Genomic DNA, 54,939 nt, shown 5'->3' on the forward strand with positions numbered 1-54,939 from the left:
AAACGGAGGCATTAATCCAAGAAGGATCGATGCCTTTTAAGTTGAAGTTACTTATTGAATGTATTGTTTAGAGGAAATCAAAGATCGGTCACTCAAAGAAAAATCCCTTTTTAATAGACTTAGAAAAGGTTCTTATTATTCAAGAAAAGCCTTCGTTACTTCCTTAAGATAGAGTTTACATCAGTTATCCTTTCAACCTTAATTGCAACTAGTTCTTTGTGGTAATAATTTAAAAGCTACTTATGGTCTTTTTACCTTAAAAATCATAAAGAAAAACCTTAAAGGCTTAGAGCCATTCAAGGTAACTTGTAGTGTTTCTACTCTATTTCAATCCCATCATAAGCATCCCGAACCCATAGTATAAATTAAGCTATCCGTTACATATTTAATGCGCAGTATAAGTCTACTACGCAATCTGGCCCTATTCACATAGAAAGGGCGCAATTCTTATTACAGAATCGCGCCTTTATCTACAGTATGATTTTAAACAGTATTTAACGTATGTGAACATATCAAAATGGTACAAAAATGATAGATTTTTATCTTTGCGGAAACATTATATATAGTCAAACTTTATAGTATTTAACGTATTCAAAGATACATCAAGGATAGTAAGCGAAGCGCGGTAGGGTATAGTAGTTCGACTGGTTATCTAATGAATAAAACGTATCAGCTTATCAACAAAATTTTTAACCTTTTAGAGCCTAAATTACGTTTCCAAAACGCCTATCTATGACTACATGTATGCAAAGATAAAGTCTGTACTCTATCAACTTTATAAGAATATTTTCAAGCTGGTACTGTAGATAAGGACCAGATTGTTGAATTCTTTACTCAAACAACTCATCCACAACATGTTTTAAAATCTCGTAAGACTGAATTTCCTTGCTCAATTCGTAAATATTAGACAACACAATTAATTCATCTACTTGATACATCTGTTGGAATTCAATTAGATCACGGCGAATTGTTTCTGGATCCCCCATGATTGTATATCCTAGTCGATGATGAAGAATTTCTAATTCAAATTGTGATAACGATTCAAGGAAATTTACAGTTGGTGGAATAAGCTGACTTAAATTATTTGTATAAATATCAATATAAACCTGTAAATGACTTGCAGAAATAAAGGATGCCTCTTCCATTGAATCTGCTGCAATCACATTAATACAAGCGATCACATAAGGCTCTTGTAAATAAGAAGACGGTTGGAAATTTTCTCGATAAATAGCGAGCGCTTCTTCCATCGCATGAGGTGAAAATTGAGCGCCAAATGCATAGGGTAAACCAAGGTTTGCAGCGATTTTTGCTGAATCCATTGAGGCTCCCAACACAAAAAGAGGTACTTGCGTTCCAATACCCGGATAAGCACGAGCCTCTCCCTGCACACTCTCATCCCCGACATAACGCAAAATATCTTTAACTTCTCTTTCAAAGAAAAACACTCCATTATGATTCGAACGACGAATCACATCGGCAGTTTTTTGATCCGTTCCCGGCGCGCGACCTAATGCCAAATCTACACGATTTGGATATAATGTTTCAAGCGTTCCAAATTGCTCTGCTACGACCAATGGAGAATGATTTGGCAACATAACACCGCCTGAGCCTACACGTATGTCCTTTGTATTTGCTAATATATGCTGTACGATTGATACGGTAGCTGCACTTGCATAAGCGTCGTGGTTATGATGCTCTGCAAACCAAATCCGTTTATAGCCCATTTTATCTACAGCTTTGGCCAATGACACTGCAGAATCAATTCCTTGCTTCATTGTTTCTCCTTGTCTTAATGGAGCTACTGATAAAACAGATATTTCAAATTTTTTCATCATTTCACCTCAAAAAATTAATTTTCTTTATACAACCGAAAACGTACAACAGTATGTCCCTTTATTTAGGATGTACATTTCTTTATTGATTTTGTATGATATTAAGCATATATTTTCTTAATCGCTAAATACATAAGAAAAATAAGTTTATTTCGCGGTTTAAGTTTATTTTTTAAGTTTTTAAGCCAAGAAAAATGTATATCGAACACTTTAGGTAATATCTATCCTAGTTTTAAGAAAGGAAACAAGAGTATGATTGATGAAATAGATAAAAAAATACTAGAGGAACTATCAAAAAATAGTCGAATGACAATAAAAGAATTAGGGGGAAAAGTGCATCTCTCTTCACCGGCAACCACTTCAAGAATAATGAAGTTATTAGACAACGGTATAATAACAGGATGTAGTATCGAAGTGAATCATGTGAAGTTAGGACTTGCTATACATGCATTTCTTAATATTTATATCAACAATATAGATCATCATCCCTATTTAGCTTTTATAAAAACAAAAGATGATTATGTAATAAACAATTACAAAATTAGTGGAGACAGTTGCTATTTGCTTGAATGTAAATTCCCCTCTAATGAAGTATTAGATCAATTCTTAAAAGACTTAAATAAATTTGCAAACTATAAAGTGTCGATTGTTATTAGTGTATAGTTTACTTAATAAAACAGAGATGTTTGGTCATACCTTCTATAATAAAGCCCTAGCTTGGACGTGAAACTTACCAGCTAGGGCTTTTGTATATAATTTTTTTATCTGTTTGGTCTATTTGAACGTTAATTCCTTTGAAAATAAAGTTAAAGCGCTAAAATACATTATTTTATCTATGTATTTAAACTCTGCCGATATTATACACTTAGCTCTGTCAAATAAGACAAATAAAAATAGAAAGCGAGTTGTAAATATGAAAATTACACAAATTCGAAATGCAACAATCGTTGTAGAATATGCAAATAAAAAGTTTTTAATAGATCCTATGTTAGCAGAGAAAGGTACGTACCCTGCTTTCCCTGCTATGATCAGACAAAATCTGTTTAATCCTGTGGTGAGTTTGCCAACATCAATTGATAACATTCTGGATGGCGTAGATGCAGTAATTGTTACTCATTTACATCTTGATCACTTTGATGATCTGGCAAAAAAACTATTGCCTAAAGATATCAAAATGTTTGTTCAAAATGAAGCAGATGCAAAAGAAGTAAAGGCAAGTGGTTTCAAAAATGTAGAAGTACTACAACAAGACACTGTTTTTGAAAGTATCCAATTATTAAAAACAAAAGGTGAACATGGTAGAGGCGAAGAGTTATTAAAATTAATGGGTGAAGTTTGTGGAGTAGTATTCAAGCACCCAAGTGAGAAAGTCTTATATGTAGCTGGTGATACAGTTTGGCAAGATGCTATCAAAGAGGAGATTCATACACATCAACCAGAAATCATTGTGGTTAATGGTGGAGATAATCAAATGTTAGAATTAGGTTCGCTCATCATGGGAAAAGAAGACATCTATGAAGTTCACAAGGCTTCTCCTAATGCTCAGATTATTTCTGTTCATATGGAAGCTGTTAACCATTGGACATTATCTAGAGAAGAATTAAAAAACTTTAGTAAAGAAAAAGAATTTTTAAGCAACATTTTAGTACCAGAAGATGGTGAATCATACTCATTTTAATATGAACACCGACAATATTGTCGTGTTGATATTTAAAATTTAGAAATAAGAAGGTCATAATTATCTACCAATCTACCATTTAATTGTGACCTTCTTCTAATTATAAATATAAGCGATGCGAATATATGAAATAACATGCACAAAGGATGACAAATAAATTCGAAAAGCTATAAAGCTATTTCGTTTAGGAGATAGAGTTGTGGCAAAAAAAGTTGAAAATACATCAACACATCAGCCTTTATGGTTGCAAGAATATATTGATTTTCCTAAAAAACAAAACCAACTTTATAAAAAAACATTAAAAATCTTGATTCTTTCTCAAATCTTTGGGGGAGCAGGACTTGGTGCTGGGATAACAGTTGGAGCGCTTCTTGCAAAAGAAATGTTAGGTTCAGAAAATGCAGCAGGAATTCCAATTGCCCTCTTTACTTTTGGAACTGCCGTAGCTGCACTACTTATAGGAGCATCCTCACAACGTTTTGGTCGTAGAGCTGGACTTGCAGGTGGTTTCCTTATAGGTGGATTAGGTGCTATAGGTGTTGTAATTGCTGCTTTAATCAACAGCATTGCCCTTTTATTTGTTGCTCTTCTTATTTATGGAGCAGGTATGGCTTCTAATCTTCAAGCTCGGTATGCAGGGACAGACCTTGCAAATGAGAAACAACGAGCGACTGCTGCAAGTATGGCCTTGGTTTCTACTACTTTAGGAGCTGTAGTAGCTCCTAACTTAGTTACTCCAATGGGAGAATTTGCAGAATCAATTGGTGTTCCAAATTTAGCTGGTCCGTTTATCATGTCAGGAGCAGCTTTTATTATTGCTGGATTAATTCTCTTAATTTTTCTTCGTCCAGATCCACTGTTTGTATCTACAGCAATTGCGAATGCTGAGAAAAAAGACCATAAAATTCAGACAAGAGGAAGTCTAAAAAATCCTACCATAAACAAAAAAGGAATTATGGTTGGAGCTGTAATAATGATTTTAGCTCAACTAATCATGACAGCTATTATGACAATGACACCAGTTCACATGGGACATCACGGTCATAGTTTGAGCGAAATGGGATTAGTTATAGGGTTCCATATAGCAGCGATGTATCTTCCTTCACCATTGACTGGTTTATTAGTAGATAAGTTTGGTCGCACTGTTATGGCTATTGCTTCAGGTGCTACACTCCTTGCCGCTGGATTGGTGGCAGCTTTTGCACCTGCAGACTCATTATTATTGCTAATCCTAGCACTAGTATTACTAGGTGTAGGTTGGAACATCGGTTTATTAACGGGAACTGCTCTCATTATAGATTCAACACATCCATCTGTACGTGCGAAAACACAAGGAACATTCGATGTCTTTGTAGCACTATCAGGAGCAGCAGGTGGAGCCTTGTCAGGAATGGTTGTCGCACATTCTAGTTATACGGTACTATCAATTTCTGGTGCCTTTATATCATTGTTACTTATACCTGTAGTTGTTTGGTATTCTAGATGGAATCAAGTAAAAAGCTAAAGCTATATAGTTTTCCTATACATTGAAAAATCTTACCAGACATTAAATTCACTTATTTTTTGGGGAAGTAAATTCGATTCGAAATGCTTTTAGTACGGGAAGGCTTATAATTCCCTTTATACTTACACCCCCTAAATCTACAAACTTTAAATAAAAACCCTCTCAAAATGATAATATCTATGAGAGGGTTTTGCTAACTTATGCTCCGAAGCGTTGAAAATGCTCCGTTAGTTGATTCTTGAACTAAACAACCCTTTTGTAGAACAATCAAAAATCCTATATTAACACCGGATTATTAATCAGATCAGATTTTTTATAAATTTCGTGACTATATTCCAAAGCCACATTTATTCCACAATATGGCCCTATTGCTGAACAAGAAAAATCCTACATATCAACTTTTTATCATAACATCGAACTTTATTTCAAAGCCGTAACAACCGGGCAATGAATAAAAGAAACTGACCCGAACTCGGGTCAGTTTCTTTTACGTCTAGTAATATAAAACTTCCACTTTGTTACACTGAACACATTCTTTATATAACGGTCCATTCTTATACTCATGGTTACAGTTTTCTTGAATATCTTTTAAGCTTGACTCTAAAAAGGCCAGTTGCGTTTTCGATTGTTTAATTTCTTCTTCAATCTTTTGGACTTTCGCCTGCATAACGAACCTCCTTCATCTTACTGATAAACTTTTCCACCGGATTTTTTAAATTCCTCTGCTTTGTCTTTCATGCCTTTTTCAATGTCTTCTTTTGTAAACAATTCATTCTCTTTCGCATAATTACGAATGTCTTGAGAAATTCTCATGCTGCAAAACTTTGGTCCGCACATCGAACAAAAATGAGCGGTTTTTGCCCCTTCAGCTGGTAGCGTTTCATCATGGTACTCAATCGCTCTTTCAGGGTCTAAAGCAAGATTAAATTGATCTTTCCAACGGAACTCAAAACGAGCTTTTGACAAAGCGTCATCTCTTTTTTGTGCTCCCGGATGTCCTTTGGCTAAATCAGCAGCATGTGCGGCAATTTTGTACGTAATGACCCCTTCGCGAACATCATCCTTATTCGGTAAACCTAAGTGCTCTTTTGGGGTGACATAACAAAGCATTGCTGTCCCATACCAGCCAATCATTGCCGCTCCGATCGCAGAGGTAATGTGATCATAACCTGGAGCAATATCTGTTGTTAACGGTCCAAGTGTATAAAAGGGCGCTTCTTCACAGACCTCCAATTGCTTCTCCATATTCTCTTTAATCAGATGCATTGGCACATGACCCGGTCCTTCTACCATCACCTGGACGTCGTGTTTCCAAGCCACCTTTGTCAATTCACCAAGCGTATCTAACTCGGCGAATTGCGCTTCATCGTTTGCGTCCGCAATCGATCCTGGTCGTAATCCATCCCCTAACGAAAAGGAAATATCATAAGCTTTCATAATTTCACAGATCTCTTCAAAATGAGTATATAAAAAACTTTCTTGATGATGGTGTAAACACCATTGGGCCATAATCGAGCCACCACGAGAGACAATTCCAGTCAAGCGTTTGACGGTCAGAGGAATGTAGCGTAATAGAACACCTGCATGAATCGTGAAATAATCGACTCCTTGCTCAGCTTGCTCAATCAATGTATCGCGATACACTTCCCAAGTAAGGTCCTCGGCGACCCCATCTACTTTTTCTAACGCCTGATAAATAGGTACTGTTCCAACAGGAACCGCTGAATTGCGAATAATCCATTCTCTCGTTGTATGAATGTCTTTTCCAGTTGATAAATCCATTATATTATCAGCGCCCCAACGAGTGGCCCACGTCATCTTTTCTACTTCTTTTTCTATAGAGGAGGAAACAGCTGAATTTCCAATATTGGCATTAATTTTGACATGAAAATTACGACCAATAATCATTGGTTCTATTTCTGGATGATTGATATTAGCAGGAATAATTGCACGTCCTAGAGCAACTTCCTCGCGGACAAACTCTACATTTACATTTTCTCTTAGCGCAATAAATTCCATTTCAGAAGTGATCATTCCTTGTCTCGCGTAGTGAAGCTGAGAGACATTTTCTCCTTGTTTTGCACGTAATACGTTTCTCTTTAAACCAGGGAATACTTTTTGCGTCGCCCTTGGATCATTTTCATCTTTATAACCATTATCTTCAGGTTTAATTTTACGAATTTCATACTCCTCCACATCTCCACGGTCTTTAATCCAAGAACTTCGAACGGCAGGTATGCCTTTCGTTATGTCTACAGTATGACTCGGATCCGTATAAGGACCACTTGTGTCATAAACACGTACTGGTGCATTTTCTTCTTCCCCAAAAGTCCCTGTCGTTGGACTTAATTCAATCTCACGCATCGGAACCTTCAAATCGGATTTAGAACCAGTCACATAAACCTTTTTACTGTTTGAAAAATTGGACATAATGGAAATATTTTCTTCGTTGAATGATGCAGTCGACATCTAAATCTCTCCCTTTTTTTAAAAAATAGAGGACCAGACACAGACCACACCATGCGGAAAAGTTTATAAATGTACATGAAAAAGCCGGGCCCCTTATAAAATGGTGGACCCGGCTAATATGCATGCAGAAGTTAATTCGCAATGATAGTAATTCTAACTTCCCTACGCTGGTATGATCCAGATCAGGTCCAAAGAGTCAGGAAACTTTATCGTGTTTCCTTCTCAGCCCAACTTATTGGGCTCCCCTAGTTATTTCTATTCGATTACCCTCAGTATATAGAATTGTTCAGAAAAGTCAAACATATTTTAGGTTTTTCCCCTGTTTCATCCAGTCATTAATTGAAAATACATGGCCTCTTTTATATGTACTTTATTGTTTTATTAGCATGGGAGGTTGTTTGGAGGACTTACCGCTCAGCTTTGTTCGAAGAAAACAACAATCTCTTGAAAACCGATAGTTTTATAAATTAACTTGATAAAAAGGGCACTGGAAAAGTAAACCTTCACTTTTCCAGCGCCCTTCATCATTCATGTATCTTTCAATCTAGTTAACCGATTATTTACTTTTTACGGATCGGGCAGCTTTCTCTGCCTTTTTAAAATCTCTACTATAATGAACTTCCTGGGCGGAACTTAGTCCATTATTTCTATCCGTTAACGTTTGATGCAGTTCCATGATTACATAACCCCTTTCAAATAGCGAGATAGTAATTCCTTTCCCGCTCCTAAAAATAGATAAACATCAGACTTCACTAGAAATAGAACTATTCGCGTCGGCCACACTTATGAACCACCGAACAATTATTTCTCATATTTAAATGCTGAGATTTGTGCGGTTAATTGTTCTGCCATTTTAGAAAGATCAGTAGCCATATTATTCATTTCCTGCATCGCTGCACTTTGTTGTTCCATCGTAGCAGACAATTCTTCTGTACCAGCTGAAGATTGTTCCGTTACACTGGCAATGTTCTCTACATATTCCAAAGCACGGTTACTTCTTTCATTGATACTATTTGTAGAGGATGAAATCGCAACTATTCTTTCTGTTAATTTTTTAATATTGTCCGCAATATCAGTAAATGATTGACCGCTTCCCTCAATGACAGTCTCCCCTTGCTTTACTTCCGTAACAACTTCTTTCATATCTATCGTTGCTTGCTTTGATTCATTTTGAACGGCTTGAATAATTTCTTTAATTTCTTGCGTTGAATTGGTAGTGTCTTCCGCCAGTTTTCTAACCTCATCTGCTACCACCGCAAAACCTTTTCCGTGTTCACCTGCTCGTGCTGCTTCTATTGCTGCATTAAGCGCCAATAAATTTGTTTGTGAAGAAAGATTCTCGATCGCTTGAACAATTTCGGTAATACTATCTGATTTTGCACCTAAGCCTTCGATTGTTCCTGCTGTAGCAATTACTTTTTCTCTGATACGCTTCATCTGAGAAATAGAGTCTTTCACTCTTTCTTCTCCTTGCTTAGAGGAAAGCTCCGTATCTTTTGATGCTTTTTCCATGACCTTTAATTCTTCATTCATGCTAGCCATATCCGCGGATACTTGTTGAACAATATTTAATGTTTCTGCAGTATTCGTTGCTTGAGCACTTGCTCCCGACGCTATTTCTTGAGATGTCGCAGAAACTTGCTCACTTCCTTGTAACATTTCCTTTGAAGATGCAGACAATTCTTCACTAGAAGCAGAAACACTCTCAGAAATGTTTGAAGTCTGAATAATGAGGTTTCGAATACTTTCTCTCATAACATTCATATCGTTCGTCAATTGTCCAATCTCATCTTTCGATTTAACTTCTAGAGGCTCGGTTGTTAAATCCCCGTTAGCGATTTGTGTACTAAAGGCTTGAATTTCTTTTATTGGTCGGGTAATATTTCTACCAATATAAACAGCAATCAGTATACCAACGATCACAGAAACAAGTGATACAATAACTGAAACCCATAGAGAGACAGAAAATTGATTGGCTTGTTTTTGTTGAGCCGCTTGAACATCTGCTGCTGCAATTTCAATGATACGTGCAGTACTTGTTACAATCACTTCTTCAGCCGCTCCTAAAGTATCTAGATTTACTTCTTCACCTGCTTGCACGGTTGGGATGACATCATTAGAAAAAGCCTCGTCTACTACAGTAAATTGAGTGAGGATATTATCAAAAAGCTGTTGTTTCTCTTCCGTATTCATAAATTTTTCCAACTCATCGAAGTACCCTTCTTGATCGCTCATTAATTGTTCATAAATACCAATGAATTCTTCGGCACCGAGAAAAGTATACAATAACAAGTATCGAGATTTATCTCTTGAGATACTTCTTATTTCAGAGGAAAGGTACTGTTCAGTATACGCCTCACTTACTTCCTCCGTCGTTCCTTGAATACTCGTTTGAAAATAACTAATAACCACCATATCAATGTAAAATAGCAATATTACCGCAAAAAAACCTAAAAACAATTTTGTCCCAATCTTCTTCATCGTGCATCCCCCATCAATTTTTCATCTATATTCTATATATCGACAGAATATGACACGCAATTAAGCTTTTGTAATAAAAGTTTTTATTTTTTTACAGCCTTGTTTAATTTTAACTTCACTCTATGATAAAAAACTAGATAACAGCTTTTACAAAGCCACCACCTAGTTTTTTAATTAAAGTTATTATCATAAGCTTATCTTTTTTATAGAGAATTAGGACTGTAGGAAAAAAATCATTTATATCAAATTATATAATCCAGACAAAATTAATAATAACTACTGTCACAATTAAATAGATGATATTAAGGGGAATACCTACTTTCAGATAATCAGAAAAACGATAGCCTCCAGGTCCATACACAATCAAGTTCGTTTGATAGCCGATAGGCGTCGAAAAGCTTGCTGATGCTGCTATGGCTATAGCCACGAAAAATGCCATAGGATCCACTGCCAGCTGGTCTGCAATGGCAAGCGATATTGGAAACATTAATACTGCGGCAGCATTATTCGTTATAATCTCAGTAAACACAGTCGTTAGAAAGTAAACAGCGATAATCGCCCCTAAAACTCCTGCCCCTTCCGTAATCTGGACAAAATGATTAGCAAGTAAAGTAGCTGCTCCTGTTTCCTCTAGCGCAATTCCTATTCCTATCGCACACGCGATTAACAGCAAGACATCAAACTGAATATATTTTCGAGCGCCTTCAAAAGTGACAGTCTTCGTTAAAAAGAGGATCGTCACAGCCAAGACCGCAGCATTTAACATTGGTAAAATACTAAATGCTGCAAGAGATATCATTAAAAGCAATGTTATAACGGTAATAATAGATTTCTTAGGATTCACTATTTCGGGGTCTTCTATTGGTGAAACTAAATAAAAGTCTCCTGAGTTAGACCACCTATTGCTAAAATCCTTGTTAGCTAATAAAAGCAGTGTATCTCCCGCCTTTAATTTAATTTCGCCCACTTTGTTATTTATTCTTTCGTCGTTCCTGTGGACAGCCACTATACCGGCATCATAGTTACTGCGGAATTTACTTTCAATCGCGGTCTGTTGGATTAAAGATGACTGATGGGAAACGACTGCTTCTACTAACTTAGCACTTCCATTTTGCAGGTTTTCTAACTTCAAACTTGTTCCGGTCTCTACTCTTAAGCCTTTTATATTTTGCAATTCAACAATTGTTGATAACAACCCTGTAAAAATTAATCGGTCATTCGCTTTTAGTTTCATAAATGACGGAACGGGAACAATGCGGTCTCCGTTTCTAATTACTTCAATCAGATATAGTCCTTCTAAATTCTTTAATCCCGCTTCTTCGATTGTCTTTCCACTTAGCGGGGAGTCTGTTTCGACTGATGCTTCGGATAAATATTCACGGGAACTTTCATCGAAAGACTCTTCCGAAGTTTTTCTATCCGGTAAAAGCTTATATCCTATCGTAGACATATATAAAATCCCGATCAAACCCGCTGGCAGACTAACAATTGCGAGTTGAAACATGGAGAAACCTTCCATCCCGTGCTCTAACATAAATCCGTGAATTACCAGATTCGTAGAGGTACCAATTAACGTCAATGTCCCACCGAAAATTGTTGCATAAGAAAGTGGGATTAAAAACTTTGACGGAGAAATGTTTCGCTCTTTACACCATTTTCGAACGACCGGTGTAAACATTACCACGATTGGTGTGTTATTTAAAAAGGCTGACAGAGCTGACATAGGAACCATCATTTGTATAAGCGAGGTTCGCTGGTTTTTACCGGAACCTAACGATTTAGTTACAAGACTATTTAATACACCACTTTGTTTTACTGCTCCAGCAACAATAAACAAGAGTGCCACAGTCAGCATGCCTTCATTGGAAAATCCTCTTAATGCATCAGTTGGAGACAATACTCCACTCAACAATAAAACTGCCAATGCACAAAAGACAACAAAATCCGGCCTGGCTATTTCTTTCACAAGGCAAACTAACATCCCAATGATGACTATTAATACGAATCCTATTTCAAAAGACATTATTCACCCACTCCACATTTCAATTCCGAGTAAACTCATTTGTTTTATTATATTAGGGTTGGGATTAAAATGTCCATATATATTTTGGTTATTTATTGTGAATAGTTAAATGGAAGTTCATTTTAAAAGGCTATACATCAAAAATAGTCCACCTTCCATAACGAATTCTTTTCTATATATGCTAGTGGGGGTCTTTCTGATACATTCATTCATGACGATCGGTATTTAATTAAATACACCAGAAATTAAATAAGTGTGCCACAGTTCAACATGCCTTCATTGAATAACCGTCTAAACCCCCGGGTAACAAAGCAATTTAACATCCTAATGATTACAAATAATTCGAATCGAACTACAACAGACACTGCTCATCACTCAACATTTTAATTTCGAATAAACTAATGTCGGCGAAGGGTATAAAATGTCCATATATATTTGAATAATTTTTTATGCTACACTGAAAAATAAACTTAGGAGAATACAATGTTTCAAACTCTCTCTCTTCAGACAAAAATTATACTACTTAATATTACAATTATATTAGGTATCACCATTACCATTAGCTTTATACTTGGTTATAAGGAAATGCAGGATACAAAAGAAAACATTGGAGTCCGTGCACTTGAGGTGGCAACAACAGTCTCAATTATGCCTAGTGTAATTGAAGCAATGGATAATGAAAACCCTGCGTTAGTCATTCAACCGATTGCGGAAAACCTTCGCACACTAGTAGATGCGGAATTTGTAGTAGTTGGAAACCTAGAGAGCATTCGGTATTCCCATCCAAATGAATATAAAATAGGAAAAAGAATGGTGGGAGGAGACAACAAACGAGCATTAATAAATAATGAATATTATATCTCCGAAGCAGCAGGATCACTTGGGCCAAGTTTGCGTGGCAAGGCACCGATATTTAATGAGGCAGGAGAGGTTATAGGGATTGTTTCTGTAGGCTATATGATTGATGATATTCAATTAATGATTATTCGTAACATATTTGAAGTAATAGGGTTTTCACTAATTATATTAGTTCTAGGAATCATAGGCAGTGTATTTCTAGCTCGAAATATCCGAAAAGATACTATGGGACTTGAGCCAAGAGAAATAGCAGCTTTATATAGAGACCGAGAAGCAATTTTATCTTCCATTGTTGAAGGAATAGTATCCATTGATAGTGATGGTAGAATCACTTCCATGAATTACTCAGCTCAAAAACTATTAAAATTGGACGAAAAAAGTGTAAATAAGCACATTGAGGAAGTAATTCCAAATTCACAAATGAAGGAAATGCTAACAGTGGGAAGTGAAGCTCCAAAAGATGAGCAGATACTAATTGGGGATAAAGTCTTACTGGTTAATAGGACATTGATTAAAGACGACGAAAAAATTGTTGGAGTGGTTTCAAGTTTCAGAGATAAAACTGAATTCGAAGAAATGTTAAATACGCTCTCAGAAATTCAGCAGTATTCAGAGGGTTTGAGAGCGCAGACACACGAATATAACAATAAACTGTACACTATATCCGGGTTACTACAGTTAGGTCAATATGATGAAGTAATTGATTTAATTCAAGCAGAGAATAGATATCATGAACATCAAATACGCCACATGTTTGATCAAATTCAAGATAAGAAAGTTCAAGCGATATTATTAGGTAAATTAGGTAAGGCCTCTGAATTAAAGGTTAAATTAAGTATTGATGACAACAGTTCTTTGTCTGAGTTACCTCAGCATATGGATATTTCCAAAGTGATTCATATCCTTGGGAACATACTTGATAATGCCATTGAAGAAGTTGCGCTATTGCCTCTTAAAGAAGTGAATTTTTTTATTACAGATATTGGGCAAGATATTGTAATAGAAGTTGCAGATAGTGGTAAAGGCATTGATAATGTTGTAATGGGGAGGCTATTTGAGCAAGGTTTCTCTACAAAGGATAAAAAAAGTAGGGGTTATGGATTATCTATTGTAAAAAATGCTATTGATTCATTGCAGGGTTCAATTGAAATTAACCAAGACAAAAATGGCGGTGCAATTTTTACGGTATACCTACCAAAAATTGTTAGATGGTAGAGGGGAGGATTTTGTGAATGCTTCGTATTTTAATTGCAGAAGATGATTTTCGTGTAGCTGGTATACATGAACAATTTTTAGCGAAAGTTTCCGACACAACTTTAGTAGGCAAAGTAACATGCTGTGAGGATACTGTTAAATTTATTCAAAACAATGATGTTGATTTGATCTTACTTGATAATTATATGCCGGACGGAATGGGTGTTGATTTAATTGAAAAGATCCGTCTTCACAAAAATAATATTGATATTATTCTTGTTACTGCTGCAACTGAAAAAGGATTTATGGAAAAAGCAATTCGCATGGGAATAAGGGGAATTATTATAAAGCCAGCAACTTTTGAAAGATTTCAGGCAACAATTTTGCAATATCAAGAAACAAAGGCATCTTTTGATGAAGTAGATGAAATAGATCAATCCTTTATTGATCGCTATTTCGGCATCGAAAGTGCTCAATTAGAAACTAAAACATATGCGAAAGGCATTGATCCTTTAACACTCGACAAAGTAAAAGACATACTTGTTATTTCTCCTAAAGGGACATCAGTTGAAAAAATGGGTGAACAAATGGGAGCATCCAGAACCACAGCTAGACGTTATTTAGAATACTTAGTTTCAGTAGATTACTGTTACGCAAAATTAGATTATGGTATTGTCGGCCGTCCAGAGCGTCATTATTACCGTAAATGAAATAGCCTATATTCATATAGGCTATTTTTTGTGGTTTTTATGAACAAAAAGAAAATAAAGAACTTTATGGAACTTAGATTGTAAACGGTTACATAACGGAAGATAGACTTTATACTTCATTTAAGAGATGGCATTGTCACTCAAATTTCACAAACAGGGGGTCTTTTTATGAAACAATTAGGAACATTACTATTTATTTGTTTCACTGCATTCATGTTAGTTGCCTGCAATTCCAATAATGCGGTTGACAGTAATGAAAGCGCAAACAACAGTGCCAGTGAAGATAACGTTAATAGTGAAGATGGAAGCAAATTTGAACCAACGCAATCAATCGAAGTTGTTGCTCCGGGTGGTGCAGGTGGTGGATGGGATACTACCGCACGTGAAGTTGTAAAAACATTTGGTGAAACCGGAATTATTGATTCCAATATGGCTGTGATCAACAAAGAAGGTGGCGGTGGTGCTATTGCATGGGCTTATATTCATAAAAAAGATGATAGCCCTTACAATTTATTTGTATCTTCACCACCAATTATGTTTGTTCCATTAAATGGACAATCTGATTATGGCCATGAAGACTTTACTCCACTATCAAATATGATTGCAGATTATGCAGCATTTGCCGTGAAAGCTGACAGTGAATACAACGACTTAAATGAGTTATTTGCTGCGATGAAAGAGGATCCAGAAAGTGTAACCGTGATTGGTGCATCAGCACCTGGTAGTATGGATCACATCCAGTTTATCCGTATAGCCAAAGCTGCTGGAGTAGATGTAAAAAAGGTGAAGTACGTGTCAGATCAAGATGGTGGTGCATTAACGTCATTATTGAACGGTAGTGTTGATGTTTACTCAACGGGTGTAGCTGAAACCGTAGAACAAGTGCGTGCTGGGAACATAAAAGTACTAGGTATTACTGCGGAAGAAAGATTAGAAGGAGACATTTTATCAGACTTCCCAACTGCTATTGAGCAAGGGATAGATGAGACATTTGTCAACTGGCGTGGATTTTTTGGTCCACCGAATATGGATCAGGCTGCAATCGAATACTACGAAGAAAAATTTCAAGAACTTAGCGATTCGGAAGAATTTGCAGAAATTCGAAAAAAGTATGGATGGAATGAAATGTATTTGAATCATGAAGAATATACACAGTTTTTGGATGAAGAAAAAGAAGAGATTCAAACATTGTTAGATGAAGTAGGACTTGGAAATTAATATATCTTGAGATAAAACTATTTGGTTACTCGAATAGTTTTATCTTCTCTATTGATGGGAGGGTTATTCATGATAAAAACGATGAATCAACGAATTGGTTTGATATTATTTTTATTGGCAGCTGTTTATTTGATATTAAGTTATCAATTACCTTCGTATCCTTATACAGCTGTTGATGCAGATGTCATTCCGAAAGGACTAGGTTGGTTCCTTCTCGTATTATCGTTTTTTTTGTATTTCTCGAAAGCAATTGAAACTGACGCCGAGAAAGCGAAAAGAGCAATTCCAAAAAAAGAAGTACTTGTTTTAGCTTCGGTTTTTGGAATGATATTTGTATACATTTTATTTTTTGAACTTATTGGTTTTGTTATCATGACTGCTATATTTATTTTCTTTAGTTCATGGTTTTTAGGATACGAGAAATGGAAAACCAACTTGGCTGTGTCCATATTATTCCCGGTCATATTATACTGTATTTTTGTTTTCGCTTTAGGAATTGTATTACCAAAAGGAATCTTACCTATATAGAGAGAGGAGAAATATCATGGATTCATTTCAAGGTCTACTATCCGGATTTCAGGTCGCTTTAAGTTTTGAAGGCATCATGTTTGTGTTAATTGGCGTTGTTGTCGGAACACTGATTGGAATGATGCCAGGTCTTGGACCGATCAGTGCTATCGCCATCATGATTCCTCTAACTTATGGGATGAATCCTGCTCCAGCACTTGTCATGATGGCAGGTGTCTACTATGGTGCTGTATTTGGTGGGTCCACTTCATCCATTTTATTAAATGCACCAGGTATTTCAGGTACTGTTGCATCATCTTTTGATGGCTACCCTATGGCTCAGAAGGGTCAAGCAGGTAAAGCACTTGCAATTGCTGCAATATCTTCCTTTATAGGTGGTACTGTCAGTGTCCTATTATTAATGCTTCTTGCACCAGCTTTATCAAGTGTTGCCATTTCATTTGGCCCTCCAGCTTACTTTGCACTAATGCTAATGGGATTAACTGCGATTTCAAGTTTGTCAGAAGGATCAACAACAAAAGCACTAATCTCTGCAGTTACAGGTTTTATGGTTGTGACAATTGGGATTGATCCACAAACAGGAACGCAACGATTTACGTTCGGCAATGTTAATTTATTAGACGGGTTCGATTTTCTCATCATTGCGTTAGGTTTATTTGCCATTGCAGAGGTTTGTATGTTGGTTTTAAACCGAAAAAATCGCTCGCTAAGTGATAGTCAGAAGCTTGGGAGTTTAAAATTATCGAAGGCAGATTTTAAAGAAATGAGCGGACCAGTCTCTAGACAGTCTTTTGTAGGATTTATTCTTGGCGTATTACCAGGGGCAGGTGCAACGATTGCTTCCTTTATTAGTTATATTTTTGAAAAAAAGCTTTCGAAAAATCCAGAGGAATTTGGCAAGGGCTCAATTAAAGGTTTAGCTGCTCCAGAAAGTTCGAACAATGCAGCGACGAGTGGTGCATTTGTCCCATTGCTGAGTTTAGGAATACCAGGTTCTGGTACAACTGCAGTTATGTTAGGAGCATTCTTAGTTCTTGGTGTACAACCCGGTCCACTGCTTATGGCCGACCGACCAGAAATTTTCTGGGGCATTATTGCAAGTATGTATATAGGTAATGTTTTTTTATTAGTTTTAAACTTACCACTTATTCCTTATCTGGCCAAAATCTTAAGCATTCCACGACCTTTGTTAATCTCACTCGTGATTACGTTTAGTTTAGTCGGTGTGTATTCTATTAGTTTTAACGTATTTGATTTATACATGTTGTTAGTATTTGGTATCATCGGATTCCTGATGAGGATATACTCGTTCCCTGCTCCTCCATTTATATTAGCATTTATTTTAGGAGGAATGATGGAGCAATCGTTTAGACAGTCAATGACAATTTCAAATGGTAACTTTAATATTTTTGTCAGCAGTCCTTTACCGCTGACGTTGCTTATCATTGCATTCCTATCATTCTCTGTTCCGGGAATCTTGAATTGGAGAAGAAATAGAAAGAATGCTAAAGTCTAGAAAGGATTTGAGGTAAATGGTTCGAAATAAAGTACTTTTACTTCTTTTCTTTCTCTTTGCTACAGCTATTATCGTTTCTTGGCAATCTGAATTGGTGAATGATTTTTCGAATGAACAAAAATGGACATTGGTACTTCTAGCATTAGCCATCTATTTATGGACTGCAGCTCCAATGCCTACTGGTGCATCTAGTATTCTATTGTTAGCATGCATTTTAGCATTTCAACTAGTAGAGCGCCCTGAGGAAGCTTTTGTTGGCTTTTTATCACCTGCTTTATACTTTATTTTAATGTTATCTATAGTAAGTCAAGCTTTAGTAAAGTCTGGCGTAGACAAAGTATTTGTACAAATACTTTTGAAATTTAGTAAGGGTGGAGCTAAAGGTGTTTTAATAGGTTTACCACTTTTAATTCTATATTATGCCTATTATTCTACCTTCAGCAGTTGCGCGTTTTAAAATTATGCTTCCACTTGTTGAAAAATTGAATCTTCATTACGGATTTGGAGCAGATAGTTTTTTTAGAAAGTTTAGTTTATATGTGATCGGTATGATGAATCAAAAAGCAACCATGGTAGTTTTTACTGGTGGAGGATTTCCAATTCTAGCTGCCCAGCTATTAAAAGACTATGCACGCGTCGACTTAAGTTGGTTAGCCTGGTTTTTACGCATTGCACCTCCCCTTTGGCTCTCCATGATTATTATTAGTGTTATAGTATGGTTTTACTTTAAAAATCAAACAGATGATATGGCAACTGCAACTAAGATTTTATCAAAAGAAATAGATCCCGACCATGTTTTACCTAATAAATTTTGGCTGACAATGATTCCATTTATTTTTATGATTTTATGTTGGATAACGCTTAGTCAAGATTATGTTCCTCTAATACTTCCTCCAATGATCTTAGTTGCATATTTCGCGTTACCAAAAATCGGCTGGGTAACCAATGACTTGATACGAGAATACGATTGGGAGAATTTTTTACTACTTGGGGCTTCGTTCTCACTAGGCATGATCATTGATTCCAATGGAACAGCACAAGTACTTTCTGAACAACTATTAAGGTTATTACCTCTTGGGGCTAGTGATTTTACCAAAATTGTTTTTATAGCAGTTTTTGTTTTTGTATTACGATTCATGTTTGTGGTTCCTTCGACATCAATGATTGTCATTTTTCCCGTTATTATTAACTATGCTGAAACTTTAGGATTATCTGTAACTGCTTTGGCATTTTTAGTCGTGATGATTATTGGGGGTGTCATGATTCTCCCCATCCATTCGCCTACAACATTTTATGCATTTGAAACTGGGGTCTTTACTAAAAAAGAACAATACACGATTGGAATTATTACAAGTATAGTCGTTATAAATGTAGCAATTATCTGGACATATTTCATTTGGTAATAGGAGGTTTATAATGGCGTTGAATAAAACAGATGATACCTTAAAAGAACTTGCTTATATGTTGTGAATTATGAAGATTACAGTCCTAATACTATAAAGACTACTAGATATATTTTGATAGATACGTTAGGGTGTGGATTTCTTGCACTTAGATATCCTGAATGCACGAAACACTTAGGTCCAATTGTTCCTGGAACAGTTGTTCCAAATGGGGCGCGAGTTCCCGGTACATCGTATGTCTTAGACCCGGTTCATGCTGCATTTAATATTGGTTGTACCATTCGTTGGCTAGATTATAATGACACATGGCTGGCATCGGAGTGGGGACATCCTTCTGATAATCTTGGAGGATATTAGCAACAGCAGATTATATTAGTCAGGAAAACGTGTTAGAAGGAAAAGCACCATTTACAGTGGAAGATATATTGAAAGCAATGATAAAAGCACATGAAATTCAGGGGGTATTAGCTTTGAATAATAGTTTAAATAGAGTAGGAATTGATCACGTTTTATATGTGAAAGTTGCCACAACTGCAGTCGTAACAGGAATGCTTGGGGGATCAAAACAAGAGATTATAAATGCCATATCAAATGCTTGGATAGATAATGGCCCCCTTCGGACATATCGTCATTTCCCTAATGCTGGATCCCGCAAATCATGGGCAGCTGGTGATGCGACAAGTCGAGGTGTACGCTTAGCATTGATGGCGCTAAAGGGTGAAATGGGTTATCCTTCTGCTTTGTCGACATCTAATTGGGGTTTTCAAGATGTCATGTTTCATAATAAAGAGATAACAATTGAACGTGAGCTAAGCTCTTATGTAATGGAGAATATCTTAATTAAAATATCTTTCCCCGCAGAGTTTCATGCACAGACCGCTGCTGAATGCGCTGTTATTCTCTATCCAGAAGTAAAGGATCGGATGGGCGATATTGAAAGAATAGTTATTACTACTCATGAGTCTGCCATCCGCATTATTGACAAAAAAGGACCTTTACTTAACCCTGCTGATCGTGATCATAGTTTGCAGTATATAACAGCTATTGGTTTAATCTTTGGGGATGTCCTTGCCGACCACTATGAAGAAGCTACGGCTAAAAACCCACTGATTGATAAACTGCGTGAAAAAATGGACATTGTAGAAAATAAAGAATACACGAAAGATTATTTAGATCCAAAAAAGCGTTCTATCGCCAATGCAATTCAAATTTTTTATTCGGATGGGACTGCATCAAAAAAAGTAGCTGTAGAGTACCCTATTGGTCATCGCTTTAGAAGAAAAGAAGGATTACCAAAGTTACTAGAAAAGTTTAAAAGTAATCTGGAAGCAGTGTATGCATCTAAACAAATACATTCATTATATGAACTATGTGAAGATAAAGAGAAATTTCTAAAAATGAAAGTAAATGAATTTATGACATCCATGATGGCATAAGTAAGGAGGAGTGCACGTTGACTTGGTTGGTTAATAAAGTTAGAAATCAATCTGAACTAGCTGAAGCATTTCTAAAAAAATGAATGACGATGCTATATTACAAATTCCTGGTGTCCATGATGCAATGGCAGGAATTGTTGCAAAGCAAATTGGGTTTGAGGCGTTGTATTTATCAGGCGCTGCATATACGGCAAGTCGAGGATTACCCGATCTTGGAATAATTTATTCAAATGAAGTTGCTGATCGAGCAAAAGAAATTATTCGAGCGACGGGTTTGCCTATATTAGTTGATATCGACACAGGTTATGGTGGAGTATTAAATGTAGTTCGTGCTGCTAGAGAAATGGTTGAAGCGGGAGTAGCCGCTGTTCAACTTGAGGATCAAATGATGCCAAAGAAGTGTGGACATTTGAATGGTAAAAGCTTAGTATCCACGGATGAAATGACCGAAAAAATTCGTGCAATAAAAGAGGTAGCACCAGATTTGATAGTTGTTGACGTACAGATGCTTACAGTGTGGAAGGAATGGATTCAGCTATCACCCGATCCCAATCTTATATAAATGCTGGAGCAGATGCCTTATTTCCCGAGGCCTTGATTACAAAAGAAGAGTTTCTCCGGTTCAAAAATGAATTAGATACACCTATACTGGCAAACATGACAGAGTTTGGAAAAACACCCTATTACTCGGCGAACGAGTTTACTTCTTTTGGTTTTGCTATGGTAATATATCCTGTTACATCACTTCGTGCCGCCGCAAAAGCTTATGAAAATGTTTTCCAAGAGATTTACGACAAAGGCTCTCAAAAGGAAAAGCTTGATAAAATGCAAACACGAAAAGAATTATATGAGGCCATACAATACCATGAATACGAAAATTTAGATAAAGGGATCGCAAAGACCTTCTCAGAAAAATATCATGAATGAAATGGATCTTTGGTTACTAAGAAGAGTATCCTAGTGACTATCTTTATACACTGTCATTTGTTAGGATAATTACATTAATTAAAGGGACTGGTGTCTCTAGTGAATCTACCAGCACCTTTGATAATTTAGACAATTAAAACTTCTATTTTGTTCTAAACGAGTCACTAATCAGTTTCAAGCTTCTAAATAACGAAACTGTGCCTCAACTCTAGCTTCAATAACAATTTTCCCAGGTTCAATCGGCGTTACTTGGCTTATTTCCAAGGCAGCGAATGTACTAAATGTCTGTGGTTCTTCCTTGAAATTTTCTGTTATTTTAATTGGGATAGGATCTAACGTTACCTGTAACGTTGCAGCCATTGTTTGTGCTTTTGCCACTGCCTCTTGTAACGCATTGCTAAGGGCTTTTTGATAATATTGTTGTGGATTGGCAACTGAAAATTGAATGTCAGAAACACTATTCACTCCATTTTTAACTGCAATATCAATAATTGTGCCGGCTTGACCAACGTTTAGAATCATAACAGTCACGCCATTTCTCACCTGATAAGCTCTAAACACTTGTTGGCCATCCACATAATCGTACATAGGGTGTATATGATAAGCTGTTGTTTGAATGTTTTCACGGGAGACGCCCACTTCCAAGAGGGATTGGATGACTCTGTTCATCACATAGGCATTTTCCTCTTGTGCCTGAGTAAGTAATTCGTTTTCAGTAATTACCTCTAATTTTATACTCGCTGTGTTTGGTGCTACGGAAAGACTGGACATTCCGGTGACAATCATCCTACGAGAAAAATCCTGTTCATCTTGTTCACTATAGGGGTTATAAACCAATTTTGTTCCACCTTCCATACCGATTTCCTTTCATATTATATGCTAGGCGAAGTATTCCTGACACTTTCGTGGTGAATTTACATATGATCAGCTGTAGCAAAGCGTCAACTAGAGTAAATTGGCGTACCTCTCTGTTCTTAATTAAACACTAATTTACTTAGAATACAGCTAAAAATAAAACAAATAAAAAGCACTAAAAAAGTACAAAATAACTTTTTTAGTGCTTCAAGAAAGGACTCCTTTTATTTTCCACCTGGAAACTGGACTACCTATAAGAATGAATCTCACTTCAAACATTCAATCACTCGATATCATTTCTTCGACGATAAAATCTAATTGATTATCTAAAGCAATTGGGTCTTGAAAATACATAGTTTGTACTTCATATTCATAAATATTACCTGCCTCTACTGCTGGGAGCTCCTCCCACAAACTAAGCGAGGTAACATCATCTTTTCTATCCTCTCCACCTTCTATTCCTACTTCTGAATCTCTAACTCCTAAAAATATATGATCTGCTTCACCAAGAAACTCTGGTAAAGATTCAAGTGAAATAGACGCCCATCCTTCTTCAGACACAGCTTCTTCTACTTTCGATGGCGCACTAAAATCAAGTTCGTTGTACAGAATTTCCCCACCACGTCCATAGGAAATACCCATTAAATAGATCTCTTTTTGCGCCAGCTCTACTATTACTACTTTATCACCTTGATCAACATGCTGAAATAATTCATCTTTCTTTTTTTCCAGTTTTTGATCGAGATTGGTTAACCATTCTTCCGCTTCCTTTTCTTTATTTAAGATCTTCCCAAACTCTTTTAAGCGCTCTCGATAATCTAGTTCACCATATGGAAGTAAAACAGTTGGAGCAATTTTTGAGAGCTCCTCATACTGTTCTTCAGAACTTCCACCTCGGGTTCATCTATAGTTTCTTCCATACCATCTGAGTTTTCTGCATCCACCGCTGCTCCGTACTTTCTGATCCGCATGCACCCAATATAGATACTAAAACGACAGTCAAACTAAGGAGCGGTATTTTTTTCATAGTCATTTAGTTTTCCCCATTCTTATGTTTGTTTCTTCTTAATTTGTCATTATTTGCTTAATGATCTCACGATTGCGCTTTTTAAAGATATCGTTATGTGACGATACCATTCCACCTTTTCTTGAATCAGGTTCAATATATTGTTTGGCCTGATTTACTGCATTTGCCGCATCTTGAAATGCCCCTGCTATTATAATGTAATTTCCCTTCATGCTTAAGGATATCTCCTGCCGCATAGATACCTTCTACGGATGAAGCACTTGCCGCATTCCCGGAAATGAAATACTCATCTATTAGTTCAATCGATACCTCACTATTCTCCAAGAGCGCTTTATCTCGCTCATACCCATGATTAATAATTACTTCATCAATAGATAAAGATTCTATTTCTCCGGTTACATGATTTGTCATTTCGACATACTCGATCGCTTCCTGATTTTCGCAGGCAACTAATTTAGTGATCGATGTGTTATAAAAACAAGTTGCACTGCTGTTAACCAGTTGATTAATTTGTGCCTCATGCCCTGATAACGATTCTTTTCGATATGTCAGATAAACTTTTTTTGCAATTGGCTCTAATTCATTTGCCCAGTCTATGGCAGAGTTGCCACCACCGGAAATAATAACCGTTTTATCTTTATAGCGCATTAAAGATTTCACCGCATAAGCCAGATTAGAAACCTCAAATTTCTCTGCGCCCTCTAAATCTATTTTTTGAGGCTTCAATATTCCTCCACCAACTGCAACAATTACTGTTTTAGTATAGTGTTTTCTGCGGAAGAAGCGTGTAACATAAAGTTACCGGATTCCCCGTCCCGCTCAATAGACTCTATTTTCTCGTTTAATTGAACAGTTGGATTAAATGTCAAACCTTGCTCAACTAATTGGTCAATTAAATTTTCTCCTAGAATCGGTGTTAGTCCACCAATGTCCCAAATCATTTTTTCGGGATAAACATGAATTTTTCCGCCCAAGTGTGGTTGATACTCAATAACTTTTGTCTTCATCTCTCGAAGACCGCTGTAAAATGCTGAAAATAACCCCGCAGGACCTCCGCCAATTATCGTTACATCAAAAAGTTCCTCTTTCTCCATTACTACCACTCCTCCAACCGACACTGCGATTGATTATCATTATCAATTAAGTATAAGTTATTACCTTAAATTTTACAAATTAATTCTTTTGCTACTATTGAATGAGAATTAAAAGGAGTAAGTTGTGTCCTCGAATTTATTCCACCTTTTTACTGTTATAAAAGTATACTCGAAGCTAAATCCTAAGTTAAATTAACAACTCAGGAGATGATTCTTATCAACACATTTAAAGTAGAGTGGTTAGGAAATATAAAAGGGGATATTTTAGCGGGTATTGTTGTCGCACTTGCGTTAATACCCGAAGCCATTGCCTTCTCTATTATTGCTGGCGTTGATCCGATGGTTGGTTTATATGCTTCGTTTATTATCTCGGTAATTATTGCGTTTGTCGGTGGCAGACCAGGAATGATATCTGCTGCCACAGGTGCAATGGCACTACTTATGGTTGACTTGGTCGCACAGTATGGACTCGAATACTTGTTAGCTACAACTATTTTAACTGGGGTTTTGCAAATTATATTCGGTCTTTTAAAATTAGCACGATTTATGAAATTTATTCCACGATCTGTCATGGTTGGATTTGTGAATGCATTAGCCATTCTTATTTTCATGTCTCAAATACCACATATATTCAGCGATAATTGGGTCGTCATGGTTGTGGCTCTGGCAACACTTGCAATTATTTACCTTTTTCCGTACATTACAAAGGCTGTGCCTTCCACCCTCGTTGCGATTGTATCCGTTACTGCTTTCGCGATGTTCTCAGACCTGAATGTCTTTACAGTCGGGGATATGGGAACACTGTCACAGACGTTGCCAGTTTTTCTTTTCCCACAGGTATCTTTGTCTTTTGAGACACTTGCTATCATTCTCCCCTATGCCCTCGCTTTAACGGTCGTTGGTATTTTGGAATCACTACTTACAGCAGCGATTGTTGATGACATGACGGATACTGATAGTAATAAAAACAGAGAAAGTAGTGGTCAAGGCATTGCAAATATTGCTGCTGGTTTTTTCGGTGGAATGGCTGGCTGTGCCATGATAGGTCAATCTGTTATTAATGTGAAGTCAGGAGGAAAAGGCCGATTGTCTTCTCTAGTCGCTGGTCTAGTTCTTATCCTCTTAATTATTGTATTAGGAAATATTGTCGTACAAATTCCAATGGCTGCATTAGCTGGGGTAATGGTAATGGTGATGGTATCTATAAGTACCTTTGACTGGAATTCGTTACGAACATTGTGGATTGTTCCCGCAACCGATGCGATTGTGATGGTTGTGACTGTTTCTGTCGTTGTTATTACGCATGACCTCTCTATCGGAGTTTTTGCAGGTATTTTGTTAAGTGCCATTTTCTTTGTTTCTAAAATTTCTAAGATAAATATCTTAAGCAAACTCGATAAAGAAAAGAAAAAGCGAACCTATGTCATTCACGGTCAATTGTTCTTCGCCTCTGTCACGGATCCAATTGCTGAGTTTGATTTCAAAGAAAACGTAGAAGAGGTTGAAATCAATTTAACGCACGCTCATATTTGGGATGATTCAGCGGTAGCTTTCATGGAAAAAGTTATTGCGAAGTTTGAAGACAATGGAACGACTGTCACTCTAACTGGACTAAACGAAGCAAGTACACTTTTGGTAGAGAAATTAAGACATAAATTAAATAGTCATTAAGGGGGACTTTAGATGTTTAAAAAAATTTTACTAGCCACTGATGGGTCAGAGCATGCTTTTCGTGCTGCAGAAAAAGCGATTGAGGTTGCGAAATGCAATCCGGAAGCAACGATTCATATTGTCTACGTAGTTGAAAGCTCGAAATCCGATGTATTAAAAAATTGGAATACCACAGGTTCTCAAGGAAAACGAGATGAAAAGGTAAGTCCTACAGAAAAATTAATAAAGGCCGAAGCCATTCACTATGAGGTGGAATACTTGCATGGCGAACCTGGACCAACAATCGTAAAGCATGCAAATGAAAACCAGTTCGATGTTGTTATTATCGGTAGCCGTGGTCTTAACGGCATACAAGGACTTGTTCTAGGAAGTGTCAGTCATAAAGTTGCCAAACGAGCTCATTGTGCTGTTTTGTTAATTAAATAGACAACTCACCACTAGCAACTCCTTTTCCGTAATCTGCACCCCACACTTTTTGGAAACTCTAACGAGAACTCGACCACCCTTCCCTATTTCATTCCCCTGCTAATTCTAGGGTATCTTGAAAACTACGCTTACTTAGTAGTCTTCCTTTAGGATATTACTTAACTAAGTTTCAGTTATCCCTTATAATTAAATAGGTCTGAGAAACCAACAACGATTATCTTTAGCTAGGTAGGAAAGGTGTTTATGATGTATGCTTCATAATCCAACAGGAAAAGAACGTTTGAAATTGGCTTTTCTTCTCGGAATGCTTGCCATATTAGGCCCGCTTAATATTGACATGTATTTACCGAGTTTTCCCGATATTGCGGATGACTTAGGGGCAAGTGCCTCCCTCGTACAGCTTAGTTTAACAACCTGTTTGATCGGACTTGCGATTGGCCAGATAATTATTGGACCAATCAGTGATGCACAGGGACGAAAAAAACCTTTGTTAATATCTATTTTCCTCTTTGCAGTAGCCTCTTTGCTCTGTGCCGTTGCACCAAACATTACGACCTTAGTAATCGGTCGATTGTTGCAAGGATTAACTGCCTCGGCAGGAATTGTTCTTGCCCGTGCTGTAGTGCGTGATGTTTTCAGTGGAAGAGAGCTCACCAAGTTTTTTGCACTTTTAATGGTTATAAATGCAGTAGCGCCAATGGCAGCACCGATTGCTGGAGGGGCCATTCTACTCTTACCATTTGCCAGCTGGCACACGATTTTCTATTTTTTGAGCTTGCTTGGGTTTATCATTGTCGCGATTGCTGCGATACGTTTAAAGGAATCTTTACCGCCAGAGAAGCGGATTCCGAGTACCATCGGCCATTCCATTCGCACGATGGGAAATTTATTAAAAGATCGTTCCTTTATCGGTTACGCCTTAACCGTTGGATTTATTCACGGGGGAAGTTTTGCTTATGTAGCAGGAACGCCTTTCGTTTATCAAGGCATTTACGGTGTCTCTCCTCAAGTCTTTAGTATTTTATTTGGCATTAACGGACTTGGTATTATTATCGGGAGTTTTATCATCGGTCGTTTTGGGGGCATTGTTCATGAACGAAGCTTGCTGCGAGCAGCTGTAATCGTAGCGGTTAGTGCAACCTCTATCCTTCTTATTATGACAATCATAGAAGGTCCTCTAGCAGCACTTGTCATCCCGATATTTATTTACATGACTTGTATGGGCATGATCCTAACAAGTTCCTTTACACTAGCGATGGAAAAACAAGGACATCGTGCAGGTAGTGCAAGCGCCGTTTTAGGAATGCTTCCATTATTACTTGGTAGCATGGTGGCTCCACTCGTAGGTATTAATGAGACAACCGCTATTCCGATGGGAGCAACATTATTTATAACATCTTTTATTGGATCGATTGCGTTCTTTAAACTTACAAAAAAGAAAATGGAAACAGAAAAAGCATGATTAAATATGCAGGAGCATCTACAAAATTGTTTGCAGATGCTCCTGTTTTTTTAGTCCCATACTATTTTTTAATCGCAATAATCCTAATCCGTTTATAATCAGCAACCCATTCCCCTTCTTTGTAAAGGGCTGATTGAGCAGAGTTTCTGATTTTTTCATAAATTTCCTTTTTCTCTTTTGCGGAAAACTCGGGGAAAAAGTCAGCAGCAAAACTATCTAACCAATGATTTAAACCTTTTTCACCGTCCGCTAAAGGTGTAGGACGATCAAAATGAAGGGCAAATGAAACCTGAAATCCGTGCGCTTCCAACAACGTACTATACTCTCCGATGCTCGGGAAATACCATGGATTTCTTTCCGCAACATCTATTCCATAATCTTGAAAGAGCACCTCTTCGATCCCTTTAATAATAGAATGAACATTTCCTTCCCCACCAAACTCTGCAATAAACCTACCGCCAGGCCGTAATGCGAGATTAATCGATTCAATAACTTTGTCTGCCTGCTTCATCCAATGAAGTGCAGCGTTGGAAAAAACAGCATCAAATTTTTCCTCAGTTCTATATTTTTCGGCATTTTCAACATCGAATGTTATTTCCGGATACTTTTCACGTGCTTTTTCAATCATCTCTGCTGAAAAATCGATTCCTTTAACCATCGCACCTGACTCGGAAATGTCATGAGTCAAATCACCGGTTCCACATCCTAAATCAAGGATCTTCTCTCCCTCTTTTGGTTCTAGGAGATCTACTACACCTTTGCCAAAATAAGAGACGAAACTCAACTTATCATCATACAAGTTAGCATCCCATACATTTATTGAACTCATGTCGTATCCTCCTCAAATATAGAATTATCGTTGTTATGCCCCTATGTTATCTTTTTCCGAGCTGACATCTTTCATTTTGGGTCTTCCCGATATTGAAAGATATATGATCATACGAATAAGACGTTCTACCGGGCCCATTTTGAAATAAGAAAGGTACCATTTACTGCAAACAACCTGTGCGAAATAAACAACAAGACTAAATAGAAAACCATACATGACGCCCAACTCTCCAAATAAGCCCAGTCCATAGCCATAAAATACAGTGGTACAAATGATTGTCTGCATTAAATAATTTGTAAGGGAAAGTTTTACAACGTACCCAAATAAATTAAATATTGATGAATTTTTCACCGTCACATAAAGGTAAGCAAAAAAGAAAATATATCCGATGGATAAAAGTATGGAACCTGAACCAAACAGGACACCTGTCCAGGCTTGGTTTTCTAATAAGTAGTACAGGGCTTTAAACATAAGGCCAATCGGTAATAAAAAGGCTCCTTTCAAGTAAAAACTACGTTGCTTAACCGGCTCAGAAAACCAACCCTTTTTTGCGCCATACATTCCAAACAGAAATACAGGTGCTATAATAAGCGGGGCAAGGACAATAATGAATATCAGAAGTTCGTCCGGTATTCCCATTGCTGCTAAAGGATCTACGTTGTTTCTGTGATCCATGATCTGTAAGTAGCTACCTTGGCTATTAATTGTATTCGTATTTTCAATATATTGATTCATAAGTTCCGGATTCTCTATGTAAGAAGTAGAAGAGTCACCATAGCTTACTAATGAAGTAAGGGTAAAAAGGATAATCGCCCATGTGAGGAGCGTCTTTGTTTTTCTGTTCAAGTATAAGAGTAAAAACAGACCAGTTAAACCATAAGATAAAAGAATATCACCTTCCCATAAATAAAAGCTATGCAGGAAGCCTATTCCAATTAGAAGAAAAAAACGCCAAGCAAGTGTTCTTTTAACTGCTAAGTTACGTCGACGTAAATTCTCCTGCATTTTAACCATTCCAAAACCAAACAAAAAAGCAAATATCGGCATGAAGCTTCCTTCAACTGCTATTTTAAGAAAAGTATGAAAAGAAGAGTCAGCCTCCGATATATAACTAATTTCATCTTTTCCAAACAAACCATATTGAAAAATAAGCACATTAGCCGCTAGTATTCCTAAAAGACTTAACCCCCTCATTGCATCGATCAAATGAATACGTTCCGTTTTCAATTGTCACTCCTTCTTTCCGATAGTTTTATATCTCACCTTACAATCTTCTCTTATTTTAGCATAATATGACATTTACAAAACGATTATTTACAAAGTATTATTAAAAGTTTTCTGCTCCTTTTACTTAACCGAAAACGCAAAAAAGCACCAGTATTTTGTGCTTCTATAGTAAAGTTTTAATTTTCTTCTTCCCCCATTATTGAAGAAGGTGATAAACTTATAATTAGCGTATTCTATACAATAAATGGATATTACTTCGAGAAAAATTTGAGGGGTATGAATATGAAAAAAACACTGTTGATTTCCTTCTTTTTTCTATCTTTAGTAGGTTGTAGTTCGGAATTATCATATTCAGAAATTAAGCTTGAGGACACTCCAAAAAGTGTTCATACCTTTTTTGAAAGTGTAGAAGAGACAAATGGAACACACCTTTACACCGATGGAGAAAAGACTTATTATGTGATGTTAAATGGGAAAAACGTAGTACAGGGTGAAAAAGCCTTTCATTTTCGGAACTTCAGTGTAGATTCAGAGGCTGAAATCTTGAAAATTCATTTTACGGAGGAAGAAACAGACGATTATTCAAACGAAACATTAAATTACCAAGCGCTATATAAAGTAAATCTAGATAAGAATTATGAGCAAATTCGAAGTTTTAGAAACGATAAGGAAGCAACTTTCAAGGTTGTGTCGGGAAATTTGTAATAACTAGGCCTTGTTAGAACTGTGTGGAAATTTTCGTGTTGCTTAGGAGGAAACGTTGTTATTTCAATGAAAATGGAGTGTCGATTACATTCAATTTCTCTCCTTACTGAACCCATTACTATAATAAAGGAAATTTTTATGTAGATAACGTGTTAGACCAAATGAATTCTTTAATTTTTTTAATACTAAAAGAGGATGTTTCAAAGAGGTAATAAACTACCTTTTTGAAACATCCTCTAAAAATTTTAATCTTGTTGTGTTTCTGCAAACGCCCTTACAGGAAAGGTTCCAAAGCCTTTAATTTTTGGTGCAACAGCATTAAATATAAATCGTTTGTTTACGAGTTCTTCTAGATGGCATAAGTGCTTGACAATGAGTATTTCTGCACCTAATAGTGTCGTATGCACAGGTCTGGATTTCCCCTCTGTATCATCGATATTAACAGAGTCAATTCCAACCAAAGCTACTTTTTTATCCACTAAGTATTTTGCTGCATTTTCAGTTAAATAGGGATGACTCTCAAAATACTGATCCGTGTTCCAGTGCCTGTCCCAACCTGTATGAATGAGTATTGCTTTCCCCTCAACATCATGGTCGTAAAAAAATTTCTCACCAATTTCCTTTATACTTTGATCAATATTAATCATAATGCCTTCTAAGCCTGCCATTTTATTAATTGTCATCTCAGACAAGTCTTTACCGCTGGCATATCTATGAAATGGAACATCCACATACGTACCTGTATTGGATACCATTTCTATTTTTCCAATCTGAAACTCTGTTCCTTCTTCGTAATGGTTTCGGGATTCTTCCCTGCTTAAATAATCGCATATGATTGGTGCTGGAAGACCCTTATACGTGATAAGCCCATCTTCTATAGTATGACTTAAATCAATGTATGTTTTTTTCAAGTTTTGCACTCTCCCATCCCCTTTTTGTATCTACCTATAAGAATATTTTACCATTTTTAATTGATATCCTGAACCGCATTACCGTCCTATTAACACAACAACGTTTACGAAAGCAGACTTAACGTAAGAGACCTACTTCGTTTTTTCTATCTTATCCCCTTCACTATTTTCGCCAATGTTTTGATCCCATGCTCCATTTTTTCCAGGCTTCGTAGGAATACGAGAGTCGAATATAGGAAGGACCATTCTCTCGATAGACCGTTCCGGGGTTAATAAGAATATGCTGCTTCAGAGCAAGATCAAATAATTGTGACAAGGCGATGCTTGTATTAAACTTTACCCACACATAAAAAGATCCAGTTGGCACCTCCCAGGAGGCAAATTCGGAAAAATATTTTTCAAGCAACTCCATCAATCTCTTCTCTGTTTAAGTTCAGAGCGAATATGATAAACGTGCTCCTCGCACATATCTTCATTGGTGAACCACTTCTCTAAAACAGCTTGAGAGAAAGAACAAGCGCCATAGTCCATTTGCATTTTTAAATCAGCAAGCTGGTTAACAACGACTTCAGGTCCCACAATCCAACCAATTCTTAAACCCGGACTTAGGATTTTTGAAGCGCTCCCTAAATACAATATATTCCCGGTCTGGTCCATTGATTTCATAGCTTGCGGGGGCGGTGAATCTATCCAAAGTTCTCGATACACATCATCTTCTATTATTGGTAACTGATTAGATCGGCAAATATCTACTATTCCTTTTCTTTCCTCAGTAGAGTAGGTCATTCCCGTAGGATTATGAAAGGTTGGAATCGTATACAACAAATTGGCCTGGTGTTGAGCTTTTAGTGTTTTCAAAATCGAGACTTGATTCTTTATTTTACTTATAGGAACATCAATAAGGTTCATTTTGGCCGATTGAAAGACATTCAGCAAAAATAAGTAAGATGGTGATTCTACGAGTATCGAAGACTTTTCTTTTAAAAGTCCGTTTGCAATCAGTTGAAAGGCTTGCAACGCCCCCGAAACGATAAGCACACTGTCTGGTGAAGCATTTACACCGGACTTCCTTATGTATTTGCAAATAGCAACCCGCAATGGATAAGAACCTTTTGCCTCTTCATATCCTAAGTGTTCAGAGCTTAGAGTCAACGATGAAAGAATTTGATTTGTTTTTTTGACTGGTAATAGCGATGGAGATAGTTCACCTGTTCCCATTCTGATCGTTTCTCCTAAAAACTCCGCCTCATTTATCCGCTGAATAAATACTTTATTGGGTTTATACGTACTCCCCTTCACATAGCTTTCCCAGTCTGGAGTAGCAGAAGCAACAATATTCCCGGTATTATTGATGACTTTCGTCTCCTTACCTTCAATTCCTTCTACTAGTCCTTCTGCTATTAACTCTTCATATGCCTCTACAATAGTGCTTCTATTGACTGTGAACTACCCACCACTTAAATTCTAACAAATGTTGAAGAGGGGGCTTCTCGAATAATAGGTGCTTTTATTAGCCACCCAAATTGACCGAGCTATCCCCGCTGAACCAGCGGATCCACTTATTATTTAGGCTATTTTTGTTTCAGAAAGGAGTCTTTTTCCTTCGTTTTTAATATTCTTTGCCGCATTTTCGTCACGGTCAGATTCGTTCCCACATGAACATGTATACGTCCTTTCTGAAAGAAGCAGCGTTTCTTTCACTTCCCCACATTCGGAACACATCTTCGAAGAAGGAAACCATTTGTCAATTTTGACAAATGGTTTCCCAAGGTCTTCAAACTTGTATTGTAAGAAAGTTGTAAACCTACCCCAACCGTTATCAGATACGCTTTTTCCGAATGTAAGGGACTTAGATATGCCTTTCATATCAAGGTCTTCGATAGCGACGGCATCGTACTTATTTGCCAACGCATAACTCTTTTTATGAAGGAAATCACGACGTTGATGAGCTGTTTTTTCTTGTAACTTTGCCACTTTCCGTTTCTGTTTGTACCAACGACTGGAACCCTTTTTACGGCGTGACAAAACTCGCTGTTCTTTCGCTAGTTTTTCAAGAGATTGACGATAAAATCGAGGGTAATTGGCTTTCTCACCATCGCTTGTCACGTACAATTCACTCATAGAAAAATCAAGTCCAACAACGTTATGAGGTTCAACGGGTTTCGTTGCTTCTTCAAATTCCGTTAGAATCGAAGCGTAGATTTTCCCAGAACCAGTCATCGAGATGGTAACAGATTTCAATCGATGTGTTTCTGGAATGTCTCTATGTTGCTTTACCTTCACCCATTTTAATTTAGGTAACTTGAGATGACCATCCAAAAGTTCAATATTACCGTTCACAACGTTCGTAGTATACGTTTGCTTATGTTTCTTGCTTTTGAATGTTGGAAACTTGGCATTCTTTTTGAAGAAAGATTTATACGCTTTATCTAAGTTCATTTGAGCATTCGCTAAAGAAAGACTATCCACTTCTTTCAGAAACGGATAATCCGTTTTGTATTTAGCTGGAGTTGGGTGCTTTTGTTTCAACAACATATCTTTGTTATCCTTGAATTTCTCATACGTATCCATTCTATCTTTCAGCATTTTGTTATATGTAAAACGTACACAACCAAATGTTTTCTTCACTAAGTGAAGTTGTACAATTGTTGGGTATAAACGAAATTTGAATGCTTTGTTCTTTTTGGTCATATCAAGCCACCTACAAACATATGTTTGTAGGTTTATTTTACCAAACTACTGTCTATTTGTCTTTGTTTTTTCTATTTTGTTTTCTGAAAAAAAGATCAAAAAGAGCCATTCATCTCCCACCTAAAATTCTACCAAATTTTTGAGGAAGGAGACTTCTGGCTATAGTTCGTTAAAAAGCAATGCCAGCTTTCTTTGAGAAGGTAATCGCGTACCTATCGGCCATTCGCCAATGGCAATTTTCTCTTTTACATACTCTTTTATTTGTATGTAAATTGGAATATCACTTTTTCTGTTCGGCTGCCACTCCTGTTTCATCATGATGATCTCCTCCCTCAATTACGTCAACTGGTTGGGGTAGTAACCAACCAGTTGGATGGTGACAATGCAACGATATCCCTTATACTGTGTACTAATGTTGCAAAACTGCTAAGTGAATTTTATTAGGCTGTTTTCGTAATTTCATTCTATTTGGAAAAGCACCTCGAAAAAGCGGAACCGTCCGCTAAGAGTGGATTCAAGCAACGCCCTCTTCTAATTAGAAACAACAACTTAAAGGAGTAATGATATGGAAGCATTTATTCATGGTTTTACACTTGCCTTAGGTCTCATATTACCTATGGGAGTTCAGAACTTATTTATCTTCAATCAAGGAATCAATCAACCTAGTTTTTATAAAGCTCTGCCGGCGGTCATCACTGCATCATTGTGTGATACTCTGCTAATTTTAATAGCCGTTCTATCATTAAGTGCAGTAGCGGAACTTTTTGAGACAGTTAAAAGCATCTTTATCTTTGGTGGGTTCTTCTTTTTGCTTTTTATAGGTTGGTCGATTTGGAAAACACCGGTGAAGAATACTGAGAATTCCTCCCCTGCAACAGCAAGGAAACAAATTATTTTTGCAATATCTGTTTCTTTACTGAATCCCCACGCACTGCTTGATACTATCGGTGTGATTGGAACGAATTCGCTACTTTATGCTAATGATAGCATAGATAAGTGGTTGTTTATGGTGGCAACAGCCTCTGTTTCCTGGTTTTACTTTGCTATATTGGCTCTGATTGGCAAATTCATTGGAAATAAAGACAAAAGCTTTAAATTTCGCATTTTATTTAACAAAATTTCCGCTGTCACCATATGGATTCTTGCTTTCTATATGGTCCTCTATGGAATATAGCTTCTTTCGATTAGAACAGTGTTGACTAACAATACGTTCCTCTCAAATAATCCTTAATCACAACATAACAGAAAAAAACATCTCCACACTTGCTTAGACAAGTGTGGAGATGTTTTTTAGCTACGATGATACTTCTAAAGATGGCCGCCATTTTTTGGAAATTTCTGCAATATGATGCGGTGCAGTTCTGCAGCAACCACCAATAATACTGGCACCTGCATCAAACCATTCTTCAGACCTTACAGAGAAACTGTCGTGAGACTTTTGTCCGTGCCATGTGTTCGTGTCTGGATCATATGTTTCACCAGAGTTGGGATACACAATGATTGGTTTTCCCGTGAATGCTCGTAAGGCAGTGATAGCTTCCGTGACAAATGAAACTGGCGCACAATTGATACCGATAGCAGCAATTTGATAATTGTCCTCGAAAGCTTTCGCACAATCTTCCAGCAATGAACCATCACTAATTGCCGATTCATTTTTCAAAGAGAAGGTCAACCAGGCATAGGTTTCGGGAAACTCTTTTAATAAATTACTTAATACCTTCGCTTCTTGCAAGGAAGGAATCGTCTCAATGGCTAGCAAATCAGCTCCCGCCTCAATCAATGCTTTCATTCTTGCACGGTGAAATGTTCGTAGCGTTTCATCTGTCACGCCGTAGTTTCCAACGTATTCTGACCCATCTGCAAGGTAAGCTCCGTAAGGGCCCACCGATGCAGCAACCATCGGCTTAGGTCGATCAGTCTGTGTGCCTTCTTCTTTCCAAAAGTCATCTCTTGCTTCGCTTGCAAGAGATACTGTTTTCTTCATCAGCTCTAACGCTTCTTTTTCTTCAATCCCACGCATGGAAAAAGCCTCCACAGTAGCTTGATAGCTTGCGGTTATTACACAGTCCGCTCCAGCACGAAAATAATCCGCATGAACCTGATAAATCAACTCCGGTTTTTCAATTAATACCCGTGCTGACCAAAGGGGATCATCTAAATCACAGCCATGCCTCTCAAGCTCTGTAGCTAACGCCCCGTCCAAAATCATCGTTGGGTATTCCTGAAGAATAGCATTTATTGGGTTTGTTTTAATCGACATACGTGACCTCTTTTCTTCGTTAGATACTATTATTTTTCGTATCTTAATAGTATCTAATAAATACATAGGCGATGGAAGTAAAATTTTTTTTATACCAATAGGAACTATAGGTAATTTATTTACCCTATTTTTAGAAAAGCTTAAACTCTGAGCGTTTTTGGACGTGAAATTTACCATTCTTATTCAAATATTCGTTACTTGAACATAAAAACTGTAAAACTTTTCATCTTTCAATGCAAAGCTCTACTTCCTTGAAGAATAATTGCACTCTCTAAAACTCAGCAAATAGAAATCGAGCATTAAGTCTATTACTGCCTTAAAACTTTCTCTTTTTTGCATACCGCCTCGCACTGGTAGATGGCAGAAATTTAATTTTATACCTACCTTCCATTTCTTGCTTTACCTTTTTCGTCATAACGACTCCAATTTGATTAAATTCAGCCTCAAGTTCAACCCCATTAGGAAGTAGTTTATCTGTTTCCCAATCGATCCAATCTCCATACTTTAGTGCCCAGTAAGACAACTCCTTTGCTAATTCTTCGGAAACCGGAAAGTCTTCTAGGTCCAGATTACAACTGCACCTATTACACCAAATCGGATCTGCACCAACATCTCCTTCTATTCTAATATCATGTGTTTCTCCATTCTCACAACAACAGTTCATCCTTCTCACCTCTTATCCAATTAAACGCACTATTCGTTCCAAAAAATAAAAGATAAAATATGAACGAATGTGTTTTTCTTCCGACCCCTCCCTGTTATTTTAGATATTCAATAACACCTCTTTTAATTTAATATTTATAATATATTTAGGATCACTTTCGAACCAAAAAATTACATCGGTATCCAGTCCGAGTAGCCTAAAGCCTAAGAAATCTAATCTAGTTCCAGCATAAAGAAGAGAATGATAATTAGTATAAAATGTCTTTTCATTATTTCCCTCCACCTCTCCGGTTTTCGACTTCTCAGTTAGACTACTTTTCTAAAAGCCTCTTTATAATTAGACGTTTTAATTCATTTATAGTTCCATAATTTTTGATAACTTATTGATTCTTCAATCTCTTGCCACGGCGAATGTCTATAATTGCCACCACGTCACTAGCTATTAGAAACCTTTTGATGGTTTATTTACGTAACCTTTCAAAACTCACAACGACTATATCCATGGTTAAGACATATTGTTAATGAAAAGAAAATAATTAATGATGGAATTTTCTTGAATCAAAAATATACACTCGTAGTGGGAGTAGTGTTTGTAACTCTAGCAGGATGCGGAATGATCCAAATTAATTCTGACCAACCGAATAACACTATTAATCCCGATGTGGCTACTTCCGGAAATCAGGAGTCTCAGGCTGTTAGTGAAGACGAACTTTTTGAAAAAGTAATTGTTCACTCTGAAACGGAAATTGAACGGCTATTGATATATATAGGGGAAGGCGAAGCTAATATAGACTATGGTGCTCCAGTGAATGATATTAAAATCACAGTAGAGGAAAACTAGATACAGAGTCTAATAGTATTTCTTATAAGAGCATCTCAACTACCATTTATTCACAAGACAAATTTTATTTTTAAAATTTAAGGCATTTTGCTTTTTCTTTGAGTTATTATTTATTATAATTATAAAGTAAGAATGAATATTGTTTTTAGATTATTTTTTTTACGGGGAGAGGCAGAATTTGCTGCTTACTCTTCTCGAAACAAAAGGGGGAAAAACATATGGACATGAAAGACAATGAGAACGTTGGAAAGTGCCCGGTTACCCATCAAGGTATCCCTGGTAAATCTATTAAAGGTACATCAAACAAAGACTGGTGGCCAAACCTTCTAAACCTGAATATTCTTCATCAACATGACACAAAAACTAACCCACTTGGGGAAGAATTTAATTATGCTTCAGAATTTAAGAAACTCGACTACGATGCTATGAAGAAGGATCTTCTTAACCTTATGACAGACAGTCAGGACTGGTGGCCTGCGGATTACGGACATTATGGTCCATTCTTTATTCGTATGTCTTGGCATGCGGCAGGAACATATCGTATGGGAGACGGCCGCGGAGGCGGTGCAAGCGGATCGCAGCGTTTTGCTCCTCTTAACAGCTGGCCTGACAACGGCAACCTGGACAAAGCACGTCGTTTACTTTGGCCGATTAAACAGAAGTACGGCAACAAGCTTTCTTGGGCCGACTTACTCGTTCTTGCAGGAAATGTCGCGATTGAATCAATGGGTGGAAAGACTATTGGTTTCGGCGGTGGACGTGAAGATATTTGGCATCCGGAAGAAGATGTCAACTGGGGTCCTGAAACTGAATGGCTCGGAGATAAACGTTATTCCGGTGAACGCGAGCTGGAGAATCCTCTTGCTGCCGTTCAAATGGGCTTGATCTATGTGAATCCTGAAGGTCCAAATGGCGAGCCTGATCCACTTGGAAGTGGCCGTGACATCCGTGAAACCTTTAAGCGTATGGGAATGAACGATGAAGAAACCGTAGCACTCACTGCCGGTGGTCATACTTTCGGTAAGGCACACGGCGCAGGAGAACCTACTCATGTCAGTGAAGAACCAGAAGGCTCTCCTCTTGAATCACAAGGATTCGGCTGGAAGAGTACTCATGAAACTGGACATGGTCCGTACACAATCACTAGTGGAATTGAAGGTGCTTGGACTCCGACTCCGACAAAGTGGGATATGACTTACTTTGATGTACTGTTCGGATATGAATGGACGCTTACGAAGAGCCCTGCCGGTGCTCACCAATGGGAACCTGTTAATCCGGATGAGAAACATATGGCACCAGATGCAGGCAATCCAGACAAAAAAGTGAAGATCATGATGACTACGGCAGACATGGCAATGCGCATGGATCCGGCCTACGAAAAGATTTCCCGTCGATTTCATGCGAATCCAGATGAATTTGCTGATACCTTTGCACGCGCATGGTTTAAGCTACTTCACCGTGATATGGGTCCTCGTGATCGCTATCTTGGTCCAGAAGTTCCAAAAGAAGATTTCATCTGGCAGGATCCTATTCCATCCGTTGATTATAAATTAACAGATGCAGAAATTGAAGATTTGAAAGCAAAAATCCTTGACTCTGACCTTACAGTAAGCGAACTAGTCAAAGTGGCATGGGCTTCCGCAAGCACTTTCCGTGGCTCAGACAACCGTGGCGGTGCAAATGGTGCCCGAATTCGACTTGCTCCACAGAAGGACTGGGAAGGAAATGAACCGGAACAGCTTTCAAAAGTGCTATCTGTCCTTGAAAACATTCAGAATGGCCTGGATAAAAAGGTCAGTATTGCTGACTTGATCGTTTTGGGCGGAACTGTAGCGGTCGAAAAAGCGGCAAAAGATGCAGGCTTTGATGTAAAAGTTCCATTTACACCAGGACGCGGCGATGCCACACAGGATCAGACGGATGTAGAAAACTTTGAAGTTCTTGAGCCTGTAGCAGATGGTTTCCGTAACTTCCAGAAGAAAGAGTATGCTGTAACTTCAGAAGAGCTTCTTGTAGACAAGTCTCAGTTATTGGGTCTCTCTGCTCATGAAATGACAGTACTTGTTGGAGGTATGCGTGTTCTGGGAGCTAATCACGGTGGCACTCAGCACGGCGTTTTCACCGATCGTGTCGGCACCCTCACAAACGATTTCTTTGTGAACCTGCTTGATATGGGAATCGAGTGGAAACCATTAGACGGCGGTATTTATGAAGGACTCGACCGCAAAACTGGGAACGTTGTTCGCACCGCAACAAGAGTAGATCTCGTTTTCGGTTCACATTCCGTTCTCCGCGGACTTTCCGAAGTATATGCACAGGATGACAACAAAGAGAAATTTGTTAACGACTTTGTCTCTGTTTGGGTCAAAATCATGAACGCAGATCGTTTCGACATTAAGTAATAAAGCGAACAGCTATGAAGCAAATAAACGATTTATCAATTAATTGATAGTATAAAAAAGTCCTACAAGATTATCTAAATGATAATCTGTAGGGCTTTTTTTCATTTATGGTTAAACATTGAAGAAGGACATAGGTTAGAGCCACCTTTGCCATCTAATTTGATCCACCTAGGACAAGAAAAACTATAAGATATAGGAAAGATTCTTCCGCTCCCCTAGCAGTAGGTTTGAATCAAGGGACCTTCCCCTGCTTTACTATATTAACGGATACGATCTAACTTCCACACAAAGGCGCGATTCGATGGGGCGTATAAAAGCAGCGGATCCGTATCGAAATAGGCATCCTGTAAAAATGGTACAATCTTATTGATTTTTATTTCTGCTTCTGCTTTTTGTAGATCCCATGGTGCATGATGAATATCTCCTCTGTAAACTTGCTTACCTTTTGTTGTCCATAAACAATATCGAGCTGTTAACCAATCCTCAATACTTCCTTTGGTAGCAGTAAAGACCGGCGAAGTTGGGCGATACGCTACATGAAAGCTTGCATCCGGATAACCTCGATGTGTTCGTTCACATTTAAAATCAACCCTTCCATTTACTTCTGTCATTTCCATATCAGCATTAACATATGGTAGGGAGAATAATTTTCGTGCACCGGCTACCGCTAGCTTATGATTTGCATCTAATGTGAAAAAATAAACACCTGGTTTTCCATTATATTTCACATATGTTCGCACATTTAATTCAAGAAAGGACTGAGCATAAGGAACCTGTGGCAACCCATGCATTCTAATATTATTCATTGCAAACGGAACAATGCCAATCCAGCCCATTCCATCAAATGTGTCTAGCTCAAGTTCTGGTGGTATATGCTGTTTAAGTTCCTCAACAGGAATAGGCCAATGCATGAATAGCAACTGATCCCATACTTGCGTCATAAGCCATGGACTTTTTGGAAGCGGATATGGACGATGTTCCACTTCATTTAGTTCGTGATACATTATGCTGTCCCCCCTACGATTCTTTCTCACATGTTTACTGTAATAGTAACGCTTACTCGTTGGTTTAAGTACAACCTATCAAATTCAAATTTTAAATATTGTCGATCATTGCCTTTATTGCACTCACTATGATTTCTGGTTCATCATTTTGTATATAATGGGCACTATTTTCAGCAATTATGAATTTACCATTTGAAGATATCCCAAGAATCTCTTTCTGCATTTCATTCCATAACACTTGCGATTCCTCTGAATAATGAGCTTTTTTGCCAGCTGAAAGAACAATTAATGGAACATTTAATTTCCTTCTGGCTTCTTTTAGCTGATTTAAACTTTCTATGAATTCATCATAATTACCTTCGTAAACAAATTGGTTGTTATATGCTTGTTGAAGCTCTTCTGGCATCGTTGGAAGAAATCTTTCTCTATAATTTTCAGGTGTAGAATCAACCAAGATAAGACCACAAACTTCAGTATGATATTCAGTTGCATACAACCGTGTATTAACACCACCAAATGAATGTCCAACTAATATGTATGGAGGTTTTATTTCCGCTTCATTCAGGAGTCCATTTAGTTCTTTAACCATTTCACGGCTTGTTCTTCGATTAGAACTTGATTCACTCTTCCCAAGTCCTGCTCTATCATATATGAAAACGTCAGACAACATGGAGACTTCATTTATGACTGACTCCCAAGCCTTGGAATAATCTCCATAACCAGCATCCATTACAATAGTGGCTTTACCATTATTGTGACCAATCAGCTTAGCATATAGTTTACATCCGCTTATTTGTACCAACATCTCTTTTGTCATTCAATCCGTTCCTCTCTTTCTAATTCTGTTATTGAAGAAGTATCCCCACTTCAACAAGAAAAGGCACTACTCCCTCGAAGTAATGCTTTCGATAGCTTAATAAATTTAGTTGAAAATAAAAGTCAAGTAATCCCCATGTCCTCTTATAGGTTTTTCGGTTCATATCGGTATTTGAATCCCTGACTCAGTATTATGTTTCAAGCTTGGAGAGCATTTAATTTTGGCCTTTTTGGCTATTGAGATCCCAAAGAAGTCTCTAAAATTATTTATAAGACTACATTGTTGTCTCTATTGTTTTCATTAGTCGTTGAATCATCTCAATACATTTTTTCTATGGGAAGAACCTCAAATATTGATATGATGTTATTCTAAATACTTTTGGAGGATTTATAGGTGCTGTAATTGGCTATTTACTTATTAATTTAAAACGTTAACTAAAACTTCCTTCCACCGATACTAAATTCTTCAATCTTAATATGTTTCTGCTATTCTTTAAGAAAAAATTATAAAAGGAATTCCAATAAACACATTTTTATCAAAAGGGGCGGTTACAATCAATAAAAATTTAATTCTATTAGTAGCTTTGCTTATACTTTTTTTAGGTGGGTGTGATTCACAATTTGGAATAAAATCTTCTAAAGTCACATTAATAACCGTTTCGGAGTTTAAAAATTTTGGTCACCTTAATGAAGATGAACTAATGAAGTTAGACAGCTCCTCGCAAATTAATCCGATGATCGAATCAATTAATTCTGCCAATAAAATGGACGGAGCAGTAGATATGGCTGAAGGAGATTTTGATATTAGAATTGTTCAAGATAACAGCACAGAAAAACACTTCCACTTATGGTTGGATAAAAATTCAGAAAGAAGCACCATTATGGATGTTGGTGATACACACACTATATACTCCATATCGGAATCATCGACAAAAACATTAAAGGATTTGTTGCTGGATTAAGTTCTGTTAAACAGACCTATTCATAAGTAGCGCGTTTCCCCAAAAATGATAGCAAAATCATGCATATATGGCTGGCATCATCACCTTCTCTTATACCTCAAGATCGGTAAGCCTTCCCTTAATGTATAATCATCCATTTGTAATGGGACTGTTGGGTGTCAGAAAAGAAGCGTCTCCACTCCATAGTAGAAACGCCATCCTTACATAATCGAGACTGAGTTTACTTAAGTTATTTTCGGGAAGATCCCCCTCGCAATTTTTTGCAAGAAACAATTTAAAGTGAATATACGAACCCTAGTGTAATTAAGACTACTGAGAGGCGAATGATAACTATCAGAAATTCATTTTGAAAACTTTTCGTCAAGAATGAACTTCCGAAATAGATAGAAATTCCTGTAGTAAGTGTAGCCAGGATATAAGAGATGAAAACGCCAATTTTCTGCGTTTTGTTAAGTTTTGCGAGGGTTTCACTGTGTTTGGATACAAAATAGATCACTACTCCTACCCAGGAAAATAATGAGAATATATCGCTCATTCAAATCCCCTCCTACCGTTTCAGTTTATCAAGGAATGGAAATTTATTCAATTATTTTGTAAGTTATTTCCTCTAAAGGAAGGTAGGGGATATGTCGTTATATGTTAAAAACATATTAGAGAAACACATGCACTTTGTGAAAAACAGTACGTAAAGCTGTCGCTGTTATTGTTGAACTAATGTGTCAGGAAGAAAAACTATAGCCAGTATCGCATAAATATACCCATTATGTTATTATTATACATAAAAGGGAGTGTTCTTTTGGTTAAAGAAGAATGGAAATATAGAAATTTTCTTATAACAAAAGATAAAAACGATTTAGATATTAATGCAATTTATAATTTTTTGAGTAAAGAGTCGTATTGGTCAAAAGGGATTTCTATGGATGAAGTAGTTAAATCCATTAGAAATTCAGCACTTTGTTTCGGTATGTATCATGTAAATCATTATAATGAAAAGACCTTGATTGGCTTCGCAAGAGTCATATCGGATTTAGTTACTTTTACTTTTCTAACTGATGTATTTGTCATAAAGGAATACCGTAGCCAGGGGTTAGGAAAGTGGTTAATTCAAACCATTACTGATTACCATGAGTTAGATATTCGTAGAATAATGTTAAGTACAGATGATGGTCATTCTTTATACTCGGAATATGGTTTTGAAGCGTTAGATAAACCGAATGTTTTTATGCAAATAAAAGGAAAAGGAGCCATTTAATTCATGAAGATTATACCTAAATCGTTAAACCTTAAAGACTATTTAGTAGAAACAGATATAATAAATTTTTCACACCCACTAATTAAAAATATTGTGAATGAATTATTTAGCGATAGGCAGACAGAAATGGAACAGATTAAATCAGCTTTCTTATTTGTACGAGATGAAATTTCTCACTCTTGGGATATTCAAGGTACACGAGTGACATGTAATGCTTCAGATGTTATGAAAGTAAAGGAAGGAATTTGTTATGCTAAATCAAATTTATTAGCTGCTATGTTAAGGTCAAAAGGCATACCTGCGGGCTTTTGTTATCAACGACTAATGATTTTTGACACACCAGACAAGGGGTATTCTCTCCACACACTTAACGGAATCTTTCTTAGTCAGTTAAATCAATGGATTCGGTTAGATGCTCGTGGAAATAAACCTGGAGTTCAAGCAGAATTTTCTACAACGGAGGAAAAATTGGCATTCTCTGTTCAAGAAGAATTTGACGAAATAGATTACCCATCTATTTATGCAGAACCAAACTATAAAACAATAGAAACCTTACAGTCTAATTCTGATGCAATAAAAATGTATAAACATTGTTTACCAGATTACTTATAAACAGAAAAAAACTATCAATAACCTTATTGTACTATCGACGGGTTAGGTTAAGGTGGATTGGAATTATTATGGTAAATTGGACGTTCATGCATACTCCCACAAGCTAAGTTATACCCTGGTTGCCCCATTTCCATAGACGGACTTACTTTCGGAGAGTAAACTAAACTACCAAGAACTTTTTTGCAGAGATAGACTATATAAGAGTCAGAATGCAGAGGAAAGACCGAGCTCCTCTAGCTTTTTTCCCTACTCTCTTTTCGTATTAATGTTTTGAGTTGAGTAACGCCCGACAAAGATGTCGGTGGAAGAAATAGCAAAGAAATTCTGCGTGTTTTAATACCTTCAAGACCGAGGAAAAGAGTAAAGGAAAGCAAGAGAAATATGCTTGATCGACAGAAAAAAAGAAAGAGAAAAAGCCTGGAAGATCGTCTGAAAGGAGCAGAGAAAAAGAGTGGTTGAAGGATTGGGGTTAAAGGTTTTTCGATTAAAAAATCCAGAGGAAAAGATGCGAATAAAACGGGTGGAGCGAGTCTTTAAAGCGTGGGAAAAACCGTAAGGGGAAAGTGCTTTGGGTTCAGGATGGCATGAAAAAAAGCTTGAGGTCACATTTCTTTTCTCTGAGCCTCAAGCTTACCAACCATTATATACATATTACAATATTGAATTTACTTTAAAACTCCACCTTTTTTTGGTTTGTAACAATGAGCAATGTTTTTCCTTTATCTAGTTCTTCTTCTAAATCTTCTGCTTTCTCTGTATCAAATCCCATTTCTTTCATTTTAGTATTAAGCTTGTCTCCTTTGGAACGAAAGACATTTTTTAATGTTGTTCCTACTCCTAATTCACTAACCCCGATCTTGTTTGCATCAGTGTTTTTTCTACTTCTTTGTTCATGGTCGTTGTCATGGGAAAGAACATAAATATCTTCATCACGAACACCATCTTTTCTAAGTTTTCCAATCGATTCGCTTAATTTTTCATCGTCGTGAAATATTTTGAATAAAGGTTTCATTTGCATTTCCTCCTCATATATTATGAATATCGTTTTCGTAATAGATAGACAAACTACATGTAAATTTAATATTATGGAATCTATTTATCCATCTCATAGAATACCTTTTCCATTATAATGATACTATTCTTTTTTATTCCCGATAAGATTATTTTAAAACACACAACTATAAAATAGAAATAGCGATAAAAAGCACGTTACCCATATTAGGATAACGTGCTTTTACTTAGGATAGGACCTTTTTGTCAAACAACAAAAAATTTATGATTCTTTCATTACCCTACTCAACAGTCACACTTTTAGCCAAATTTCTTGGCTTATCTACGTCGCAGCCTCTGTGAAGAGCTGCATAGTAAGCGATAAGCTGGAGTGGAATTACACTCACTAGTGGAGTGAGGTATTTGTGAACCTTTGGCATAACGATTTTATCGTCTTCTTCTGCGAATCCTTCCATGCTGATCATGCATGGGTTCGCACCACGAGCCACTACTTCCTTCATGTTTCCACGAATGTTTAAGTGTACGTTTTCTTGCGTCGCAAGACCAATAACTGGTGTACCTTCCTCAATTAATGCAATTGTTCCGTGCTTTAGTTCCCCACCGGCAAATCCTTCTGCCTGAATGTAGGAGATCTCTTTTAACTTAAGTGATCCTTCCATACAAACGTGGAAATCCATTGAACGTCCAATAAAGAAGCAATTCCTTGATAGACTCAAGTAGTCTCGTGCAATTTGCTCGAGAGTGTCTTTTTGATTCGTGAAGATATCCATCGCATTTGCAACGATTGCTAATTCTTGCAATGGATCAAAATCCATTTTCACACCTCGGGCAATCGCGCTGTCCACAGCAAGTATTGCCAATACAGCCATTTGGGCAGTATAGGCTTTTGTTGACGCAACTGCTATTTCAGGACCGGCAAACGTATGAAGCGTAAAATCAGACTCACGAGATAACGTTGATCCAGGTACATTTGTAATCGTTAAAGATGGTAATCCTAATTTTTTAACATTCACGAGTACTCCGCGAGAATCCGCAGTCTCTCCGCTTTGTGATATAAAAATAAAGAGTGGCTTTTTACTTAGTAAGGGCATATTATAGAGAAATTCACTTGCAATGTGCGTTTCCGTTGGGATTCCCGAGATCTTCTCGATAAATTCTTTTCCAACGAGACCTGCGTGGTAGCTGGTACCTGCTGCAATAATGTAAATACGGTCAGCTGCTGCCATTGCTTGTCGAATGTTCTCGTCTAATTTAATGCTTTCATTGTCGTCCTTGTATTTCGTGATAATGTTTCGAATAACAAATGGTTGCTCATCAATTTCCTTAAGCATAAAGTGAGGATACGTACCTTTTTCTATGTCTGATGAATCTAGCTCAGCCACATAAGAAGCACGAGATACCTCTTGCCCGTCTAACGTTTTGATTGTTGCCTTTTCTTGTGTAACCACAACAATCTCTTCGTCGTATAATTCCACAAACTCGTTAGTCACTTGAAGCATCGCCATAGCATCACTTGCCACAACATTGACATTATCACTTAGTCCGACAAGGAGCGGACTTTTATTTTTTCCTACATAAATAGTATTTGGATCTTGGTTGTCTAACAAAGCCGTTGCGTAAGAGCCTTTTAAGACGCTTAATGATTTACGAAAAGCTTCTTCTGTTGTTTTACTTTCAGAAGCAAACTTCTCTACAAGCTGAACGATGATCTCTGTGTCCGTATCACTGACCATCTCTACGCCTACCAAGTGTTCTCTTCGTAACTGTTCGTAATTTTCGATGACTCCGTTATGAACAATTGTATATCGAGAGCTTGAGCTCTGATGAGGGTGAGCATTTAATTTGCTTGGAACGCCATGAGTTGCCCAACGCGTGTGCCCAATTCCAGTGAATCCTGCTTCTGTTTCATCAACGGCTTCACGAAGATTTGCAATACGCCCTTTTTCTTTATAGACGTGGACTCCTGTTTCGTTAGCGATCGCAATACCCGCAGAGTCATAACCTCGATATTCTAATTTTTCTAATCCCCGCAATAAAATTTCCTTTGCATCTTTTGTTCCTACATATCCGACAATTCCACACATAACAATCATTTCCTCCCATAGTGGGACAAGAAATGCTTTAGGGGCATCTTGCCCCACTCTTCATTTATATTTGTTTGTTCTACGTTTTATTTGTTTTTAAATCATCTATTACTTTGGCTTTTGTTCGATGAGTCGCCTCTTCGTTTTAGGCCTCAGTTTTCGGTTGTGATGTGGCAACCGGGAGGTATCCGCCGAAACTTTCGATAATCCTCCTCCTCGTCAACTACGATAATTTTCCGTTCATACCGTAGTCCAGGCGCTATAATATTTCGTCACCAATTGACCCTTCTGGCCTCCTTTTTTCCCTTGAATACGTCTAATCATACTACAAGTTGGGAAATTCGGTCAATTCTTTTATATACCCAGAAGCATCGAGAGAAAAACACGCGAACCCCTTGGTAATTTCTTAACTCAAAAATAACTCGATGCTTCTATATACTATGCTTCAACTTTCTCATTTGATCCATTCAAATATATGAACGATATAAATTAAGAAAAAGTACGATCAGTTTATTGAAAACTTATCTTCTTTGAATATCTATGTTGTTTTTGCATTCCGCCTAGAGTGGATCCGCTCTCTATGTTCGATAACAAACAACAACCTCTAAATAGAATCTTGTCTGACGTTATATGAAATGATGTCAACAATACCTGTGACGAAATTAGCTGTACATTAGATTGTTTATATGTTGGTAGCGCTTTACTATAGAAGTACAGAGATAAACAATCTCAGATAATTTAAAAGGAGGAACAAACAATGGCACAAGAAAAAAGTACGATTCGTACAAAAGTTCAACATTTCGGTAACTTTTTAAGTAGCATGATCATGCCGAATATTGGGGCTTTCATCGCTTGGGGACTTATTACTGCACTTTTTATTCCAGATGGCTATTTCCCAAATGAAACGCTTGTTCAACTCGTTGATCCTATGATCCTTTATCTTTTACCTCTATTAATTGGTTTTACTGGTGGTAAACTCGTTCACGGAGTACGTGGTGGAGTCGTCGGTGCCACAGCTACGATGGGTGTCATCGTAGGCGCAGATATACCGATGTTCATCGGTGCGATGATCATGGGACCTCTTGGTGGTCTTGTCATCAAGCAACTAGATAAACTAGTTGAAGGTAAAATTAAGCCCGGATTTGAAATGCTCATTAATAACTTCACTTCCGGTATATTCGGTGGCGCGTTAGCTATCTTTGGATTATTAGGTGTCGGTCCTATTGTATCGGCATTTAGTCAAGCAATGGGAGCAGGGGTAGAAGTTATAGTAGATGCTGGCCTATTACCACTTGCAAGTATTCTCATTGAACCAGCAAAAGTGTTATTTCTAAACAATGCGATTAACCACGGTGTACTAACACCACTGGGTTTAGAGCAAGCTTCAGATGTAGGGAGATCGATTCTTTTCCTATTAGAAACAAATCCAGGTCCCGGTCTGGGAATATTACTAGCTTTCTCTTTCTTTGGCAAAGGGATGGCAAAGCTTTCTGCACCAGGTGCTGTAATCATCCATTTCTTTGGTGGGATTCATGAAATCTACTTCCCATATATTCTAATGAAACCAGCGTTAATACTTGCAGCTATCGCTGGTGGTATGAGTGGTATTTTCACCTTCAACTTGCTTGGAGCTGGATTACCTGCAAGTCCGTCACCAGGTAGTATTATCGCCTACGCGCTCTTAACACAGCCTGGATATTACATCCCCGTATTCTCAGGAGTCCTTGTTGCAACCATCGTTTCCTTTGTAGTTGCGGCTGTTATCTTGAAAGCTAGTAAAGACAAAGGTGAAGACGATATCACAGAAGCAACCTTAAAGATGGAAGAAATGAAAGGAAAGAAAAGCAGTGTCTCTTCTTCCCTTGGAGCATCAACTGAGAAATCGGAAAAAGAGTTTAATTACAAAGAAGTAAACAAAATTATCTTTGCCTGCGATGCCGGAATGGGATCAAGTGCAATGGGAGCTTCTATTTTAAAGAACAAAGTAAAGAAAGCCGATCTTGGGGTTGATGTTTCCAACACGTCGATTAGTAACATACCGGAAGATGCTGATGTTGTCATTACACACAAGGATCTAACGCCACGTGCAAAAGAAAAACGCCCGGATGCAGAACACATTTCGGTTGAAAATTTCTTAAGTAGTCCCGAGTATGATAACCTTGTGGAAAAGCTAAAGTAACGCAGTCAAACGACTGTATCGGAGTGATAAAACATGTATGTTTCTGCGAGAGACCGACTAATTCTAGAGCTTCTCATCCAGCAACGAGAGGGAGTTACTGTCCGAGAGATAGCTAACTCTCTCCATGTTAGTGAAAGAACCATTCATCGAGATTTAAATACATTTACCTCCCTTCTTCAGCCTTACGAACTTGTATTAGAAAAAAAGGCTGGAAAGGGAGTTATATTAAAAGGGACTAAGGAACAAGTCGATCAATTTAACCAGGATTTACAAGATGCTAACTACTTTGATTTTTTACCCGAACAAAGACAAGTACTGATCGCCTGTAAATTATTAGAATCCTTGGAACCCCTCAAACTTCATTCTTTAGCAACTGACTTGAATGTGACCGTTGCAACCGTCAGCAGTGACTTGGAAAAAGTGGATGCCTGGTTGTTAACACACGGTGTTACCACCGAAAAACGACGAGGACTAGGCATTCAAATTACTGGAACAGAGTCTGCAAAAAGACGTGCAATCAGCAGAATACTAGCGGAAAACTTTAATGAATCAGATATTTTACAATATATTAGGCGACGAATTCCAAGCAATGATGCTGACGTTTCCCAATCAATAGCCGGGCAGCTACTTGGTTTTATTAATGTTGATAAACTTAAGGTTGTCGAGGAAGCTGTAAAAAAGATTAACCAATCCCTTCCTTATAAAATTGCTGATTCTGCCTATATCGCCTTGGTTGTTCACCTCGCATTAGCAATAGAGCGTATTACAAAAGGCGAAAGAATTACAATAAACAAGGAGCTTTCGAGTCATTTAAAAGAAAAAAAGGAGTACACCCTGGCAAACGATCTTGCGACAGAATTGGAAATGAAGTTTGGACTTCATATACCTGAAGCCGAAGTTGGCTATATTACGATGCATCTTAGGGGAGCTAAGTTCCGCCATGATCAACACATTTCCTTTAATGAAGACAATCTTGATACAGCCATGATTGCCAAGCAGTTAATGACTCATGTTTGCAAAGGTTATGACGTTGATCTAGCAAATGACAATTCACTTTATCAAGGGTTGTTGGCACATTTGGATCCCGCACTTTACCGGTTAAAACAAGGGATGCATATTCATAATCCTCTTCAAGATAAAATACAGCATAACTATCCGAAGCTATTTGATAAAGTAAAACAAGCATTTAATGACGTTTTACCTCACCTTTCTATCCCAGACGAAGAAATTGGATTTCTTGTCCTGCACTTCGGCTCAGCCATTGAAAGAGATGACAATAGACGCAGACATAAAGCACTCGTTATTTGCTCCAGTGGTATTGGGTCTTCAAAAATGATCGCGAGTAGATTGCAAAATGAGTTTCCAAACATTATTGATGTGAAAAATATATCGATGTTTGAATTAGATCAGAAAAATTCTGAAGAGCTCGATTTGGTGATATCAACCATTCCACTAGTCGATCATTCAATCGATTATGTGCAAGTGAATCCATTTTTGACGGATGAGGATGTTCGAAAAATTGAAGATTACATTGAAAGGAAAGAACACCTGTCATCAGTAAATGAACATATGAGCAGAAAGATAACCAATGAAAAAGGCACAGATATGATTAATACCGCAGAAGCAACCACAATGTTGACACAAATGCACCGTAGTCTTCCGGTTACGATCGACTTGCTTCATCACTTTAAAATTTATGTAAATAACCATAAAAAAGATGTGTGGAAATCGATATTTGATGTTGTGCAGCACCTAAAAGAGCAAGGGATAGTAACAAACTCAGAGGAAGTTGTTGATCATCTGAAAGTTCGAGAAGAAATGTCGGGTCTTGGTATCCCAAACACCGTGATGGCACTCTTTCATGCACGAAGTGATCACGTCGAAAAACCAGTATTTATTATCAATGATTTAACGAATTCTTCTAGAGTTAACTCAATGGATGGGGAGACGATAGAGATGACAAGAATCTTATTAATGCTTGGTCCAACTGACATGTCGGAAGAAGAAACAGAAGTACTAAGCTCAATCAGTAGTATGATCATCGACAGTGAGGAAAGTACGGCTTTGTTTGAATCCGGAACTGAAAAAGAAATCTCCAATCATATAAGTCGTAAAATGATCGTTTTTTATCAAAATCATTTAAAGAAGGAGAGTTAAAATATGACTAAACAAGTTTTAGCAAAAGAAAATGTAATCCTTAATGCAAAGGTATCGTCTAAAGAAGAGGCTATTAAAAAAGCCGGCCAACTTTTAGTGGATGGTGGATATGTAGACCCTTCCTATGTAGACAAAATGTTTGAACGAGAAGAGATTACTTCCACCTATATGGGGAATCTAATCGCTATTCCTCATGGGACTGAGGATGCCAAAGAGAGTGTTCTAGCCTCTGGAATATCTATCCTCCAAATTCCTGAAGCCATTGATTTTGGAAACGGGAATGAAGTGAAAGTTGTCTTTGGTATTGCCGGCAAAAATAACGAACACCTTGAGATTCTTTCTCAGATTGCGATCCTATGCTCTGAAATGGAGAATGTCGAAAAAATTGTCAACGCTGCTTCAGAAGATGAATTGCTAGCTTTATTTAGCGAGGTGGAATAAATGAAGGCCTTACACTTTGGCGCCGGAAACATCGGACGCGGTTTTATTGGTAAAATCCTAGCTGATGCAGGTTACAGTATTACTTTTGTGGATGTGAATCACGAAGTCATTGATGCCTTAAACGAGATGAATTCTTATCATGTACACTATGCGGAAGAAGACAAACGTTCCTTTGAAATTACGAACGTTCAAGGGCTGCATTCACAAAAAGACGAATCCCATGTTATCGAAGCTATTGCTTCTGCGGATTTAGTGACTACTGCGGTAGGTGCACATATTCTTCCCCATATCGCGGCCACTTTAGCAAAGGGGTTAGTTTCCAGGTCTACTTCACACCCCCCCTTAAATGTCGTCGCTTGTGAAAATGCTTTGGGTGGAACGGATCTATTAAAAGCAGAAGTCGAAAAACACCTCTCCTCGGAGGACTGGGACCACGTTTCGAAAATTGTTGGTTTTCCAAACGCGGCTGTTGATCGGATCGTTCCCATCCAAAACCAAACAAATCTCTTGGATGTGTTAGTAGAACCGTTTTTTGAATGGGTCGTCGAACGTAAAAATCTGAAGGGTGACCTTCCTCCTGTAACTGACATTCATTTCGTTGATGACTTGGAAGCTTATATTGAACGGAAGTTGTTCACGGTAAACACTGGTCATGCGGCAACCGCATATTTTGGCTACTTAGATAATAAAAAGACAATCCAGGAAGTGTTAGAGGACGAAGCAATCAAACGACAAGTCAGGTCTGTTCTTGAAGAGACGGGAAGGTTAATTTGCGAGAAGCATACCTTTGATAGTGAAGATCATGAACGTTATATTGAAAAGATTCTTCAAAGGTTCCTAAATCCATTTATTGTAGATGAAGTAACAAGGGTTGCTAGGCAGCCAATCAAAAAACTCGGCCATAATGAACGTCTTGTTAGTCCAGCTGTGCAGTTGTTAGACAAAGGTATCGAAATAGATGCCTTATACGATGTAATCGTTGCTGCATTAAAGTTTGATTATCCTCAAGACAATGAGGCAGAAGAGTTACAAAAGAAACTTAACGATAGTGGTATTCAAAAAGCATTTAGTTCCATATCCGGATTAGCTGAGGATCATACCATCGTAAAAGAAGTCGCACGAAGATATGCACAGTAGCTATTCTTCGTTTTGCAGTCTTAAAAAAACTTTGTGTCTTTTTCTCTATTTTGGTTCTTTTTTGTCAAGGAAGATTGTTTGGAAGAATTACCGCTCGCTTTCCGTGGATGATCCGCAAGCCTCCTCGAGCAAACGAACGCTCTGCGGGGTCTCGCGGATTCTTCCAAACAACAATTTTTTATAGAGGATGAGCGAAGCCGCTGCATTGTTTTAAGCCTGGTCCGAGTGGTTTTCTCAGTACAGGCGAGCAGTGTGTGTAGCCATTGCACTTAACAGGCTATTTTTTTGAAAAAACAACTCGAAGTAGCGAAGGTTGCGACTCCCTCAGGAAAAGTTATTATGCCGGGGTTCCGAACTGCTTTAATAAATTTTCAAAAATTTTTTGTGAGCCCTGGCCGAATAAAAGCCACTAGATTTTGAAGTAATTCAAAATTATGGTACTC

Annotated in this window: 46 protein-coding genes, 4 pseudogenes and 1 riboswitch; of the genes and pseudogenes, 26 read left to right on the top strand and 24 right to left on the bottom strand. The window is 37.5% G+C overall.

Features of this window, described 5'->3' with window-relative positions; translation table 11 throughout:
- Positions 1 to 830: 830 nt before the first annotated feature.
- Positions 831 to 1,832 carry an LLM class flavin-dependent oxidoreductase gene (locus tag ACHABW_RS16155; protein WP_435756751.1) on the bottom strand — a complete coding sequence of 334 codons (1,002 nt, stop codon included), beginning with the start codon at positions 1,830 to 1,832 and terminating at the stop codon, positions 831 to 833.
- Positions 1,833 to 2,084: 252 nt separating this feature from the next.
- Here ACHABW_RS16155 and ACHABW_RS16160 point away from each other — a divergent pair, with 252 nt between their 5' ends.
- The 3 genes from ACHABW_RS16160 (at position 2,085) to ACHABW_RS16170 (ending at position 5,014) form a co-directional block, all read left to right on the top strand.
- Positions 2,085 to 2,495 (top strand): Lrp/AsnC family transcriptional regulator, encoded by a 411-nt coding sequence (locus ACHABW_RS16160; protein WP_435756671.1) that lies wholly within the window; start codon positions 2,085 to 2,087, stop codon positions 2,493 to 2,495.
- A 250-nt stretch (positions 2,496 to 2,745) separates the two neighbouring features.
- Entirely contained in the window at positions 2,746 to 3,510 is a 765-nt protein-coding gene (locus ACHABW_RS16165) for an MBL fold metallo-hydrolase (protein ID WP_435756673.1), read from the top strand.
- A 169-nt stretch (positions 3,511 to 3,679) separates the two neighbouring features.
- Positions 3,680 to 5,014, top strand: a complete 1,335-nt coding sequence (locus ACHABW_RS16170; protein ID WP_435756753.1) for an MFS transporter — start codon at positions 3,680 to 3,682, stop codon at positions 5,012 to 5,014.
- Positions 5,015 to 5,507: 493 nt separating this feature from the next.
- Here ACHABW_RS16170 and ACHABW_RS16175 read toward each other — a convergent pair whose 3' ends face one another.
- The 5 genes from ACHABW_RS16175 to ACHABW_RS16195 all read right to left on the bottom strand — a co-directional run bounded on the left by ACHABW_RS16175 (position 5,508) and on the right by ACHABW_RS16195 (position 11,987).
- On the bottom strand, positions 5,508 to 5,681 hold the full coding sequence (locus ACHABW_RS16175; RefSeq protein WP_435756675.1) for a serine protease: 174 nt from the start codon (positions 5,679 to 5,681) through the stop codon (positions 5,508 to 5,510).
- A 17-nt stretch (positions 5,682 to 5,698) separates the two neighbouring features.
- Positions 5,699 to 7,483 (bottom strand): phosphomethylpyrimidine synthase ThiC, encoded by a 1,785-nt coding sequence (gene thiC / locus ACHABW_RS16180; RefSeq protein ID WP_435756677.1) that lies wholly within the window; start codon positions 7,481 to 7,483, stop codon positions 5,699 to 5,701.
- Positions 7,484 to 7,625: 142 nt separating this feature from the next.
- A riboswitch (TPP riboswitch) is annotated at positions 7,626 to 7,740 on the bottom strand.
- A 299-nt stretch (positions 7,741 to 8,039) separates the two neighbouring features.
- Positions 8,040 to 8,159 carry a YfhE family protein gene (locus tag ACHABW_RS16185; protein ID WP_435756679.1) on the bottom strand — a complete coding sequence of 40 codons (120 nt, stop codon included), beginning with the start codon at positions 8,157 to 8,159 and terminating at the stop codon, positions 8,040 to 8,042.
- Positions 8,160 to 8,284: 125 nt separating this feature from the next.
- Positions 8,285 to 9,964 carry a methyl-accepting chemotaxis protein gene (locus ACHABW_RS16190; protein WP_435756681.1) on the bottom strand — a complete coding sequence of 560 codons (1,680 nt, stop codon included), beginning with the start codon at positions 9,962 to 9,964 and terminating at the stop codon, positions 8,285 to 8,287.
- Between the two features lie 247 nt (positions 9,965 to 10,211).
- On the bottom strand, positions 10,212 to 11,987 hold the full coding sequence (locus tag ACHABW_RS16195; RefSeq protein WP_435756683.1) for an SLC13 family permease: 1,776 nt from the start codon (positions 11,985 to 11,987) through the stop codon (positions 10,212 to 10,214).
- Positions 11,988 to 12,470: 483 nt separating this feature from the next.
- Between ACHABW_RS16195 and ACHABW_RS16200 the strand changes: the two genes are divergently transcribed.
- The 9 genes and pseudogenes from ACHABW_RS16200 (at position 12,471) to prpB (ending at position 21,777) form a co-directional block, all read left to right on the top strand.
- Positions 12,471 to 14,060 carry an ATP-binding protein gene (locus tag ACHABW_RS16200; protein ID WP_435756685.1) on the top strand — a complete coding sequence of 530 codons (1,590 nt, stop codon included), beginning with the start codon at positions 12,471 to 12,473 and terminating at the stop codon, positions 14,058 to 14,060.
- 17 nt (positions 14,061 to 14,077) lie between these two features.
- Positions 14,078 to 14,749, top strand: a complete 672-nt coding sequence (locus ACHABW_RS16205; protein WP_435756687.1) for a response regulator — start codon at positions 14,078 to 14,080, stop codon at positions 14,747 to 14,749.
- A gap of 213 nt (positions 14,750 to 14,962) precedes the next feature.
- Positions 14,963 to 15,967: a Bug family tripartite tricarboxylate transporter substrate binding protein gene (locus ACHABW_RS16210; protein ID WP_435756755.1), complete on the top strand. Its 1,005-nt coding sequence runs from the start codon at positions 14,963 to 14,965 to the stop codon at positions 15,965 to 15,967.
- Positions 15,968 to 16,036: 69 nt separating this feature from the next.
- Positions 16,037 to 16,495 (top strand): tripartite tricarboxylate transporter TctB family protein, encoded by a 459-nt coding sequence (locus tag ACHABW_RS16215; RefSeq protein ID WP_110937762.1) that lies wholly within the window; start codon positions 16,037 to 16,039, stop codon positions 16,493 to 16,495.
- Between the two features lie 16 nt (positions 16,496 to 16,511).
- Positions 16,512 to 18,011: a tripartite tricarboxylate transporter permease gene (locus tag ACHABW_RS16220; RefSeq protein ID WP_435756690.1), complete on the top strand. Its 1,500-nt coding sequence runs from the start codon at positions 16,512 to 16,514 to the stop codon at positions 18,009 to 18,011.
- Positions 18,012 to 18,027: 16 nt separating this feature from the next.
- Positions 18,028 to 18,468 carry a hypothetical protein gene (locus ACHABW_RS16225; RefSeq protein ID WP_435756692.1) on the top strand — a complete coding sequence of 147 codons (441 nt, stop codon included), beginning with the start codon at positions 18,028 to 18,030 and terminating at the stop codon, positions 18,466 to 18,468.
- Positions 18,431 to 19,414, top strand: a complete 984-nt coding sequence (locus tag ACHABW_RS16230) for an SLC13 family permease (protein ID WP_435756694.1) — start codon at positions 18,431 to 18,433, stop codon at positions 19,412 to 19,414. Before ACHABW_RS16225 ends, ACHABW_RS16230 begins: the two co-directional genes overlap by 38 nt.
- Before the next feature lie 13 nt (positions 19,415 to 19,427).
- Positions 19,428 to 20,850: pseudogene (locus ACHABW_RS16235) on the top strand (bifunctional 2-methylcitrate dehydratase/aconitate hydratase).
- A 17-nt stretch (positions 20,851 to 20,867) separates the two neighbouring features.
- Positions 20,868 to 21,777 (top strand): annotated as a pseudogene (prpB, locus tag ACHABW_RS16240) (methylisocitrate lyase).
- Between the two features lie 174 nt (positions 21,778 to 21,951).
- Here prpB and ACHABW_RS16245 read toward each other — a convergent pair.
- From ACHABW_RS16245 to ACHABW_RS16260, 4 genes and pseudogenes are all read right to left on the bottom strand, one after another.
- Positions 21,952 to 22,614: an SIMPL domain-containing protein gene (locus tag ACHABW_RS16245; RefSeq protein ID WP_435756696.1), complete on the bottom strand. Its 663-nt coding sequence runs from the start codon at positions 22,612 to 22,614 to the stop codon at positions 21,952 to 21,954.
- Positions 22,615 to 22,911: 297 nt separating this feature from the next.
- Positions 22,912 to 23,505: pseudogene (locus tag ACHABW_RS16250) on the bottom strand (ABC transporter substrate-binding protein); the annotation flags it as partial.
- A gap of 31 nt (positions 23,506 to 23,536) precedes the next feature.
- A complete protein-coding gene (locus ACHABW_RS16255) occupies positions 23,537 to 23,665 on the bottom strand; it encodes a hypothetical protein (RefSeq protein ID WP_435756698.1) in 129 nt (42 codons plus the stop codon).
- A 32-nt stretch (positions 23,666 to 23,697) separates the two neighbouring features.
- Positions 23,698 to 24,753 (bottom strand): annotated as a pseudogene (locus tag ACHABW_RS16260) (NAD(P)/FAD-dependent oxidoreductase).
- A gap of 207 nt (positions 24,754 to 24,960) precedes the next feature.
- On the opposite strand from ACHABW_RS16260, the gene ACHABW_RS16265 reads away from it, so the two are divergent.
- From ACHABW_RS16265 to ACHABW_RS16275, 3 genes are all read left to right on the top strand, one after another.
- Positions 24,961 to 26,424: a SulP family inorganic anion transporter gene (locus tag ACHABW_RS16265; protein WP_435756700.1), complete on the top strand. Its 1,464-nt coding sequence runs from the start codon at positions 24,961 to 24,963 to the stop codon at positions 26,422 to 26,424.
- Positions 26,425 to 26,436: 12 nt separating this feature from the next.
- Positions 26,437 to 26,850, top strand: coding sequence for a universal stress protein (locus ACHABW_RS16270; RefSeq protein ID WP_435756702.1), 414 nt, complete (start codon positions 26,437 to 26,439; stop codon positions 26,848 to 26,850).
- 250 nt (positions 26,851 to 27,100) lie between these two features.
- On the top strand, positions 27,101 to 28,312 hold the full coding sequence (locus ACHABW_RS16275) for a Bcr/CflA family efflux MFS transporter (RefSeq protein WP_435756704.1): 1,212 nt from the start codon (positions 27,101 to 27,103) through the stop codon (positions 28,310 to 28,312).
- A gap of 61 nt (positions 28,313 to 28,373) precedes the next feature.
- On the opposite strand, the gene ACHABW_RS16280 is transcribed toward ACHABW_RS16275, so the two are convergent.
- Together ACHABW_RS16280 and ACHABW_RS16285 are read right to left on the bottom strand one after the other, a co-directional pair.
- A complete protein-coding gene (locus ACHABW_RS16280; RefSeq protein WP_435756706.1) occupies positions 28,374 to 29,141 on the bottom strand; it encodes a methyltransferase domain-containing protein in 768 nt (255 codons plus the stop codon).
- 33 nt (positions 29,142 to 29,174) lie between these two features.
- Positions 29,175 to 30,368, bottom strand: coding sequence for a DUF418 domain-containing protein (locus tag ACHABW_RS16285; RefSeq protein ID WP_435756708.1), 1,194 nt, complete (start codon positions 30,366 to 30,368; stop codon positions 29,175 to 29,177).
- Positions 30,369 to 30,650: 282 nt separating this feature from the next.
- On the opposite strand from ACHABW_RS16285, the gene ACHABW_RS16290 reads away from it, so the two are divergent.
- Entirely contained in the window at positions 30,651 to 31,073 is a 423-nt protein-coding gene (locus ACHABW_RS16290; RefSeq protein ID WP_435756710.1) for a hypothetical protein, read from the top strand.
- A gap of 245 nt (positions 31,074 to 31,318) precedes the next feature.
- Here the strand turns inward: ACHABW_RS16290 and ACHABW_RS16295 are convergent, their stop codons facing one another.
- From ACHABW_RS16295 to ACHABW_RS16315, 5 genes are all read right to left on the bottom strand, one after another.
- A complete protein-coding gene (locus tag ACHABW_RS16295; protein WP_435756711.1) occupies positions 31,319 to 31,984 on the bottom strand; it encodes a cyclase family protein in 666 nt (221 codons plus the stop codon).
- A 163-nt stretch (positions 31,985 to 32,147) separates the two neighbouring features.
- A complete protein-coding gene (locus ACHABW_RS16300) occupies positions 32,148 to 32,390 on the bottom strand; it encodes a hypothetical protein (protein ID WP_435756713.1) in 243 nt (80 codons plus the stop codon).
- A 5-nt stretch (positions 32,391 to 32,395) separates the two neighbouring features.
- Entirely contained in the window at positions 32,396 to 33,202 is an 807-nt protein-coding gene (locus ACHABW_RS16305; protein ID WP_435756715.1) for a PLP-dependent aminotransferase family protein, read from the bottom strand.
- Between the two features lie 348 nt (positions 33,203 to 33,550).
- Positions 33,551 to 34,675 carry an RNA-guided endonuclease InsQ/TnpB family protein gene (locus tag ACHABW_RS16310; RefSeq protein WP_435756717.1) on the bottom strand — a complete coding sequence of 375 codons (1,125 nt, stop codon included), beginning with the start codon at positions 34,673 to 34,675 and terminating at the stop codon, positions 33,551 to 33,553.
- A 159-nt stretch (positions 34,676 to 34,834) separates the two neighbouring features.
- Positions 34,835 to 34,993: a hypothetical protein gene (locus ACHABW_RS16315; RefSeq protein ID WP_435756719.1), complete on the bottom strand. Its 159-nt coding sequence runs from the start codon at positions 34,991 to 34,993 to the stop codon at positions 34,835 to 34,837.
- 247 nt (positions 34,994 to 35,240) lie between these two features.
- Between ACHABW_RS16315 and ACHABW_RS16320 the strand changes: the two genes are divergently transcribed.
- Positions 35,241 to 35,849, top strand: coding sequence for a LysE/ArgO family amino acid transporter (locus tag ACHABW_RS16320; RefSeq protein WP_110937787.1), 609 nt, complete (start codon positions 35,241 to 35,243; stop codon positions 35,847 to 35,849).
- 120 nt (positions 35,850 to 35,969) lie between these two features.
- On the opposite strand, the gene mmuM is transcribed toward ACHABW_RS16320, so the two are convergent.
- Positions 35,970 to 36,935, bottom strand: coding sequence for a homocysteine S-methyltransferase (mmuM, locus tag ACHABW_RS16325; protein WP_435756721.1), 966 nt, complete (start codon positions 36,933 to 36,935; stop codon positions 35,970 to 35,972).
- Between the two features lie 316 nt (positions 36,936 to 37,251).
- Positions 37,252 to 37,599, bottom strand: coding sequence for a hypothetical protein (locus tag ACHABW_RS16330; RefSeq protein WP_435756723.1), 348 nt, complete (start codon positions 37,597 to 37,599; stop codon positions 37,252 to 37,254).
- Positions 37,600 to 38,211: 612 nt separating this feature from the next.
- Between ACHABW_RS16330 and ACHABW_RS16335 the strand changes: the two genes are divergently transcribed.
- Both ACHABW_RS16335 and katG read left to right on the top strand, forming a co-directional pair.
- Positions 38,212 to 38,439, top strand: coding sequence for a hypothetical protein (locus tag ACHABW_RS16335; RefSeq protein WP_435756725.1), 228 nt, complete (start codon positions 38,212 to 38,214; stop codon positions 38,437 to 38,439).
- Between the two features lie 218 nt (positions 38,440 to 38,657).
- A complete protein-coding gene (gene katG, locus ACHABW_RS16340) occupies positions 38,658 to 40,841 on the top strand; it encodes a catalase/peroxidase HPI (protein WP_435756727.1) in 2,184 nt (727 codons plus the stop codon).
- 260 nt (positions 40,842 to 41,101) lie between these two features.
- Here the strand turns inward: katG and ACHABW_RS16345 are convergent, their stop codons facing one another.
- Positions 41,102 to 41,845: a YqjF family protein gene (locus ACHABW_RS16345; protein WP_435756729.1), complete on the bottom strand. Its 744-nt coding sequence runs from the start codon at positions 41,843 to 41,845 to the stop codon at positions 41,102 to 41,104.
- Between the two features lie 91 nt (positions 41,846 to 41,936).
- Positions 41,937 to 42,662, bottom strand: coding sequence for an alpha/beta fold hydrolase (locus tag ACHABW_RS16350; RefSeq protein ID WP_435756731.1), 726 nt, complete (start codon positions 42,660 to 42,662; stop codon positions 41,937 to 41,939).
- 700 nt (positions 42,663 to 43,362) lie between these two features.
- Between ACHABW_RS16350 and ACHABW_RS16355 the strand changes: the two genes are divergently transcribed.
- Positions 43,363 to 43,623, top strand: a complete 261-nt coding sequence (locus ACHABW_RS16355; RefSeq protein ID WP_435756733.1) for a hypothetical protein — start codon at positions 43,363 to 43,365, stop codon at positions 43,621 to 43,623.
- 274 nt (positions 43,624 to 43,897) lie between these two features.
- Here the strand turns inward: ACHABW_RS16355 and ACHABW_RS16360 are convergent, their stop codons facing one another.
- Positions 43,898 to 44,158: a hypothetical protein gene (locus ACHABW_RS16360; protein WP_435756735.1), complete on the bottom strand. Its 261-nt coding sequence runs from the start codon at positions 44,156 to 44,158 to the stop codon at positions 43,898 to 43,900.
- 261 nt (positions 44,159 to 44,419) lie between these two features.
- On the opposite strand from ACHABW_RS16360, the gene ACHABW_RS16365 reads away from it, so the two are divergent.
- Both ACHABW_RS16365 and ACHABW_RS16370 read left to right on the top strand, forming a co-directional pair.
- On the top strand, positions 44,420 to 44,875 hold the full coding sequence (locus tag ACHABW_RS16365) for a GNAT family N-acetyltransferase (RefSeq protein WP_435756737.1): 456 nt from the start codon (positions 44,420 to 44,422) through the stop codon (positions 44,873 to 44,875).
- A gap of 3 nt (positions 44,876 to 44,878) precedes the next feature.
- Positions 44,879 to 45,487 carry a transglutaminase-like domain-containing protein gene (locus ACHABW_RS16370; protein WP_435756739.1) on the top strand — a complete coding sequence of 203 codons (609 nt, stop codon included), beginning with the start codon at positions 44,879 to 44,881 and terminating at the stop codon, positions 45,485 to 45,487.
- A 670-nt stretch (positions 45,488 to 46,157) separates the two neighbouring features.
- Here the strand turns inward: ACHABW_RS16370 and ACHABW_RS16375 are convergent.
- Together ACHABW_RS16375 and glmS are read right to left on the bottom strand one after the other, a co-directional pair.
- Entirely contained in the window at positions 46,158 to 46,499 is a 342-nt protein-coding gene (locus tag ACHABW_RS16375) for a general stress protein (RefSeq protein ID WP_435756741.1), read from the bottom strand.
- A gap of 280 nt (positions 46,500 to 46,779) precedes the next feature.
- The gene (glmS, locus tag ACHABW_RS16380) at positions 46,780 to 48,582 is read right to left on the bottom strand and encodes a glutamine--fructose-6-phosphate transaminase (isomerizing) (RefSeq protein ID WP_435756757.1); all 1,803 of its coding nucleotides are present in this window, start codon (positions 48,580 to 48,582) and stop codon (positions 46,780 to 46,782) included.
- Between the two features lie 757 nt (positions 48,583 to 49,339).
- Between glmS and ACHABW_RS16385 the strand changes: the two genes are divergently transcribed.
- Genes ACHABW_RS16385 through ACHABW_RS16400 form a run of 4 tightly spaced genes read left to right on the top strand, consistent with a single transcriptional unit; the run spans position 49,340 to position 54,496 of the window.
- A complete protein-coding gene (locus tag ACHABW_RS16385; RefSeq protein WP_435756743.1) occupies positions 49,340 to 50,761 on the top strand; it encodes a PTS mannitol transporter subunit IICB in 1,422 nt (473 codons plus the stop codon).
- Between the two features lie 33 nt (positions 50,762 to 50,794).
- Positions 50,795 to 52,918 carry a BglG family transcription antiterminator gene (locus ACHABW_RS16390; protein WP_435756745.1) on the top strand — a complete coding sequence of 708 codons (2,124 nt, stop codon included), beginning with the start codon at positions 50,795 to 50,797 and terminating at the stop codon, positions 52,916 to 52,918.
- Between the two features lie 3 nt (positions 52,919 to 52,921).
- Complete coding sequence (locus ACHABW_RS16395; protein WP_435756747.1) at positions 52,922 to 53,359, top strand: PTS sugar transporter subunit IIA; 438 nt, start codon at positions 52,922 to 52,924, stop codon at positions 53,357 to 53,359.
- A complete protein-coding gene (locus ACHABW_RS16400) occupies positions 53,360 to 54,496 on the top strand; it encodes a mannitol-1-phosphate 5-dehydrogenase (RefSeq protein ID WP_435756749.1) in 1,137 nt (378 codons plus the stop codon).
- The last annotated feature ends 443 nt before the right edge of the window (positions 54,497 to 54,939 follow it).

Source organism: Salipaludibacillus sp. CF4.18, from assembly GCF_051262595.1.
In the GTDB taxonomy this organism is placed as follows: domain Bacteria; phylum Bacillota; class Bacilli; order Bacillales; family Salisediminibacteriaceae; genus Salipaludibacillus; species Salipaludibacillus neizhouensis.

Bases quoted from the DNA above. Each gene is read 5' to 3' on its own strand.
- ACHABW_RS16395 (WP_435756747.1), top strand. From the start codon at position 52,922: ATGACTAAACAAGTTTTAGCAAAAGAAAATGTAATCCTTAATGCAAAG.
- ACHABW_RS16315 (WP_435756719.1), bottom strand. From the start codon at position 34,993: ATGATGAAACAGGAGTGGCAGCCGAACAGAAAAAGTGATATTCCAATT.
- ACHABW_RS16160 (WP_435756671.1), top strand. From the start codon at position 2,085: ATGATTGATGAAATAGATAAAAAAATACTAGAGGAACTATCAAAAAAT.
- ACHABW_RS16155 (WP_435756751.1), bottom strand. From the start codon at position 1,832: ATGAAAAAATTTGAAATATCTGTTTTATCAGTAGCTCCATTAAGACAA.
- ACHABW_RS16205 (WP_435756687.1), top strand. From the start codon at position 14,078: ATGCTTCGTATTTTAATTGCAGAAGATGATTTTCGTGTAGCTGGTATA.
- ACHABW_RS16265 (WP_435756700.1), top strand. From the start codon at position 24,961: ATGATTCTTATCAACACATTTAAAGTAGAGTGGTTAGGAAATATAAAA.
- ACHABW_RS16190 (WP_435756681.1), bottom strand. From the start codon at position 9,964: ATGAAGAAGATTGGGACAAAATTGTTTTTAGGTTTTTTTGCGGTAATA.
- thiC (WP_435756677.1), bottom strand. From the start codon at position 7,483: ATGTCGACTGCATCATTCAACGAAGAAAATATTTCCATTATGTCCAAT.
- ACHABW_RS16330 (WP_435756723.1), bottom strand. From the start codon at position 37,599: ATGAACTGTTGTTGTGAGAATGGAGAAACACATGATATTAGAATAGAA.
- ACHABW_RS16185 (WP_435756679.1), bottom strand. From the start codon at position 8,159: ATGGAACTGCATCAAACGTTAACGGATAGAAATAATGGACTAAGTTCC.
- ACHABW_RS16200 (WP_435756685.1), top strand. From the start codon at position 12,471: ATGTTTCAAACTCTCTCTCTTCAGACAAAAATTATACTACTTAATATT.
- ACHABW_RS16400 (WP_435756749.1), top strand. From the start codon at position 53,360: ATGAAGGCCTTACACTTTGGCGCCGGAAACATCGGACGCGGTTTTATT.
- ACHABW_RS16220 (WP_435756690.1), top strand. From the start codon at position 16,512: ATGGATTCATTTCAAGGTCTACTATCCGGATTTCAGGTCGCTTTAAGT.
- ACHABW_RS16270 (WP_435756702.1), top strand. From the start codon at position 26,437: ATGTTTAAAAAAATTTTACTAGCCACTGATGGGTCAGAGCATGCTTTT.
- ACHABW_RS16360 (WP_435756735.1), bottom strand. From the start codon at position 44,158: ATGAGCGATATATTCTCATTATTTTCCTGGGTAGGAGTAGTGATCTAT.
- ACHABW_RS16165 (WP_435756673.1), top strand. From the start codon at position 2,746: ATGAAAATTACACAAATTCGAAATGCAACAATCGTTGTAGAATATGCA.
- katG (WP_435756727.1), top strand. From the start codon at position 38,658: ATGGACATGAAAGACAATGAGAACGTTGGAAAGTGCCCGGTTACCCAT.
- ACHABW_RS16175 (WP_435756675.1), bottom strand. From the start codon at position 5,681: ATGCAGGCGAAAGTCCAAAAGATTGAAGAAGAAATTAAACAATCGAAA.
- ACHABW_RS16370 (WP_435756739.1), top strand. From the start codon at position 44,879: ATGAAGATTATACCTAAATCGTTAAACCTTAAAGACTATTTAGTAGAA.
- mmuM (WP_435756721.1), bottom strand. From the start codon at position 36,935: ATGTCGATTAAAACAAACCCAATAAATGCTATTCTTCAGGAATACCCA.
- ACHABW_RS16225 (WP_435756692.1), top strand. From the start codon at position 18,028: ATGGTTCGAAATAAAGTACTTTTACTTCTTTTCTTTCTCTTTGCTACA.
- ACHABW_RS16310 (WP_435756717.1), bottom strand. From the start codon at position 34,675: ATGACCAAAAAGAACAAAGCATTCAAATTTCGTTTATACCCAACAATT.
- ACHABW_RS16385 (WP_435756743.1), top strand. From the start codon at position 49,340: ATGGCACAAGAAAAAAGTACGATTCGTACAAAAGTTCAACATTTCGGT.
- ACHABW_RS16375 (WP_435756741.1), bottom strand. From the start codon at position 46,499: ATGAAACCTTTATTCAAAATATTTCACGACGATGAAAAATTAAGCGAA.
- ACHABW_RS16390 (WP_435756745.1), top strand. From the start codon at position 50,795: ATGTATGTTTCTGCGAGAGACCGACTAATTCTAGAGCTTCTCATCCAG.
- ACHABW_RS16345 (WP_435756729.1), bottom strand. From the start codon at position 41,845: ATGTATCACGAACTAAATGAAGTGGAACATCGTCCATATCCGCTTCCA.
- ACHABW_RS16355 (WP_435756733.1), top strand. From the start codon at position 43,363: ATGAAGTTAGACAGCTCCTCGCAAATTAATCCGATGATCGAATCAATT.
- ACHABW_RS16335 (WP_435756725.1), top strand. From the start codon at position 38,212: ATGATCCAAATTAATTCTGACCAACCGAATAACACTATTAATCCCGAT.
- ACHABW_RS16320 (WP_110937787.1), top strand. From the start codon at position 35,241: ATGGAAGCATTTATTCATGGTTTTACACTTGCCTTAGGTCTCATATTA.
- ACHABW_RS16255 (WP_435756698.1), bottom strand. From the start codon at position 23,665: ATGACTATGAAAAAAATACCGCTCCTTAGTTTGACTGTCGTTTTAGTA.
- ACHABW_RS16195 (WP_435756683.1), bottom strand. From the start codon at position 11,987: ATGTCTTTTGAAATAGGATTCGTATTAATAGTCATCATTGGGATGTTA.
- ACHABW_RS16230 (WP_435756694.1), top strand. From the start codon at position 18,431: ATGCCTATTATTCTACCTTCAGCAGTTGCGCGTTTTAAAATTATGCTT.
- ACHABW_RS16290 (WP_435756710.1), top strand. From the start codon at position 30,651: ATGAAAAAAACACTGTTGATTTCCTTCTTTTTTCTATCTTTAGTAGGT.
- ACHABW_RS16210 (WP_435756755.1), top strand. From the start codon at position 14,963: ATGTTAGTTGCCTGCAATTCCAATAATGCGGTTGACAGTAATGAAAGC.
- glmS (WP_435756757.1), bottom strand. From the start codon at position 48,582: ATGTGTGGAATTGTCGGATATGTAGGAACAAAAGATGCAAAGGAAATT.
- ACHABW_RS16215 (WP_110937762.1), top strand. From the start codon at position 16,037: ATGATAAAAACGATGAATCAACGAATTGGTTTGATATTATTTTTATTG.
- ACHABW_RS16275 (WP_435756704.1), top strand. From the start codon at position 27,101: ATGCTTCATAATCCAACAGGAAAAGAACGTTTGAAATTGGCTTTTCTT.
- ACHABW_RS16350 (WP_435756731.1), bottom strand. From the start codon at position 42,662: ATGACAAAAGAGATGTTGGTACAAATAAGCGGATGTAAACTATATGCT.
- ACHABW_RS16280 (WP_435756706.1), bottom strand. From the start codon at position 29,141: ATGAGTTCAATAAATGTATGGGATGCTAACTTGTATGATGATAAGTTG.
- ACHABW_RS16305 (WP_435756715.1), bottom strand. From the start codon at position 33,202: ATGGGAACAGGTGAACTATCTCCATCGCTATTACCAGTCAAAAAAACA.